The following is a 57,671-nucleotide window of genomic DNA, read 5'->3' on the forward strand; positions in this document are numbered from 1 at the left end:
AGCTTTTTACCCCCATAGATTCACCTAACTTTTGATAGTCTGGTGTATGGAGTTCATTAAAGTACTGCCGCCCACCAAAGTAGTTATTTTGGATGCCTCGCATCACGCCATAACCGCCATCATTCATGATCATCAGCACTAGATCTGTTTTTTCTTGCGCCATGGTCGCAATTTCACCAATTCCAAGCATTAGGCCACCATCACCGACCAACCCCACGACTTTTTTATCTGGGTTGGCAATACTCGAACCTATCGCATGTGCAAGCCCAAGCCCGATCGCACCGGCAAGCGAGTGAATATTGCGGTTAGGTGCTTGAACCGGAAATAAACGGCTGCCCCACGTGCTGCCCGACATGGTAATGTCACGTACGAAAATGCCATCTTCTGGGAGCGCCTCGCGTAAGTGATCGCAAATCAAAGCATACTGGTCGAGCTGTTTGCGGAGTGCTTCAACTGCTGAGGTTTTAGCTGCAGCAATGGCTTGATCATAGTCAGGATCGACTTTTGAAATACTCGATAATTTACTCAATGCACGGGTCAAAATATCTTTGGCATCTGCACAAATAAACCGATTAACTTTATAGTTACGCTGCTGTGCAACTGGATTGGCATCGATTTGAATGAGATTAGCCGGAAATTCAACCGAATAGGTTTTGGTTTCATTACTGCGAAGGCGCGAACCCACTACCACGACTAAATCAGCCGCTTTTAAAAGTGCTTCTACATGCGCCGAATTATGAAATGCCCCCAAACTGCGTGGATGGGCATCGGGTAAAATGCCACGTCCATGCGTTGATGACACCACGGGAATCCCCAAATCTGCAATCGCTTTTATTTCGTCTACACAATCGAGTGCACCTCCACCGACCCAAAACACGGCGCGTTTCGCGCTTTGCAACTGGCTCACCAAATAATCGACATGGCTTTCATCGACCTGTGGAAGCTGTAGTGGCTGTACAGGTGACAAATCGTGAGGTAAATCGATTTCAGCTGCCTGCACATCAATGGGTAACTCCACACTTACTGGCCCCATTGGCACTGTGGTTGCCACGCGAATGGCTTCACGGATGATACCAATGGCATGATCTGGGCTGGTGATACGAAATGCCGCTTTGCTTGAAGCACGTAAAAAAGTTAATTGATCTTTGGTTTCATGAATAAAGCTGGCATCACGATCAAGATATTCTCGTTCAACCTGTCCGGTTAGATGGAGTACCGGACTACCTGCATTCATGGCTTCAATTAATGACCCTACGGCATTACCAGCACCTGCGCCTGTACTGGTTAGTGCAACGCCTAAGCCTTTAAAACGAGCATGTGCATCGGCCATGGTCACTGCACCTGCCTCACCACGTGCCGCAACAAAGCGGATTTTTTCACGGCGCCCTACCGCATCGGCAATTGGTAAGTTATGAATAGAAATCACGCCATAGATACTATTCACCGCATGTGCTTCAAGTAAACGGGCAATTGCCTCTCCAACATTGACACGTTCTGTCATGAACATCTTCCTCTGAATTTTGTATAAAATTTTGTTAAATAAATATATTGGCTAAAATTGGCTTAATCTGCCCACGGGTTTGGCTGTTCATTTAGGCCCATATAAATACTTTTTTGCTGCATATAAGACAAAATGCCTTGGCGTCCTTTTTCACGACCGATTCCGCTGTCTTTAAAACCACCAAACGGCGCTGAAATAGAAAACTTTTTGTAGGTGTTGATCCAAACCGTTCCTACTTCAAGTGCGCGAGCCATACGCCATGCTTTACGGTAGTTTTCCGTCCAGATGCCTGCGGCCAATCCAAAGCAGCTGTCGTTGGCTTGTTCAAGCAAATCCGCTTCATTGTCGTATTTCATTACTACCAGCACTGGCCCGAAAATTTCTTCTTGACAGACCTGTGCATGATTTTTTAGGCCAGTGATAATAGTCGGCAAATAGAAGCTGCCCTTTGCAAAATCGCCTTCGGTAAGTGCATGACCACCCGTGACAATCTCGCCGCCTTCTTGAATGGCAAGTTGTACATAACGATCTACCGATGCCAGATGCGCTGCGTTAATGAGTGATCCCATATGTACATTGTTCTGCTCAGGATGACCTACGCGAAGGCCTTTGGTGATTTCGACCAGACGCTTTAAAAATTGATCGTAAATGCTGCTATGAATAAATAAACGTGAACCCGCAATACAGGCTTGACCCGCAGAGCTGAAAATACCGTAAGCAATACCTTTGGCTGCAAGTTCGATGTCGGCATCTGGCAAGACAATCGTAGGTGATTTGCCACCTAATTCAAGCGATGTGGTGATCAGTTTATCGGCTGCAATATGCGCTAAATGACGACCTGTGCTGGTTCCCCCAGTAAATGAGATTTTACGCACCAGTGGATGTTTCACGATCGCGTCGCCAACCACAGATCCTTTGCCGACCAAGACACTCAGCAAGCCTTTGGGCAAACCCGCCTCTTCAAATATTTTGGCGAGCTCCAATGCAATTAATGAGGTGGCTTCAGCGGGTTTTAAAATCACTGCATTACCGCCTGCCAAAGCAGGTGCAAGTTTTTGTACTTCACTCGCGATCGGAGAATTCCAAGGCGTAATTGCAGCCACCACACCAACAGGCTCATGCACACTAAAAGTCATAAAGTCTGCGGCACGCTGCGTGGTCATGTCATCATTCATGGTTTCGCAGGCAGCCGCAACATAGCGGGCTGTAGCAGCGGCGCTCATGACCAGCGCTTTGGTTTCGGCTAAAGGTTTACCGTTATCGCGAGTTTGCAGCTTCGATAACTCTTCGGCACGTGCCTCAATCAGCTCGGCAACCTTGTACAGCACTTTGGCACGCTCATGCGGCATTCGCTCACGCCACTCAGGTGACCGCCATGCCTGATCGGCTTTAACAATCGCTTCTTCAATATCTTCAGGACTTGCCGTCGAGATTTCTGCATTTACCGAATTGTCTGCCGGAAAGATGCTTTGAATCACTTTACCTCGGCCCAAACGCCATTCACCTGCAATATAAAGTTCCTTGACCATTTTGAGCTCCTTTTAAATCTGAATAGCTTCAACACTGTTACGGCATGCACGAATGACACTCAAAGCAGCCAGTGTTGAGGTTTTTGGATTTGATGCCAGCGGCACTCCAATCATTTCAACGGTCATTTGCCCGAATCGGCCCTGTGCCACGATGGTGTGTTTGTTTTGTTGAATTGCCGGATCGACCATGAGTTCGACTTGGGTCTGGTCCATTCCTACACCTGCCAGTGCAATGGTTGCGGCCACATTCGCATTGGCCGGAAATTTGAGTGCTGCCTCACGTGCGCTTCCGCGATAAAACACTGTGGGTGCCTGAACCTGATCGAGATCAATCAGTTGTTCTGCATAACTCCCTCGCCAGCTATTCGGGCTTTTGCAGCCTTTATAGGTGACCTGTTCAAGCCCACCTTCTTTGGCCGCGGCTATGCCATCGATACCTGCAATTGCACCTGCAAGCAAATGCAGATGCGCACCATTTTTTTCGGCTGTTTGCTGCAAATCAGTAAAAAATACGCTGTCGGCCAAGGTCCCCACAGAAATGAGTCCAATGGTCCAACCATGCTGCAAGACTTTCTTGGCATGTTCTTTTACCGCTGCCTGACCAGCCACTTCAATCACATAATCTGGCGTGCCTTCACACTGATCGATATCGGAAATCACCTGAATATCGGCACTGACTTTTTGTTTAACACTGTCAATACTTCCCTCAGGAACCACAATCCATTTCAGCGCTAAATCATGGGGCAAGTGCGCATAAACCTCAGAAGCCATTGCACCAAATCCAATCATCATTAATTGCTTCATTGCATTCACCTTATAAATGCTTGTTAAATCCGCCAGAAACATCAATTGTTGAACCTGTGGTATAAGACGCTAACGGCGATGCAAGAAATACCAGTGCGCGAGCAGGCTCCTCAGGTTTACCCAAGCGCTGCATTGGAATTCCGCGTTTTTTGGCAATATTGGCAGTCCACTCTTCCCAAGATTGTTCTTGATCTGAACGGTTGGCATAACGACGCTTCCACTGCGCCGATTCGACCATGCCCAGTAAAATTGAATTGACCCGCACCTTAAACTGATTAAATTCATGTGCCAACGAATGGGTTAAATTAAGCAGAGCTGCGCGTGCAGATGAGGTTGCGATCATGTGAGGTTCAGGCTGTAACGCCAGTAAAGAATTCACATTGGTAATTGAACCAATTTCCGAGCGTTTAAGATCGTCTAAAAAAGCGCGTACGGGATGCAGTACACTAAAGTATTTCAACTCGATTTCTTTCATCCAGTCTTCATCTTGAGTATCTTCAAAACTTGAGACGCGCCCCTGACCCGCATTATTGATCAGCATGTCGACATTGCCCAGTTCACGATGTACCGTTTGCGCAAACTGTTGAACATCGTGTTTGTCTAAAACATTACAATTTTGTGTGTAAATTTGTGCGCTTGGAAACTTATCTAAAATGTATTGTTTTGAGTTGTCTAAACGTACTTGATCACGCCCACACCATGCCACTTTGGCACCTTCTGCAACTAAAATTTCCACTGCAGCCAATCCGATACCAGAAGAGCCACCTGTGACTACTGCTACTTTTCCTTCAACTTGGAAGCTCATAGATTATCTCTCGTTAATATGCTGCTTGACGGACAAAACAATTTGGTTAAATGATTCAACCTGATCGACATAGCTCAAATGCCCTGCCGCTTGAATCTCGATGTAGTTTCGACATTGAATTTCTTGTGCCAGCTTTTTGATTGCTTCAGCAGGTGTAATGCTGTCGCATTGACCCGCAATCACGGTGCAAGGCACCTTTAAACCGTTTAAGTAATTTCGAATTTCGTCATATGCCAATAAATAAGATGCGTGTGTGAATCCTTCGAGGTGCAGGTTCTGCATGACCTGTTCAATCAACTCTAGAATCACTGGCGTTTTTAAAAAAGTGAGATGCGGCCCACGTGTCTGAGCCAATCCTGTTTGACCTAGCTCGACCAATAATTTTGGCCGTTTGTGATATACATCAGCCTGTTGTTCGGCGCTGTAACGCTCATAACCCTGCGCCACATTTGCAATGATGAGTTGTTCCACACGATCGGGATAACACTGGGCAAATGCACTGGCCTGTAATGCACCAAGCGAGTGGCCAACCACAATCGCTGTATCGATGTTCAGACCATCCAGAAGTGCTTTTAAACGCTCGGCATAATCTGTTGCTTTGGGCTCGGCCGTGTTTAAAGGATCTGATAATCCATACCCCGGTGCATCCCATGCAATAACGCGAAAATGATGACCCAGTGTTTCCAATTGCTGCACCCAAGACCCCGAACCTGAGCTGATGCCATGTAATAGCACCAGCACCTGTTCACCTGAGCCAGACTCACGATAGGCTTGCGTAGCACCAGAAATCTCAAGCATCTGAACTGGAAAATGCTGTAATTTTTCGACAAGTGTCATCATGATTTCCCGATATAGGGAACTTTTGCACGCCAAGGAGTGCGTCGAGTTCCCGTTTTGAAGATTGATGTAGCTGCGCGCTATATCTGCACTTAGTTACGTTTAATTTGAGACAACGGATGCTCAGGCGGATAATTCGGAATCGTCGGCTTACCCGCACCGAGCATCACACACATCAAGGCATCGTCTTGACCCGGATTAAACAGACCTCGGTAAATTCCTGGTGGAATCGAAATCAGATCACGTTCTTTTAAACGCGTACTAAATTTTTCACCGTTATGCTCGATAAACAGGTCAATTTCACCACGCAACATAAAGAACACTTCTTCCACATCATGATGAATGTGCAATGGCCCTTCACATTGTGGCGGCAAGACCATGGTCGAAAAGGTAAAGTTTTCGGCAGGAACGGTATTGCTGTCTTGCCCTACGCCTGTTGCACCAGACCCCATGTAACGCATCTGTGCACGGCGGTATTTCGGGTCATAATCGGCCTGAAACTTGAGCGCGTCGAAATCGTATTCACGTGTCTCGAATCGGGCGATACGGGTAGTTAACCATTCTTCTAAACTGGTTCCTTCTGGTTGATTCCATGATTCAAATTGTTGAGTACTCATGACTGACTCCTACTTAAAATTGAAAATGAATTAGTAACGTTTGAGTAATGGGGTGAGAAAGAACGATCCCACAATTGCCACCACGGCCAAGAACGTGATTCCCAAGTTAAAACTGCCTGTTTGCATCACAATCATGCCAATCAGAACTGGAGCGGCCGCACTGGCAAAATTTGCCAAACCATTAAATATTCCCCCTGCGGTTGCACCTACATCGGCAGTCGTGACACGCGCCAGCAGGGCAAAAATAGCTGCTACGCCAAAACCCCATGCCATTGAACTGACCGACATGGCCGCAATAATGAGAAGTGGACTGGTCATCAGCACCATGACGTAAAGCGAAATTCCGGCTATCAGTAATCCACCAAAGACCTGAACAGCACGCTTCCCCAATTTGTCTGAAAATATCGCACCGACAATTTCACCAATTAGCATGGCTATAAATGGTAAGCTCGAATAAAAACCGAACTCTTTCAGATTGAATCCCTTGTCTTGAATTAAGTAAGACGGCACCCAGCTATTGAGTCCCCACAAATAGGTCATGAGGGCGATATTGAACAAACACACCAACCAAAAAGCGCCGTTTTTTAGTAACACTTTGGTATTTTTGAGGTGTCCCTGAAAATTGACACGTTTACCGGTCCCTTCGAGTTCGATCGACTTACGTAAATTAAGATTGCGTAGCCCCACCAACACCAACAGCATGACAATCAGGGTTAAGCCAGCCATTACAAAAAAGGTGGTGTGCCAGTCATGTTTGGCCAAAACGGCTGCGGTAATTGGGAAGCCTAGAAAAGCGCCAATCGGTGTTCCCAGCAAAAACATGGTCGATGCACGCGCTTGCTGACGATCTGTATAGGTTTGTTTGACAATTGCATAGGCCAAAGCAAACAACGGACCTTCTGCAATACCTAGCAGAACTCGCAACAACAGCATGGTGCCATAATGGGTGGTAAAACCCATGATAAACATCAGCACACCCCAAGAAGTGACGCTCCAAAACAGCATCTTTTTCGGATTAAAAATATCTCCGAGAAAACTTAAGAAAATCGATGAGAATCCGTAGGCCAATAAAAAGCTGGTCATTAACCAACCCAGTTTTGCTTTATCGTGTGCAATCCCCATGGCATCTTGAAAGTGCGGATCTGAAAACAGCACGGCAATACTAATCTTGTCAAAGAATGCCAGTACCACACAGGCCATCAATACAAATGCAGGTATCCAGTGTTTGAATCCTTTTTTTTCATCTACATCATTTAACATGCAAGCGTTCCTTCGATTTGGCTAAAGATCTGAAAATGATTGATCTGGCTAGACGTCGTGAAGCTTTATTAAGGTTTAAGCTTCATGACATTAAATTCTGGATTTGTCAGTTGCGCTGGATCGAGTACGGTGCCATTTTGAATCCAACGCCTGGCCAGCTTGACCAGCTTGGCGTCGTTGACTGCAATCATGTTGATCAAGCGCTGCTGTGCATCCAGATACAAATAACTGATCTGGGTATCACTACATTGACGCACCACCAAGCTCGGATTTAACTCGGGTTGATAGGTGCCCAAAATTTGAATATTGAAGTGATACTGATCGGACCATAACCATGGAATGTCGGCATATTCCGTTGCCACACCCATCATGGATTTTGCTGCCGCGATTGCCTGATTTTGTGCATTGGCCCAAGACTGGATGCAATACCCCAAGACCGGATGAATCGCGACATCGCCGGCAGCATAAATATTTGCATCGGAAGTTTGTCCGAAACGATTCACCACTATGCCGTCTTTTACCTCTAAGCCAGCATGAACGCCCAACTCTTTGGCAATTTCGGCACCTGCTCCGACCACCACGCAGTCGTAACAACGCGATGGTTCAGGATGATTGAGCACATTAACGTTTCCGTTAGAGGCTTCGATCAAATGCAAGTTTTTACTGTTTAAGTGAATATGTGTGCCCTGTGCGGTGTGAATGTCATACAAAAACTTAGACACTTCTGGACTAACGCTACGGGCACATAGACGTTCAGCATATTCAAATACATCTACAGTTTTGCCCTGTTTACGTGCGGTTGCCGCAATTTCAAGCCCGATCCATCCGCCACCCACAATGGCCACAGACTGTGCTGTATCGAGTAGTTTTGCTAAACGCTCGCAATCTTGGACATCTCGTAATGTCACAACATTTGGTATATCTTTCCATGTATTGGCTGGAACTCGTGCACGGCTCCCAGTGGCAATCAGTAATTTGTCATAGGCAAGGACTTTGCCACTTTCCAAAGTGACTTGCTGACTCACACGATCAATTTGTGTAGCACGGTCAGGTTTGTGTAGATGGATTGAGAAAGCATCAATTTGTTCAGGAGAAAATAAATTTAGACTGTCGTAGGTAGCTTCTTTCGACAGCACTTGCTTTGATAGTGGTGGACGCTCATAAAAAATCTGGTTTTCGTCTGAAACCACATGAATTTCGCCAGTAAAGCCTTCTTGTCTAAGCGTGCTTACAGCCCAACCTGCTGCCTGCCCTGCTCCTACCACTACGATTCTCTCCATGTCCTCTCTCCTTTAATCCTTTTTTAATGCGATACAGATTTCACCTGACGACGCGTATCATGATCAAGCCCACCTTCAATCGCCCACTCAGTAAAAAGCTCCAGACGATGTTCTTCAAAACGTGGTTGCCATGCCTCAGTGAGATAATCGTCGTTGGTGTAATACTCAAATGCACCGCCCAATGGAGAATTCACATACCAGAAGTACGCCGAAGAAATTGGATGACGCCCCGGCCCGATGAAGGTGGACCACTGCGAACGATTCATGTGTAGACCACCGCCAATCACCTCATGGATATCACGTACCACAAAAGCCACATGATTTAGGCCCGCAGGTTTATTTGGAACGGACAATAAGAACAGATCATGGTGATAGCCTTCGCCACGACAGCGCAGAAATGCCCCACGATTGACATAAGCATCGGATAGGTAAAAGCCCAATTTTTCTTTATAAAAATCTTCGGTCTTTGCTAAATCAGGTGTAAAGAACACCACATGACCTATGGCAATCGGCTCACCTTTTTCATATACGGGACTAGCGGCATTAATGCGCTGGATATTGCCGTATTGATTGATACCTTCTGTTTTTTGTTCAGGTACATCGTGCGTGATTGAACGCTGAAATACGATGGTCATACCGTTTGGATCGCGGCACTGAACATAACCTTCACCTTGCTCAAAACCGTCGACGTCTTTTAAACACAGCGCAAAGTGATTCAAGTCAGTGTCTTCGCTTACCCCCCATGTCACTTCACGTAAGGTGGAACCCGCTTCAATTGCAGCAGGTAAACGTGAATCGGCGAGATCAAATATATAAAGTTTGCTGCCGTTTTGTGTTTGAAAGAGTTCAGTATTGTCCAGATCAGATGTATGCTGAGACAACCCGAAATCACACAGAAACTTTGTGGTTTGAGCCCTGTCTTCTACACCAAATTTTAAAATTTCGATTCCCTTGATCATGCATAACGCTCCTAATTAAAGACAAAGCCACCATTGACCGGAATATTCTGTCCCGTCACAAATGAAGCCAGATCGGACAATAAATAAATTGCAGTGCCGTTTAAGTCTTGCGGATGCTGCTGACGCTGGATTGCGCGTCCAGTGACATAAAGATTGTGACGTTCTTGCGGTACATATTCAGTTGCTTCCACCAAGGTTAGGCCCGGTGAAATGGTGTTGACGCAAATCTCAAATTCGCCCAACTCTCGCGCCATTGAACGCGTCATGGAAAGAATGGCCCCTTTACTGGCCACATAAGCCATCAATCGAGGTGCCCCCCACAATGCGGTATCCGAGGCGATATTGACGATTTTTGCGCTACCAGATTGCTTCAAATATGGCACGCATGCCTGCACCATCAGCCATGTGCCTTTTACATTAATGGTCATGACCCGATCCCATAGCACAGGATCATATTCCATTAAATCTTGACCACCGACTCCGGTTGCCAGTGCAGCACAATTGACCAAACCATCCAGCCCGCCCATTTTTTGAATGGCAAACTCAGCACACTGATGTACAGATTCAGGCTGCGACAAATCGAGTGCAGTTGAATAAACCGTTAGGCCCTGCTGGTTCAAGTCAGCGGCTTCTTGGTGAACCAGTTCATCTAGAATATCTGCCATCACAACCTGCGCGCCCGCTTGTGCGATAGCTTGTGCAAAGCCAAGCCCCAAGCCACGTGCCGCTCCGGTCACAATGATTTTTTTACCTTGCAGTAATGTATGAGAAGACATAACCAATCCTTAAGGCGTTTGTGCCAGCGCCGAGGTATCCAGCAACGCGATTTTTTTCAGCTGCTTTTCGGCATCTTTTTTCATCAGACGGCGTAAGCGCGATAAGCCCACATCGTGTTGATACAAAAACTCTTTTGAACGTGCATTTGGCGCAAGATTTTCCAAAATGATGCGATCTTGCTCCAGTACATCCCAGTGGAGTTTTTCAAGATGATTGCGATACAAGAACCGCCATACGTGGCGTTGCCAGCCAGACACCTGACGGCAGCGCCAGAAAAACACGCGCGTATTATTGGCATCGATAGGCGTGGCAAAGCCGACAATCCAGAACACTCCACCCGGACCAAATTCTTTGCGATACGGGATAGATAAACGTAACCAGCTGGTTCCAGTTTGGCCATATTCGACCCAGTCGAAGTTCACCCCAGTTTGACCTTCTTTTTCGAAAATAAAGCCATGTTCGGTATTGCGATGCTTCATCTCGGCTGTACGCTCACCTTCTGCCATAGAATGCGAGGTACAGTGCAAATACGTTCCATGCATAGGATCCATTACGTTATCAATTGCATACTGATGATTGACCTTCCAGTCGGCCTGACACAAAAATGAACTCCATTCTTCACTGGCCAATTGCTCCGGGAAAGCTAGTTCCGCTGGTGGTTCGTTCGGATCCAGACCAAACCAAATAAAGATGGCATCGTGCTTTTCTATCACTGGATAGCTTTTTACACATTCAGCGCCTTTGAGTGGACATTCATGTACAGCAGGTACATCTTCAACCATCCCCTTGCCATTCACTTCTACACCGTGATACCAGCAGGCAACTCGGTTTCCAAGATTCCAACCTAACGACAAACGAGCGCCACGGTGCGGACAGCGGTCTTCAAGTGCATGCAATTGACCGTCATGATCACGCCACACCACAATATTTTCACCTAAACGAGTGATTCCAACCGGATTTGCATTGACTTCCCAACTGGCCAGAACGGGATACCATTGATCACGTAAACCCAGCTCAAGATAATCTTCTGTACTTGAAGCTTGTTGATAGATTGCATTCATGTCTTTTCTTCCCTGATCTCAATAACCCAAACGCTGCATTTCTTCGCTAAAGCTCTGCATGGTCCAAACTTCACCAGATTCGCGACGAAAACCTTGCTGATTTAGCGCTGCAACCAGATCATTTAGCTCTGTAACCCCAGAAGCAAAAGCCTGGATCAGGTGTTTAACAAAATCCTGTTCATATGCAGTGGGTGATTTATAACGGGTTTGCCAAACCAAATGCTCTACTTGACCCGGAATCTGGATATTGTTGATACCAGCTTCCAGTGAAGGTGTGGCGTTAATCCAATTGGCCAGTTTTTCGTTAAATTGTTTCACGGCAAATTTCCTTGCTTGCTATTACAGTTGAATCTGGATCTGTTGCCCGTCCACGCGCACGGGATAAGTACACAGATCACGACATCCTGGTCCGCTTTTTAGTTCACCGGTTTGAATATCAAAAATCGCTTCGTGCAATGGACACTCTACGGTTTGATCTTCAATAAAGCCTTCTGTGAGCAACGCAAACGCATGTGGACACACATTTTCGATTGCAAAGTACTGCTCATCGATAACGAATACACCAATTTTTTTGTCGTTTACTTCAACTGCTTTTGGTTCATCTTCCGAGACATCATCAATGCCACAAACTGAAATCCAACTCATCGTTTGAGCCCTCGATATTGTTTTATATACAAAACATTTGTTTATTTCCAAAACATATGCAAAGAATAATCCTCAAATTGATTTTATGTCAATAAATAAAAATTTATATATTTCATAATCTTAATTATTTTTAAATATTTTATTACGTTTTATCAATTAAATTTAGTTTTATATATAAACATTGTTTTAAGTATTCTTTATCATTACAATAGAATCAAAATAAAGCACATTGCACCAAAATCATCCCCCCTTTTATTTCTAGGAATTTTTATCGAATGAGCATAGCTGTAGAAGAAGATGTCGTAGACGTCGAGGCGAGCAAAAATGACGATCGCTATTTGGTTCCAGGGCTTGTACGCGGTTTAGCCATCTTGCAGGCGTTCAATCAAGAAGCACAGGAAATGACCATTTCTGAAATTGCCGAAATTTTAGATGTGAACCGTTCTAGTGCATTTCGTTTGATTTACACCTTAGAATCCTGTGGATTTTTGCGCAAAGCATCGCAGAAAACCTATGCGCTAGATTCCAAAGTCATGGAGCTAGGTTTTAACAGTTTGTCAAAGCTATCACTGCTCGATTTATCGACACCTTTGATGAAAGATTTACGCGATCAAACCAAAATTGCAGTACATCTTTCCATTTTAGAAGGTACGCATATTGTCTTTGTAAATAATATTCAGTCGACCGGCCCATTCACCAGTACCATTAGTTTGGGTACGCGCTGGCCAGCTCACGCCACCGTCATTGGTCAATTACTGTTATCAAATTTACCCGAAACAGAAATTCGTCAGCGCTACCGTAAGTTTGATGAATGGGATACTTTTTCCGAACTGACCCCAAAAAATCTAAAAGAACTGCTACTGCGTTTAAACTTTGTGAAAACTCAGGCATCGATGGTGAGCTGGGGTCATTACAACCATGACATGGCAGCATGTGCAGCACCGATTTATCGTCAGTCTTCAAAAGAAATGGTGGCGGTGTTGTCTGTTAGCTGCCCGATCAGCACCTATGACGAAACAACATTTAAGCAAGATATATCCAAACAGGTTATTGAAACTGCTGAAAAAATTTCAAAATTTATTTATTAGTCGTATAGGCAATGGATTGCCGACCACTCATGTTTAATCTTGCATTGTTTTTTGATGATTTCTCCCACTTTATCTGTACCTTAAAAAATCAACATGATTTTCTCTCAAACGAATGACTTGACATTGTTCAAGTTCAGCTTAATGATATAGATTGTTTTATATATTTAACTTTGTTTTGTATTTAAAACAAATAATAACTCGATCTTTTAGGTAAAACAAAACGAGAATACAGGTATGGACACATTACGAATTGCAATCGTTGGCGGTGGTGTTGGCGGCTTGGCTGCCGCAATTGCCTTAAGTAAGTCGGGCCACAAGGTCACGGTCTTTGAACAAGCTGCTACATTTTCACGTGTGGGAGCAGACATTAATCTCACCCCAAATGTGGTTAAAGCACTGGATGGCTTAGGTGCTGGCCAGACCATTCGTAAATTAGGAGCCATGCCGACTTATCGAATCAGCCGTGATTGGGATACGAGCCTTGAAACCTCTCGCTTAGGTATGAGCCAAGTGGCTGAACAACACTATGGTGCACCACAGGTCACCATCCACCGTGCAGATATTATTCACGCTTTGGCTGAATTATTTCCTGTCGAACACATTCAGTTTTCCAAACGTCTGTGTCATTTAGAGCAGCATGCATCCGGCATTGATTTAAGTTTTGAAGATGGTACACAACAACAGTTTGATGTGGTGATTGGTGCAGATGGTATCCATTCACGTGTGCGTAGTGCTTTATTTGGCGAAGAATCTCCACGCTTTACCGGAATTGTGTCTTTTCGCTCTGTTGTACCGACAGAAAGAGTACAACATGTACCCGAAATCGATGCATTTACCAAATGGTGGGGCCCAGTCCCTCAGCAGCAGATTGTGACGTTCCCACTCAATCAAGGTAAAGACACCTTTATTTTTGCGACGACCGGGCAAGAGAGCTGGACAGAAGAATCATGGACCAGTGAAGGTGACGTAAATGAATTGCGCGCATTTTATAAGGATTTTCATGCGGATGCACGTGCCCTGCTTGATGCCTGCGACACGACCCTAAAAAGTGCGCTTTATGAACGTGATCCACTACAAAATTGGTCTGTCGGTTGTGTAACGCTATTGGGTGATGCCTGTCATCCAATGCTTCCATTTATGGCACAAGGTGCCGGTATGGCAATTGAAGATGCGGTAGTACTTGGACGCTGCCTTGTATCGGTCAGCTCTCACACAGATATTGAACGGGCACTTCAAGTTTATGAACTCACTCGACAAGAGCGTACCGCTAAAATTCAACTCGGATCTCGTGGCAACCAATGGATGAAGCAACAAGGTAACGCCGATTGGGTCTATCAATACGATGCGTGGCAGACTGAACTTGCCAACACCAGTAACGCTTAAAACCAAAAGATCCTGCTCAAGCAGGATCTTTTTTAAAGCACTAAACATTCCTTAAGTTGTACTCATGAGTGAACTCAGTAAAGCCAGCATTCAAGAATGATACGAACCATTAACTACTCAAGCCAATGATTTAACAGGTTTTACATCTGTATCTTGATCGTGCTGACGATAAAATGCCTTACCTAGACTTAAAATCAGGAAGATCGCCAAAACAAATACGATACCGTAATAGGCATATAAAGTTGCAGGTGCCAAACCCTTGTCTAAAAACATACCTGCAACCGTTGGCGATATAATGGCACCAATTCGGCCAAATCCAATTGCGTAGCCCACTCCACGACTACGAATATTGGCATCGTAAATGGTTGGCGAAATTGAATACAAGCCTGCCACGCAGCCATTGATGAGTGTGCCAAGCAACAGCCCGACCATCAGTGCAATGCTGACTTGCGATGAGACTGCCACAAAGAGCCAGACACATGCAGCGGTTAAACCTAAAAATACACTGAGCGCATAGAAAATTTTGACACGTGAGGCCAGTAAGCCAATAATTGCCGCACCAAAAATTCCACCAATACTGATTAAAATACCCGTACTCACGCCTTGATCTGGTGACATTCCCATGCTGATCAAAATCTTTGGTGTCCAGCTCATGACAAAATAGAATCCGAACATCACCAAAAAGAATGAAAACCAAAGGCATAAGGTTAAAAAGCCTTGTTTACCCTGAAACAGTTTTGCAATATCACCTGCTTCTTTGGTGCCATTTTTATCGTAGATTGGCAAGGTGTCTAAGCGAACTAACCCCATACGCTGCATGACAGCATTGATTTTTTCGAGTGCTTGTTTTGGTTTTTTAGCCAATAAATAATCCAGCGAATCTGGCAATACCCAATAACTCACCAGCAACATCAGCAGTGTTGTCACGCCACCTGCCAAGAAAATCGAGCGCCAGCCTAAGTGTTCAACAAAGGCCAAAGACAATACACCACCCAGAGTTGCGCCAATACCATAACCTGTTGACATGAGGCTTACTGCAAGGCTACGCCATCTTAGATTGGCATACTCGCTTGCCAATACGTTACTACTGGCCAAGATACCACCCACACCAATACCCGTAATAAAGCGCAATGCAGCCAACATGCCATGACTGGTCACAAAGGCACATGCCAACATACTAAGGCCGGAAATCCCCAAACAAATCAGAATCAGAAAACGGCGACCAATTTTATCTGCCAATGGCGCTAAAAAGATGGAGCCTGCGGCCATACCGAACAGGCCAGCGCTGAGTAACATTCCGATTTGCGCACCTGAAAGTGACCACTCAGCAGAAACTGACGGTGCGGTAAAGGCCATCACCATCACATCAAAGCCATCAATGATATTCAAACAAATACAGATCCCGATCACAAACCACTGATAGCGGCTCATGGGGTTTTGATTAATTTCGCTGAGTACGTCGCGTTGCATGTGGGTATCTCCATGTCTGGACAGCGATACACGCCACATTTAACAGTATAAATGCCGGGTGATTATGCATATCCATATCCATAATTGCCTAAAAGGAATTAAATAACTAAAAATAAATAACGGTAGTGTTCAGGTCTCTGGAGCGTCCTGCTCATATTAAATAGTGATCAACTCGATTGATCAAAGCAACAATTTCCAGATTTTATTGTTCGATAAACGTACAAATAAATTGATGATCGCACATTTAATTTATTTTTCTCAAGCGAAGCTTCAAGTTCAGTAAAATAGCTTCATTTCCTCAAATATGGATCCAATATTGCTTTTATAATTCGATCTATGAGATTTTTTATTTATGACTTAAATGTGGATTAAACCTATCTCATTTAAATAAAAAAATAATGAATCATGAAATAATTACTGAACTATGTAAAAAAAACATACAAATTTAATTTTGTTCTAAAGAAAAATCTAAATTGACGAATAGTCAAAACTCAATTAAATTGGATCCAATAAGTGATAAGGAGCTGTCACAAATGTTTATAAAAAATGCATGGTACGTCGCCTGCCGTCCAGAAGATCTTCAGGACAAGCCATTAGGTCGAACTATTTGTGGTGAAAAAATCGTCTTTTATCGTGCCAAAGAAAATAAAGTGGCTGCTGTAGAAGATTTCTGTCCGCATCGCGGCGCACCGCTGTCACTCGGTTATGTCGAAGATGGTCATCTGGTTTGTGGCTATCACGGCTTGGTCATGGGCTGCGATGGAAAAACTGTCGCAATGCCAGCACAACGCGTGACTGGTTTTCCGTGCAATAAAGCCTATGCTGCTGTGGAAAAATACGGTTTTATCTGGGTTTGGCCAGGCGATATCGGGTTGGCAGACGAGAGCACGCTTCCAGAACTTGAATGGGCCGATCATCCCGAATGGGGCTATGGCGGAGGTCTGTTTCATATCCAGTGTGATTATCGATTAATGATTGATAATCTGATGGATCTCACCCACGAAACCTACGTACATTCGAGTAGTATTGGTCAAAAAGAAATTGACGAAGCTTTGCCTATGACCAAGGTCGACGGCGATCACGTGATTACCGAACGTTATATGGAAAATGTGACTGCCCCACCGTTTTGGAAAATGGCATTACGTGGCAACCATTTGGCCGATGATATTCCGGTTGATCGCTGGCAGCGCTGCCATTTTTATGCACCAAGTAATGTGCATATTGAGGTGGGCGTGGCGCATGCAGATTATGGCGGATATCATGCACCTACAGACAAGAAAGTCTCGGCGATTGTGGTCGACTTTATTACGCCTGAAACTGAAACGTCGCATTGGTATTTTTGGGGAATGGCACGTCACTTTCAGCCCGAAAATCATGAATTGACCGATCAAATTCGTGAAGGTCAAGGCAAAATCTTTACCGAAGATTTGCAAATGCTGGAACAACAGCAACAAAACATTTTGAACAATCCGCACAGAAAATTATTAATGTTGAATATCGATGCGGGTGGTGTTCAATCACGAAAAATTATTGAGCGTCTGCTGGCCAAAGAAACAACGCCACCGCCAGATCTTCAAGATCGCCAGTTTCCCAATATTCGCGTGATATAAGGCAGCATGACATGGACGTGATCATTGATAAAATTCACCAACTCACTGCACATATTCGTGCTTTTGAACTGGTTTCGACACAGGGTGATTCGCTTCCGGCTTTTTCAGCAGGTGCGCATATCGATGTGCATTTAAAAAACGGATTCACTCGCCAATACTCACTTTCGAACTGTAGCAGTGAAAGACATCGTTACGTGATTGGCGTGTTACACGATGAACATTCACGTGGCGGTTCGCGCTGTATGCATCTGGACTATAGCGAAGGTGATCGTTTACAGATTAGTCCACCACGTAATTTGTTTGAGCTGCATCCGCAAACTGGCCGCGCCATGTTATTTGCAGGGGGAATTGGCATCACACCGATCTTATCGATGGCCTATCAATTAAAGCGTGATCAGATTCCATTTGAGCTGCATTATTTTGTGCGGCGCCACGAAATGATTGCATTTTATGGCAATTTAACCACGCATTTTCCAGATCATCTTCATTTACATATTCAAGATCAGCCTGAAACGGCGTGCAATATGGCGCAGGTGCTGGCCGATGCCAGTAAAGACCATCATCTCTATGCTTGTGGCCCGACAGGTTTTATGCAGTTTGTGATGGATGCAGCCGTTGAGGCGGGTTGGTCGAATGCGCAATTGCATCAGGAACATTTTGCTGCTGCACCAGTCGATCAAACCAGTAACCGGTCTTTTCGAATTGAAGTTCTCGGTTCCGGCCAAACGATTGAGGTTCCGGCCAATCAAACAGCAACCCAAGCACTGCTTGCGCATGGTTTTGACGTGCCTATTTCATGTGAACAAGGCGTATGCGGAACCTGTATGACCCGTGTACTTGCTGGCATTCCAGAGCATCGCGATATGTTTATGACAGATGAAGAGCATGCGTCAAATCAGTATTTTACGCCATGCTGCTCAAGAGCCAAGTCAGAGACCTTAGTGATTGAGCTTGGATAAAAGGTTTTCTCCTATACATCTTAAGCCCATGTATAGGAGTTTTTTTAATCTGCAATCAGATGCCGAACAGTCTCGCCCAAAATGGCAACACTGCTATGTTCGCGCATCAGGTTTTCAGCACGCCCCGCTTGTCGATGCAACAGCGCATCGTAAATGGAGCAATGCTGCAAATGTGCGTAATGCAAACGGCGATATTCTGAAAGCGCCTGAGATGAATCGAAGGTAATGGCTTGCGCTGACGCAAATGGCAGTTGATTATTCTTAGCAAGTGCCTGCATCAGGGCAATATTTTTTGCCCCCTGAAGAATCGTGTCATGAAAAATCGCATTAAAATGATCATAGGTTTCTATCTCTGCGTCGCCGAAACTGCTGTGCGCTGCAAAAAGCTTTTCGATTTCTTCAATACAGCTTTTAAGTGTGCTTTTCTGCTCATCGTTTAAGCCTTTTTCTGCCAAGGTTTTGGCTGCCAAACCTTCGAGCACACCACGCACTTCAATCGCATCTTGAATCAACTGGTCAGAAATTTCACGTACCAGATAACCACGCGTAGGATTCTTGATCAAGAGTCCTTCTTGTTCGAGCAGTCGAAAAGCCATACGCACTGGCTGACGCGATACACCTAGTAGTTCAGCCGTTGGAATTTCAGCAATCCGACTCCCGCCTGCAAGTTCGCCAGCAATAATCATTTTTCTGAGTTTTATTAAGACTTGTTGTCCTGAAGACATTTGCGCCACTTTTTAGCAATCAAGAATCCATTCGATGCTATCAATTTAACGCGTGTTCTGACAATGATAATTATGTGAGTTTTGCTTTAAATTTGAGTGATTTAATGACAAAACAGTCTCGATTTTGATGACTGTCTTGTCAAAAAATCACTTGTAAATGAAATCAATATTTTCCAGAAAAATTGGCACTAACACGCTGTGCTAAATAATCTTTGGCGGTAATGTCGGGATACTTGCCTTGAGGGCTTTGAATCAGCACATCCTCATTGGCTTGACAGAAAAATGCAAGGCTATAGCGAGCGCCTTGATATTCATCATCGGCTGGATTTTTGACACGATGGAAATTAGATGGCAATAAATCATCACTCCAGCGGGTGAGCATATCGCCAATGTTGCAGGTAATGACATCTTTACATGGCTCAATCGAGGTCCACTCCTGCTCGTCCATCTCTTTGCCCGGACACACCTGCAAGCCCCCTTGGCCTTCTTGCTGAAACAATAAAGTTAAACAGTCAAAATCGGTGTGTGCGCCTGCACGCCATAATCCTAGTTCTTCTTTAAGCGCAGGATCGACCGCATAATAGTGCAGCATGCGTAGGGTACTTTGATAACTTGACTGCGAAGGTTCATGTGCCTGTGTAAAAAAATCTTCTGCAAAACCGAGTTTATAGGCAAAGCAGGATAAAATTTTCATTCCTACCGACCAGCACTTTTGTTCAAAATCGAGCATATCGATTTTAAAGTGTGGAAGTTCTTGTTCGGTTGGCCAAAGCTGTTGCATACGTGGCCGGGTAATTTGATATGACTCTTTCTGATCGGGCGTTTGTGTTGAGGGCCGAATTTGTGCTTTGCTTTCCCATCCAGCATTACGAGTTAAGGGATACTGTGCTTTGATATCTCGCGATAAGGCAAAAAATTGCTCGGCCATTTTAAAGGCATGGTCGATATCTTGGCTTGAAATTCCATGGTTATACACCTGAAAAAAACCGATTTCGATTGCAGCAGACCAGAGCTGATCGGCAATTTCGTATTTGCGCTGTTCAAAGTCACTTAAATCGATCATTCGGATTTCACGTTGGGTTTCGGTGCCTATACTGCCCATCCGTGATTCTTTTTGTAGTTCCTGCAATGAAAATTCAGTTGTTGGGTAATGTCGACTGTTCATTTTTATCACTCACATTCAAGTAAATTTTAATGACATGACCCAATACGCTAAAATGATAGTCAAGTATTGAGTCACACTAAACGTCACGCCTTTTTCAAGCTAACGCTTAGAGCAATGACCCACATACTCATTTTTTATATGTTGACAGCTTCTACTCTCAATTAAATTAAGCAAACACTATGCCAATCTAAAATTGCAAAAAATCATAATGAAACGCAAGATTAAAGGCCCATTCTGCGCTGCGCTGCATCAGATTGTGGCAATGTCGGCTGTTAAACTGCATTACGATTGTGCATGCCTTAATTTTCAGGCAAAAAAAAGCCACATCTGAGGGTGTGGCGAAGGGTATTTCAAGATGCCGATTGGAGATTGGCATAAGCTGCTAGGCTTGATAAGAAGATTAGTGCCCGGAACTTAATTCAAACTTAATTTTATGCAGCGAAATGTAATCATCGCATATTATTTTCATCTTATTGAAAACGATAATTGAGCGTTACAAACATTTCGCGCGGATTGCCCGGCGTCACCCATTCGTCTTTTAAACTAGACACGTAATACGCTTGATTAAACAGATTCTTCAAGCTGAACTGAAAACTGAGCTGAGGCGTCACCTGATAGGCAGCGTTTAAATGCACCAAAGTATAAGCTGGAAGATTAAAACCATTGTCATATACATTGCCTGAGCGCTTTGACAGATATTGAATATTGCTGCCTACAGCAACTTTTTGCCCACCAGACTGCCAAAGATCATACATCATCATCAGGCTGGCATTATGTTTCGGGCTATTGACTAGCGCACTGCCCTTTTGAATGCCCGAAGCCGCCTCAGTTTTTGATACCTTAGCATCAATATAGGCATAGGCCAGTTTTAGGTTGAGTGCATCGATGGGCTGAGCGGTGAAGTCCCATTCGATACCGCGACTGCTTTCCTCAGCGGCAGTGATCATGTACGACGAGTCGACGGGATTGGTGGTGAGAACATTTTGCTTCTTGATTTGAAAAATAGACCATGATGACATTAGGCGATCATCAAAGGCACTTTTTTTCATGCCAAGTTCATAGGTCCATGCTTTTTCGGGTGCAAACGGTTGTTGCTGGATATCTAAGCCAGAATTTAAGTGAAAGGATTGCCCTGCACTCACAAATACTGAAGTGGCATCGTCCACTCGATAATTCAGTGCAGCTTTCGGGCTCCACTGAGTAAAGCGTTGCTGACCCGATGTCTGCGCCACAACCTCGTTATAACGTTGTTGATAATAGTCGAAACGACTCGCAAGCAATAAAGTCCACTTAGGTGAAAACTCAATCGCATCACTGAAGCTCAGTGCCACATTATTTTGACGCTCATGTGTGTTGTAAACACTCGACACCGCCGGTAAATTAATCCCGTATTGAGGATGGTAAATATTGATCAGACTCTCGGTCGATCCTTTTTTGCGATAACGCAGCAAATGGTTTTGAATGGTCAAATCGCTATAGCTTAGCCCAATCGACCAGCGGTGCTTGGCTTGTGCTGTTTCTAGCTCACCTTGTACATCATGATTAAACAGATAACTGGTGGTATCGTAGATACGATAGCGTCGCTCACGATTGAGATCACCCTGTGCATTTAAAATTTGATAAGCTTCAGACGAAAATCCACGCCAAGTGTTGTCTTTGTAGTTAATGGTGCTGGTACTGGTCCAGTTATTGGCCCATTGGTGACGGAGTCTAAGCTGCTGCAAATAATCATTCATGGTCATCAGACCATCGTCTTTTTCACCCAAAAAACGTGTATTGGGAATTTTCCCCAACTGCTGGTTCACAGCGGTCACTCCCCGATCGAACAGGCTGTTGATGACTGTATATTCGCTGTCATAGTCAAGTTGCGTCGCATCATTAGGTTGCCAAGTCAGTTGAGGTGCTACGAACAATCGATTGTTTTTCACTTCATCTCGAAAGCTGTGGTTGTTTTCATATGCCACCCCAATACGATACGCCACGGTGTCGGTTAACGCATTGCTAGCATCAATTGCGGTACGGTACTGATCATAGGAGCCACCCCGAAGCTCGATACTATACTCTGGATGAAATTTCGGTTTTTTGGTCACAATATTGACGGTTCCGCCCGGATCACCCGCACCATAAAGTGCAGCTTCTGGCCCTTTTAAAAACTCGATTCGCTCAATATTAATCAAATCATGCGCAGCATTCAGCCCCAGATACGCATTGACTCCATTTCGTAACGCGGCAGCACCAATGGTCTGATCGGTATTGAAACCACGAAACGAATAATTGTCCCAAAGCCCTCCTAAAGGGTTGAGTAAACTCACACCACTGACCAAGCCAATCACATCCCCAACGCGCTGTGCATTGCTGTCTCGGAGCATCGCCTGATTCACCACCTGAACATTCTGCGGAGTTTGAAATGGGTCGGTTCCCGATTTTGTGGCCTCAGAGCTAAGCGTATTTAAATAAGAATGATCTTCCGATTGCGCCATGACCTGAAGCGTCTGTAATAACGCGGTTTCTTGCGCATACCCCGTATGTAACACACAAAAAAATGGTACAAATGAATATAAAAAGTGCCTGCTACGCAGTTTCATTTTGGTGATCCAACAGTTGCAATTACGATAAATTACAATAAAATACCATCTTGTACACAAGTTTGTATAAGTCGTTTGACGTATTTTTTCCAATCTGCTGCCCGAGCACAATGCCTAAACTATGACTGCTGAATTTTTTGGTTTATTTCGATGCATTTTTTTGCTGACATTTATGGGATTGGTATGCGCTGCCTGTACGCCTGTACATGTACCGTCAGATCAGGCAAATACAGTTCAAATAGATGTGACAGACCGATACGGCAATAGAGTTCAACTGCAAAAGCCAGCACAGCGGATTGTGTGCCTGTTTGAGGCCAGCGTCGATGATTTGTATATGCTGGGTGCAGGTTCGGCACTGGTGGGCATTCCTGCCAAAATCTACAGCGCGCCGGATCTGTATCGTGCTTATTCCATTTTGGATCGACGTATTGCCCAAAAACAAATTGCAACGCCAAGTAACTGGGAAGCCTCGACCAATATTGAAAGTGTGGTTGCACTACAGCCCGATCTGGTCGTGGTCAATGCTGGTCAGACCGACGTGATCAAGGTATTACAAAAAATGCAGATTCCGGTATATGCCGTGATGTCGGAAAATCTGCAACAAACCCGAAAAGAATTACATGATTTAGGCACCCTGACAGGACGCACCAAGCGTGCTCAGCAATTACTTCAATTTATTGATGCTGAAATTGCCGCGATGAATGCCAAAAAACACAATACAACGCAGCAAAAAACCGTGTACTACGGCTGGTCTGGAGGGCGGATTTTCTCGACCTCGGGCATCGACTCTATGCCCAATACTGTCATGACACTTGCCGGGGCACGTAATGTGGTCACCACTTCAATTGATCAACCCAATGTCAATCCAGAGAAACTTCTGCAGTGGAATCCGGATGTGATTTTACTGTGGAACAGTCGTCCTGAGCAGATTTATGAGCGCCCAGAACTAAGCACCTTAAGTGCCGTTCGGCAACGGCAGGTGTATAGCTTGCGTCCGGCGTTTTTGTTTAATCCGCATACGCCCAAAATTCTGTTGGCTGCCAATCAGTTACAACACTGGTTATCTGGTTCAGTCGATGTGCATCAAGATGCAGCGCATGATATGCAGCGGATTTTAAGTGAATTTTATGGAGCAACGCATGCCGCCCAACTCATCCACATGGCTCAATCTAAGGAATAATCAGTGAAGTCTTCTGTTTCTGTTTTGATTTATCTGCTCCCTGTTCCGCTGATTATATTTTCTTTGTTGATTGGGCCATCTGAACAATTTGGTCTACGTGATTTTAGCTATGCACTTTATGCCTTTTTTAGCACGCCAAACCATTTGAGCAATATTGAACTCGCGCGACTAGAACTCATGCAAAACATTATTGTGAATGTTCGAATGCCACGGGTCTTTCTTACCTTTTTAGTTGGCGCTGCACTGGCATCGTCGGGTAATACCCTGCAAGCCTTGTTTCGAAATCCATTGGTAGATTCTTATGTTTTGGGTATTTCGTCTGGTGCGGCTTTAGGTGCTGCGCTTGCACTGCTCACTGGCTGGCTCCCGGTTCAGGTATCTGCATTTTTATTTGGTATTTTAGCCGTATGTATGACCTATGGTTTTGCCCAGCAACGCTATGAAAAAAGTTCGGTGGTGGTGATTTTACTTTCCGGCATGATTGTTTCTGGGCTGTTTATCGCAGGACTCAGTATCGTTCAGTACTTGAGCGATCCTTATAAATTACAGGCAATTGTACAATGGACTATGGGCAATTTGCATCAAGCCACATGGGACAAAGTCGAACAGGCTGTTTTACCGATTGCCCTGTCTTTACTGGGTATGTATGGCATGCGCTGGCGGCTGAATTTGCTGGCACTGGGTCAGCTTGAAGCCCAAGCGGTTGGCGTCGACCCAAGGCGAGATCAGTTTTTGTTGGTGTTATTTGTGACCCTAGCCACCTCATCCTCTGTGGCAGTTGCCGGCATTATTAGTCTTTACGGACTCTTTGTACCGCACGTCGTGCGTATGCTGATTGGGCCAGATAATGCCAAAACTGTTCCCGCGAACATTTTTTTGGGTGGATCATTTTTGTTGATTATCGATAATCTGTCTCGGACATTTTCAACCTTTGAAATTCCAATCGGAATTTTTACGATGCTGCTCGGTGCTCCCTTGTTTTTATATCTTATTCGTCGTTATCGCATGAACTGGGCTTGATGGTTATGAGTACAATTTCAATTCAACAAGTCAATTTTGCCTACCAGAAAAAAACGGTGCTGCACGACATTCAGCTCGAATTCCAGTCCAACTGTTTTTCTGTACTACTTGGTCGAAACGGAAGTGGTAAATCGACACTATTTAATCTGATGGCCGGTATTTATCCACTTCAGTCAGGTCAAATTTTATTTGATGGTCAACCCTTGGCAAAGCTCAAGGGAAAACAGCGGGCAATGCAACTGGGTTTTCTTGCACAAAGCCATCGAAGTATTTTTAATTTTAAAGTATTAGATGTGGTACTGACTGGTCGTGCTGCTTTTTCGGGTTATGCGCCTTCACAAATCGATCGCGACCAAGCCTATGAAGCCCTTCGCATGCTGGAAATTGAGCATTTACAAGATCGCGATTACACCACGCTGTCGGGTGGTGAGCGCCAACTGGTCATGATTGCACGCATCTTGACGCAAAACCCCAAAGTCATTTTACTCGATGAACCCACCAATCATCTGGATGTGTACTATCAGGCTTTTCTCATGCAAAAACTGCACGAGTTGTCGCGTCGAGGCTATACCATTGTGGCCATTATGCATGATCCGAATCTTGCATTTTTGTATGCAGATGAGTTTTTCTTTATTAAAGACAGCCAGATTATTCGCGCACAAGACAAAGCACAGGCCGCTGAGGCTGATTTTTTGGCTCAGGTTTATGATTTACCGTTTCAGCAAGCCTATGTGGGCACCCACAAGATCGTCATGCCAAAACGCCGGGAAATCAGTGAATGACACTGAGCATTTGCAAAGTAATATTTTTTACTTCGTTGATGCTCTCAAGCACATGGTGCTCGGCCAAGTGAATGGCCTGTTCGGCATCTTTATTTAAGATACACCGTAAAATCGCACCATGATCTTCGTATGCATGCGCGACATCTAATGCCTTCATGGCCCCCAGACTCAGTACAATACGAATTTTTTCACTGGCCTCCTGATGAATCTTGGCAATTTGCTGATTACCGGCAGCACGTACTAAAGCACAGTGAAAGTCTTCACTTTGTAAGATCAACGCGGCAGTGTCTTTTAAATAGCGTTCGGGAGGAATCAGCCACATGGCCTGTAACGCCTGCAATGCGGGTAACTCTTGCGGCTGTTCGAGTGCACACAGACGTTTGACTGCTTCTTTTTCTAAAATCATGCGTAAATCAAAAAGTTCTTGGTAATACCTAAATTCGAGTGGACGAATTTCCCATCCACTTCGAAAATGCACATGCACAAAACCTTCCTGCTCCAGACGATACAATGCCTGTCGGATCGGGGTACGACTTGCGGCATAACGCTCGGCCAGATCGGTTTCTGTAAAACGCTGACCGGGTTTGAGTACAAAGCTAAAAATATCTTGTTTTAATTGTGCATAAATCAGATCCGAAATGTTATTGGATATTTTTTTTTCAGATGGTGCTTTGGACATGAGATAAACCAATACGGAACGTATAAGCGGCTCATTATAATGGCTTTTGAGATTGAACGTAGCCATGACTGCAACAAATAAATGCGTGTGGATGTAAGCCTGTCGAGATTTACACCAGAAAATGCCGTGCATGATGCAGCATATGCTCAGTTAAACGCTGTAACGGTTGCGATTGTTGTGACCAGTGATGCCAATATAATGGAATCTCGATGCTGTAATTAGGCATCAGATTGATCAGCGGTTGCTGGGCGGCTTTAAGCTGGAATTCGGGCACAATGCCATACCCCATGCCCAGTTGCACTGCGGTAAAATAAGACTCAGATGAAGGAATGACATGACACGGATAACTACCCTGCGGTAGCCCAAACTGGCTTTCTAATACATTAAAATGAATATGATCTTTCTCATTAAAAATAATGGCCGGTGCACTGCGTAGTTGTGTGCGATTGATTCCGTGTGCAAACCATTGCTGCGTAAAGGCCTGAGTCGCAACTAACTGATATTTCATTTTGCCAAGATACTGGGCCTGACAGCCTTTCATGGGGTTACTTTCCACCGAAATACAGCCACTGACAATGCCTTTTTGTAGCCATGAATAGGTGTGTGACTGATCATCAACCCGTAGTTGTAGCAGTATTTTTTCTTGAATAAGCACCGTATGTAATGCAGGCAATAACCATGTCGAAAGCGAATCGGCGTTGGTGGCAATGACGGCTTGAAAAAAACTGGCATTTTGCGGGCCAGCCAGCGTATGCATTAAATTCTGCTCCAGACGACGTGTATGCTGTAAATGCTCAAACAGTTGCTGACCTGCTGGCGTCAGTGTGCATGGGCGTGCCCGAATCAAAAGCAATTGTCCGAGTTGTTTTTCCAGTGCTTGTACGCGCAGCGTAACCGCTGAAGGCGTAATACATAACGTATCGCCCGCTAAATCAAAACTACCGTGTTCCGCAACAGCCATAAATGCATCACATTGCTTACTGTCTAACATAATCACCTAAATTTTTTTTAGTTATCTCGATATCTTCTTAGTATTACTGACTTTAATTAGAAAAACCATCTACCATTGATGACGTTGGATTCCGGTTAAAAGCACACGCTGACGTGGCTTGGGGTTACTTTTATTTTGTTTATGATCGAGTCACTATGAACGCTTTTTTTTCTGGCTTTGCCGTAGGGCTGTCGCTTATTGTCGCCATTGGTGCTCAAAATGCCTTCGTGCTCAAACAAGGGCTTAAACGTCAGCATGTTTTTTGGGTGTGTCTGGTGTGTGCGTTGTCTGACTCTATTTTGATTTATCTGGGCGTTACTGGATTTTCAAAAATAATCATTCAGTTTCCAGCTTTATTAATCTGTGCCCAGTATTTCGGTGCGCTCTTTTTATTCTTATATGGCATAAAGCACTTTTACGCAGCATTGCAGTCATCGGTATTACGCCCGAGTGATCTGGAAAATCACCAGTTATTGCCTGTAATTGGGATCTGTCTGGCACTCACTTGGCTCAATCCACATGTGTACTTAGATACAGTGTTTTTGGTCGGCTCAATTTCTGTTCAGTTTTCACCTCAAAATTATCTGTTCGCTGCCGGATGCATACTGGCATCTTGGTCTTTTTTCTTTTTACTCGGTTATGGTGCGCGGCTTGTATCACCTGTGTTTAACCGTCCACATGCATGGAAAGTACTTGATCTTGTTATTGGATTTATCATGTGGGGAATTGCGCTGAATCTGATTCTGTAATACATAGCTGGTTTGCCTGTATGACCGACCAGCTGTGTACGCACCTATCAGTTACGATATTTTAAAGCGAAGCGAATTGTCTTGATAAATCGGCGTAATGTCCTGCCCATTTAAAGTCACTTTTTGATAGCTTCCCTGTAGCTTTTTGGCAGTCAGTACGGTGTAGGTTCCTGCCGGCAAAGTGCTGCTGGTACGAATATTTAACAGACCATTTAAGCTGGCAGTCTGGTCAATTTGTACGGCAGGTTGCATTGCAGATTTAAAATCAACCAGAAGCGTTGAGTTAGCAAGCTGTGTAAAATTGCTCTTGAGGCGTAAGGTGATTGTGGTATTGATATTTAAATTGCTATTAGCGCGTACATACACATCGCCTTGCCCTGCTGCATGTTCAGACAATAAACGAATCGTACCTTGAGTAATATCTATACCGCCCGTAAATGTATTGTTGCCATTTAAGCCGAGTGCGCCTGTTCCCAGTTTGGTGAGTTTTCCGGCTCCAGAAATATCATTGCCCCATTGATCAGACTGGTTAAAGCCACCCAATGCGGCATCCATGGTCAGTGTTACATCACCATTAAAATTGCCATAACCTGCACCTGCTTTAAACAGATTTAAGCGCCCATAACCTTCGGCATCATCCATCACAGGATAACCTGATGCAATTGCGGTCGATTTTAAGACCACACGGCGCTGGTTGGCAGTTAAGTAAGGAAAGCGGGTTTCGAGTAAGACCTCTGCACCTTTAGGCACATTTGCAACACGAGTTTTATCTGCAATTTGATTAAACCCATACGTCATCCACAGGCTGACTTTATCTTTTAATGTGTTTAGATCTGCGAATCGATCGTTTTGATCGTAAGGTGTTTTTGCTACAGCATAAAAGGCTTCAAAATTTGTAGTATTGGTGGCTTTCATCAACTGAGTTTGTGCCTGCTGATAGGCCTGTTGGCGCTTTTCAGGCGTCATGGCATTGAGGTTTGCGACATCGGCAGCAATAGACTGAATACGCCCACCGACTACATCAAGTGCCGAGTGCATCCCCGCAATAATACGCGAATCGCCCAAATCCATTCCGCGTGCGATCAGCTCCTGATAGCGCTGCGGCACCAGATATGCCATTGCAATGGCATTTCGACCCGCTTCGGCGGTATGACCACTTGGAAAACCGCCATCGGTATTGGGTGTATTGCTCTTGGCCGATTCTAAACTTGGCACCACGATGACATCGCGGCTCCAACGATACGGACGTGCATATTTATAAAATCGCTTGGCTGGCTCTGTCGATGCGTTGGTCCCCATGGCCTGAATAAACTCGACCACCTGACCAAAATCGAGATTGCCTTGAGCGGTTGTTAGGCCCGAGTTATTGCCTTGGTCGTCATATTTCACCTGCTGTGCATCAGCGGGTACAGCATTGATGGTGGTGGTTTGCCCGGTCAGTTTGCGCCATGGATCTGTCAGTGCGCCCAAACCAGTGGTCACGCTGTAGCTTTTACCGCGTCGATCATCGAGATAGGCACGCACAGCATCTTCTGCGCTGCGATTATGTGTGGTTTGTACGGAATAATTGATATTGTAATTAAGTACTTCTGCATTTTTTTTGGTTCCATCTGTACTATCACCCGGAATTCCGGTCCAGTTTGAGGCTTTCACCGCTGGAAATCCGTCTCGTGCCTCAGCAGATACGCCTGCATCGACCAATAAACTCGAAGGTGTCCAGACATCAAGATAACCACTTAAAACTCGAACGCCCGCATTGGTTTCAACTGTGGCATAACGCGCATCGCCTCGCTGGTTAGTCGCCCAAGAGTCGACCACTGCATTAAGATTCGACGAAACAGGTGCAGTATCTTCATAGCCCAAACCTTTGGGCGGCTGCGTGATAGCATCCGATGTAGTATCGGTATCATGATCATTACATCCTGTAAACAGCACGGAACAAGACAAAATCGAGAGGCAAAGCGCATTCAACTTGAAACTGGACATGGCGTCATCCATAAGCGTAAATAAAGATGCTATCTTTCAGTAAAAGTGTTTAATTTGTGTTAAATACGATCAAATGATTTTGAGTCGATCTACCTCTTAATTGACAAAAAACCCATTTAAATCTGGACGCAACGGACGCTTTTATCGTGTGTTCACTTTATCTGGCGTCATTCAATCTGTGTTACGGACGACATTGACTTGATTCGACGCAAAAACCTATATTGGTCGATATAACAACCAAAAGAAGAATAGCAATGAAAAAATTCCTCCTCTGCTGTGCAGTGTTGTTCGGCACCCAACATGCCTTGGCTGCCAACACCACTTGGTCTGCTGGCTCAACCTATAAAGGTACAGTGACCGTACCCATTGAAAGCGGGCCTAATGTGGTCTGGAAATGTAACGGAAAATCATGCAGCATGTCTGGCCCTTGGGGCGATGAGCTATCGCTCGACTCGTGCCAAAGTTTAGTGATGCGGGTAGGAAAAATTAGTTACTATAAAAACTCGGCTGGAAAAGTGTGGAATGCTCAATCACCCGAACTGGCCGCTTGCAATAAAGCAGCACGTTAAAGATACCAATCCAATAAAAAAACACCAGATCAGCGATGATCTGGTGTTTTTGTTGAGACGATTTATTTAGAAGTTCGCCTCACTTCGGTTAAATCTTGGCATCGATATCGGTCACTGCAATTAATTTGTGGTTTACAAATTCTTTTAGACCCAAATCAATCAGTTCGCGACCATAGCCTGAACGACCTACACCACCAAATGGCAAGTCGGCCTGCGACGTGGTTGGGCTATTGATGTAAACCATACCGGTATGGATTTTTTTGGCCACTTCAACACCGCGTTGATGGTCGGCTGTATACACTGAGCCGCCCAAACCAAACGGTGAATCATTGGCGATACGGATAGCATCGTCCTCATCTTTGGCACGATATAACTGTGTGACTGGCCCGAAAAACTCCCAGTATCGTGCGTCGTTATCATCACTGATATCCGTCATAAGCAAGGGTTGGAAGAATGCACCTTGCTCTGGCACCGGCGCACCGATTGCTTCAACTTTAGCACCTGCTGCTTTGGCTTTTTCGACTTGTTTTTTCAAGTTGTCGGCGGCCTCTTGCGAACATAAAGGCGCCAAAGTGGTTTCCGGGTCCATCGGGTCACCCGCTTTAAGCTTTGCCACGCCTTGTTTGTAAAGCTCGACAAATCGATCATAGACTTGATCGACCACAATAAAACGTTTCGATGCGGTACATACCTGACCGGCATTGCTATGGCGGCCACTGACTGCAAGTTCAGCCGCTTTTTCTAGGTCTGCATCTTCAAGCACGATTAATGCATCGGCACCGCCTAGTTCAAGCGTCGATTTTTTCAATGCCTTGCCCGCATGTGCAGCCACTTCAGCGCCGGCACCCTCAGAACCTGTCAGTGCCACGCCACACACCCGGTGATCATTTAAAATCAGAGGGATATGTTCATGACTCAAATATAGGTTTTTAAAAGCACCCTTAGGCAAACCTGCTTCAAGCATCAGTTCTTCAAATGCATTTGCACTTTGCGGCACAATCGAGGCATGCTTAAGCAGTACAGTATTTCCAGCGGCAAGCTGCGCACTCAAGATACGGGCAATCTGGTAAAACGGAAAATTCCAAGGTTCTACCGCCATCACAATACCCTGTGGCTCATAGTAAATCATGGCATCGATGTCGGTATTTTCAGTGATGAGTGGTGTTGGCGATAAAAACTTTTCGGCATGTTTGGCGTAATATTCAAAAATTTGTGCACAAATCTCGACTTCGCCTAATGCTTCTTTAAACAGTTTTCCCATTTCGAGCGTTAAAAATTTTGCATACTTCTCATTGTCGCGGCGTAAAATACTGGCCGCCTGATTTAATACGTTAGCACGTGTTTCAAACGAAGTTTCTTTCCAATCTAAATACGCGGTATAAGCTGCATCAATTGCTGCATGTACCTCTTTTTCAGTTGCAGTCGGGAATTCTTTTACTTTTTCGCCCGTGTAGGGATTAACCGTTGCATATGCCATGAATCTACCCTCTATTTTTGAAGTTTCAATTTTGAGCGCATTTCTAAAAAAATGCGTGTCCATTTAAATTACGGTCACGCAGATGATTTCTAAAGTAATTTATTCTGATCTTACAAATCGTATAACGGCGTAACATTCAAAGACAAAATGTATAAAATTAGTTGAGGTTCAGCATTATCGTGTACTCAATACCAGCTTAACCGGTATGTATTTTAGGCTGCAAGCTGATGATTGAGCGTGTCGCCATTCTATATTAATCGACCACGACATCCGTACTGAGTGCTGTTTTTTGCTTTGCTGCGTGCGGATATGCATCGACATCATGCCGAGTGGGTTCATATTTAATCATCAAACCAATCACCACCAAAGGCACCACCGCAAAAAATGAAATAATGAAAAATACATCCGTCTGGTAACGTGCCATCCAAATGGGCAATACAAACATGGCAATGGCTTGTGCGACACCCGTGACTGCTCGGTTAAACCCGACCCCAATGCCACGAATTTCTGCAGGATACGCCATGGTTGGATAAACCATCATTTGGGCCCCTGGCCCAAAGCCTTCGGCAAATAACCAAGCACCCAGTAAAATAACGGCGATATAAATTAAAAATGGATGCTGTGGTTCTCCAATCCATGCCAGTGCAACCAGCGCCATAAACTGTAGCCCGAATCCAGCAAGCAGCACATGCCGTGATGAAAACCGGCTGGCCACATATACCCCCAACAGCCCGCCTGTAAAGGCAAAAATCAAGTTAAGCCCAAGTGTGGTGGTAATGGTGGTGAGTGTATCGGTGTGGAAAAACCGTGTCAGAATTGACGGTAAAAAGAACGCAATGGTGGTGTATTGAAATGCAACCGAAACATGAATCACTAAGGAAACGACCGTACGGGAAAGATATTCAGAGTGAAACAAAACTTTGAAACTCAGTTTTTTTGCCTGATGCTGCTGACCCACTTGTTGCGGAATAATGTCATCTGCGACCTTGGCATTGAGCGCATAGGATTGGCGTAATATTTTTGCTGCACCTTGGAGGTCACCCTGATTGGCCAGCCAGATCGGTGATTCGGTCAGATATTTTCCACGTACAAAAATAATCAACAGCGCAGGCACTGCGCCAAAAATCAGAGATGCGCGCCAAAGCCAGTTACTGTGCTCGGGTGGAAGTAAAAAGTAAAGTGCCAACACCACAGCAAAACACACCGAAGAAGCGGCGTACCACATTGGGCACCATGCTGCCAAACGCGCCGCCTTGTTGCTTTTGCCTTCAAATTTTGAAAATTCAGACAAATATGACATCGCCACAGGTAAATCGATACCGACACTAATTCCCATGACAAAACGTGCCGCAATCAGCACCCAGACATTGGGGGCCAGCCCCGCCACTATCGCGGCAATCACAAACAACACCATATCGGCCATAAACACACGATAACGGCCAATTTTATCGGTGAGCCACCCACCGATAATATTGCCCACAATAGTCCCGCAGATGATGGCAGAGGCAACCACACCGGTCATGACAGGCGTTAGCGTAAACTCACTCACCACCTGATCGATACCAAACGATAATGTGGTGAGATCGTAGGCATCTATAAACACCCCTATTAGCGCCAGCCAGATCACATGATTACTTTTACCCCGACCTGCATGTTGAGAAACCAGTTGCGAGACATCTTTCGCACTTCTTATTTCATACGCTGGAATAGTTTGATGATTATAATCACTCATTTTTAAAAGTGCCTGATTTGGAAAGGCTTAATATAAAATCGATATCGAATTAAAATGAACCAACTAAAATTGAAAACCTCATCTGTTTTTTATATTTCATTATTTTTGAAATCAATAGCAAGAGCCTTAAAATAAAATTTTAAAAAATAAAAAAAGAGGTTACCCCTCTTTTTTTATTTAATTTGACTTTCTATTTAAATCGCCTGGGCATATGTTGCACGGTTAAGTTGTCGATAGCTTGCGCCCTTATGTTGCTCGCTTAAATAAGGCCCCTGACCAAATAACTTCTCACGCAAGGTGCCGGTAGTGTACTCTGTTTTATAAACACCGCGTTTTTGTAGCTCGGGCACAATAAAATCCACAACATCGATAAAGGTCTGGTGCGCCAATATATAAGCCAAGTTAAAGCCGTCAATATCAGTTTCCTCGATCCATGCTTGCAAGTGATCTGCAACCGTTTCAGCCCCTCCGACCAAAACGGGGCCATTTCCGCCCAGACTGTTCCAGTGCGCGATTTCTTCAATGGTCCAGACACGCTCTGGATCTGCATTGACATAGGCATCGAGTAAAGACTGAATGGCATTGGTTTTAATATATTCGACTTGATCGGTAGGACGGTATTGTGAAAAGTCGACGCCAGACCATCCGGACAGTAAAGTTAAGGCACCGTCATAACTGCCATAAGATTGATACTCCTTAAATTTTTGCTGTGCTTCATGGTCTGTCTCTGCCGTTACAATCGACAATAACGTATATATTTTAACGGAGTAAGGATCACGCCCTTCTTCTTTGAGTTTCTGACGAATCGACTGGACAACTTTTTTAGCCGCAATCTTAGACGGCGCTGCAATAAACACACATTCTGCATTTTGACTGGCAAATTTTTGCCCTCGCGGTGAAGCGCCAGCCTGATATAAAACTGGCGTTCGCTGCGGTGAAGGTTCACACAAGTGAATGCCGGGCACACTAAAGTATTTGCCTTCATGCGCAATTGCATGAACTTTTGCAGGATCGGCAAAAATACCGTTTACTTTGTCTCGGAGTACAGCATCATTTTGCCAAGATCCTTCCCAAAGCTTGTACAGCACTTCCAGATATTCATCGGCAATATCGTAACGGTTGTCATGATTGACCTGACCTTTTTGTCCCAGATTTTTAGATCCGCTGTCTAGGTAAGACGTGACAATATTCCACCCAAGACGACCTCTGGTCAGATGATCCAGCGTACTGATACGCCGCGCAAATGGATACGGATGCTCAAATGAAATAGAGGTGGTCAAGCCAAATCCCAAATGCTGGGTCACAGCCGCCATTGCTGGCACAATCTGTAACGGATCATTAACCGGCACTTGTACGGCACCTTTGAGTGCATGTTCGGCACTATGATGATACACATCATAAATCCCCAGCACATCTGCAATAAAAACTCCGTCGAAACAGCCTTTTTCCAAAATTTTTGCCAAATCCGTCCAGTACTCAAGTGCTTTGTATTCTGTTGAGCGGTCTTTGGGATGTCGCCACAGCCCTGGCGACTGATGCGCGATGCAGTTCATCTCGAATGCATTAAAACTAATCTGTTTTGTCATAGCGGTTATCTTTATATTTTTATGGGTGTCTGGTGGTTTAAAGCATAAGGGCTTTTACATAGCAGCCAGTTTAGGTTGGAGTGAGTGACGCAGATGAGGCATTGTTTAAAGTACTCTGTTCTGCTTGAGCCTCGATCTTTGAGGTATCTCCTATACGCCACTGATAGGGCGGTAAAGTTCCATTCACACTAAAATCACCAATAATTCGTGCTTTAAATACACGCGGATTGTGCGATGCCAAGGTTCGAATATTGCGCCAATAGCGGTCGAAGCCATATTTTTTATCTGCCGCAGATGCACCTAAGGCGTCAAAGAGTAAGGTCGAAGCATCTAGTGCCAATTGGATAATGACGCCCTGAGCTTGGGCACTTTCCAGCTCTGCCAGCGCGTTGAGATCTGCTTCAGATACACTATGTGAATCGAGCGCAGCCGAATAGGTACGCTCGAGGCTTTGTGCAACTTTTTCAACCAACACACCGGCGGTGTATGCTGCGGTGCGGATTTGACCGACCACCTGCAAAATTTGAGGATCGTTTTGTACCAAAGGTGTATTCGCATGTGAGTAATTCCGCGTACGCTTGGCAACAGCCGCAGATACATCGTAGGTTGCTGCACGGGTTAAGCCTGTAATAATCGCCAATTGAATCAACTGGTAAAACGCAGCAGAATATTTAAAACGAGTTCCTTCTGGCAGAAATTCGCTTGGATCGACCAGTACATCAGTAAAGCGTGCTGTGCCACTGGCGGTGAGTTGCTGACCGAATCCATTCCAGTCGTCTAAAATCTCGACGCCCTGTGCATGCCGCGGCACGATCACGGTTGAGGATTCTCCGTGAAGATCGGTCACCCCCACTTCAACCCAATTGGCATATAAACTGCCAGTGGTATAGTACTTTTCTCCATTCAGGCGAATCTTGCCACTTTCATCGGTCGATAAATGCGTTTTAAAGGCGTGAATTGATTCTGTACCGCCTTCCGACCATGCACTGCCTATTGTGTCGCCACGCGCCAGACGCTCAAGCCAGCGTTGCTGGAATACCGGATCTTGAGACACCAAAACATCTTCAGTAAAGCCAAAATGAATCCGCAAAATTTGAGGTAAATTCGAGTCTGCTTCGGCCAGTTCAATCAATAAGGCAAACAATTCAGGCAATGTGGCCTCATATCCACCATACGCCTTTGGTAAACGTAGGCGTGTAAATCCACTGTCTTTGAGCCACTGGATTTGTTCAATCGGAAGTTCATGACGCTGTTCACGTTGCAATGCATGTTGTTTAATTTGTTCAAATAGAGGACGAAACTGGCTTGCGAGCGTGTCGTAGCGTGTGGAAACCGCTTCGCCCCACACCCGAAACAATTGCGAAGTCGTGATCTGGGGGCGATGTTGCAGCTGTGTATTGACCGTTGGGTGATAAAAATGTGTCATATGAGCATCCATCAATTTTATTTTTATCTTAGCCAACGCATTTGTTTTTATAAAAATCAAAATGTGATAATCATTGCAGGATTTATTCATTAGCCTATCTATTTTTTTTTTAATTTTCTGTTATTTTGATTAATAAAGAATAAATATTATGAATAAAAAAATTGCTATTAAATCAGCCGACAAATATGTATTTATCGGCTAGTAAAATTTAAAATAATCAAACTTAATAATTAATGGTATAGCTTAATGCATAGGTTCTGCCTTGAGCTGGAATATCTAGATAGGCATTTGTATTGGTTATTGCTGCTTGTTGGGCAAACACGGTTTTATACTGGCGATTCCAGACATTATACACCCCAAAATCTACACGACCTTTGAGTGCTGGAAAATGTGCCAAAACATCCATAGTGGTATAGCCCGAAATGTCAGCCGCATTGTTGTCATCTTTAAAGCCTTTTGCAGCGAAAGCTAGATCGTCTTTGTAGGCTTTATTGCTGCCTTTAATGGCCAAAGCCTGCACACGCACACCATAACCGTCTTGATCCCATTCACCAAATACAGTTCCTTTTACAGGTGCGACCTGATAGGCGTTTAACTCATGCCATGCACCAGATTCATCTTTATACTGACCGCGGGTATAAGCGAGCGTTCCACCGACTTTAAATTGCTGCAAAAATGGATAACTTAAGGTTGTTTCAGCGCCATAAACGCGTTGATCGGTATCGACAACACGCGCGGCTCGGTTACTAAATTGCACGGTTTTATCCGAGGTATTGTAAAAACCGGTCAAACTGACATTTAAGCCCTGATTTTGCTCTAGTCGCCACCCGAGCTCGTAGTTATTTACCGTAATCGGCTGCAAATTCGCGGTGGTAATGTTATACGTCGAAACATCTCGAAGCATACGCTGTACATCTGGGTAGCTAAAACCTTGTGAAAAGTTTGCATAGAGCTGCTGTGCATCGTTCAGTTTATATACCGCACCCAAATTGAATAAAAACTTATCGGCATCGGTACTGCCAGCTGCAATCTCTTTGCTTTCACGTACCGGTATATAGGCATCTGTTTTTGCCTGAATGTATTGATAACGTACACCACCCTGAAGATTCAACCGATCGGTCAGTTCATAATCTGCTTGAACAAATGAACCAATACTATCAATTTTTGTATCTGGCCCCTGACTTTGAACAGCGCCTGTCGCGGTATAGGTCAAACCATTATCCGACGCGATGTATTGATCCGCCCACTGGCGATCATTTTCATGATCGTAATCGATGCCGTAAGTCAGACCCAAATTGCGATCAAGAAGATTAAATTTCGATTGTAAGGTCGAGCGCAGGCCATAAAAATCGTTATCAGATTCGCTTTGTCTGACTGTTGCACCATTGGTGACTAAAGCCCCGGCATAAGGCACAAAGCGTAATTTCTCTTTACGGTAATACGCATCGATATTCAGGATTTGACCGAATATATCTGTATTTTGATACTGGGTGTTTACACCATAACGCTCTGTAAAAGGTTGATCGGGTACATTCCAGCCTTTAATAGGCACATAATAGTCGGCACTGGTTTTGGTGTAGTCTGGGCCATACTTGGTGTCTTGTCGATCTTTGTAGTACTGAGTACCGAGGCTGAGTGTCTGAGTATCTGACACGTTAAAGCCAATACGTCCATTGATGTCTAGGGTATCGGTATCCATGGTGCTGCCTTGCCATGGACTTAAAGAGATCCGGTTGCCACGACCGTCAAACTGCGCGCCACGGCTGGTAAAGTTGGCGCCTAAAAATCCGTTTATGTTGTCCTGACTAAATGCAGCAGTTTGACCGATTTCATAGGCGAGCCCATCTGCACGGAAATTATCGGCCGATGTGATGCCAACTTTGGTACTCAAACTAAGTGGCTGATCTGGATTGGCACGCTTGGTAATAATATTAATGATGCCACCTGTCGCACCTGAACCATAAATACTGGTGGCTCCAGATACCACTTCGATATGATCGATTAATTCTGGACTAATGCTGTTGAGCTGTCGCGCGGCATCACGGGAACCCGTTTGAGGTACCCCATCAATCATCACCAGAATGGTTCGACCACGCATGGTCTGGCCATAGTTACTGGTGGTCCCGCTGCTCGGTGCCAGCGATGGTACCAATTGAGCCAGAACATCGGCCACCTTACGCCCCGCTCCAGCTTGTTGTGTAATTTCACTTCCCTGAATGGTCTGCACAGTTCCTGCAATTTCGGCAATACTTTTGGGTGTTCGGGTGGCGGTCATGACAATTTTATTGAGCGCCACCACATCTTTTTTAGATGCGTTTTCAGTTGCCGTGCTGTTTGAGTCGGTCTGATCATTTGCATACAGGCAACCCGATATCGCCATGGCCAGCAAACTCAAAGCAAATTGTTTTGTACGCATGTTACCCCCACAGATAAATATAATAAAACTAAGAATAATACTCATTATCAATAAAAAGTAAAATAAAAAGTGTCGTGGTGTTTTAAGCACTTTCACCACAAAGCTGTAAAAACCGATCACGATCACAGTGATACAGTACTGCCTGTTTTTCCGGCATATTCAAAATCTGCTTTGCTTCAAATGCAATCTGATCTGCTACGTATGCATAAGAACGCACTGTGATATCGGGTTCTCCTACAATTTTTAGTGCAGGTGTGTGCTGGAAAACAAACTGGCACATCATTTTCATTACTGCCCGAAAATGCCCCTTGCCCACCACACTTTTTTCGCCCAGTAAAATATGCCAGCCCATATCATCTGGATGTGCCGCATAGTAAAGGGCTAAACGGTCTCGAGCAGCTTCATAGATTTCTAAATAACCCACGTCAGATGCATCGATTTGAATGATATAAAGCCGCTGATGATCATCCATGTGCATTTTCTCAAAATGCACCGCCAAATCACTCTGGCTGATATTTAACTTCCACTGCGGAATCACATGCGGTTCATGCATCCAGCGATGCAGTATGGTAAGGTCATGTTCAAGACACATCTCACGTAGTCCATACTTTACTTCGCCCACCTGATAGTCAAAATGGTCAGGTAATCGCGAAGAACGTGTTGATAAACAAGAGCGTCGTTGCATATTAGCGTCTCTGTTCAGCATGGTAATAATCACGAGGATGGTGCTGATTAAAAAAGTGATGACGTTTATGCTGTTCTTGTTCTTCCATATCTTGAAATGTTGGCCATAAATCCTGCGCAATTTCGGGCGATAAAATAAAGACACCGTCTGCATCGCCAATCATCAGATCACCCGATGCAATCCGTGTTTGACCTACCATAATCTCCTGGCCATGTTCGACCAGACTTTCACCCTGATGACGCGTGGTGAGGCAACTGACAGAACGAGCAAAAACTGGCAGTTTCATTTCACGTAACGCCACACAGTCGGTCACATCGCCGATCACCACCACTGCTGCCAATTGATGATAAATGGCCGCACGATGGCGCTGCTCTCCCCAGCAGGCACGATTTGGAATTGCACGCGCATCGATGACCAGCACATCATTCGGTTCGCTTTGTAGCAATGCATCACGCAGGTTCATGGCATTGATCGAAGCGAGCCTAGCGGTTCTGACACGGCCTGTGACATGATGAATGCGATTAATGGCATGAATCTGTGCCAGATGTCCCTCATCGAGCACATGACCAATGGTCGAAGTGGCAATATTTGCATACTTTTCAATCAGTTCATTTATAGATGTTTGCATTGATGTTTTTCTCGAAGTTTGCTGCGTTGCTGCAACGGACAGTTTTTGCAGTAGTCATGTGCTGCCTCAGGCAACTGAAAGTAGAAGCAGCATTTTTGGCGTTGATAACATTGCTGTCGATTGCTCCACGCATCGAACAATTGTTTAAATGGATTTTTTGCCAGCCCAAAGTCATCGGCGTACAGCATTTGCACGCTTGCTCGTTGCGCTTTGATACGCGCTAAGCATTCTGCTGAAATCTGCCGACGTGCCATCAGATCGTAAAATTGTAAAATTCTCAGTGCCGTGTTTTCCCACAATAAAACCTTGGGTACTTTTGCAACACGGCCCAGCACTTCAAATACTTCATTTAAGTCACTGAAAATAATTTGGAAAAATGCAACAGGATCACTCGGTGGTGACTGCATGCTCTGCTCAAATTCAGCATCGAGATTAAGCTTAAGCACCCGATCCCACGCCCACGATGCATCCAGATCAAGCACGACTTTATCTAATGCCCACGGCATGTGTGGTTTATTAAGCAATACACTGTAAAAGTAGGGATACAACAGTGGCACTGCCCAATACTTGATCAGCATTGAACCTGCACAGGTGAGGTTTTTAACTTGTATTTGGGCAGCAAACTGCTGCACAATTTTCAAGCATTGATCGGGATGTAAAAGATCTGAACCTCGATGATTCCATTGATGGCACAGTTCAATCCGGATATTGAGCACTTGCTCAATCTCTGTTTGTAAGGACGCAAAACCCAGATGTGCTGGATGTGATTCGAGTGCCATAAACGTAATATTTGACTGCATGCCCCACCCTGTTGCCTATTCGTGATATGCAGTCATTCGTTGCAATACATTATGTGTTTGCCCAACCCGCGTGGGCATACTTCCCACTCGATTGTCTTGCTGTAGCAAGGGTCGAAGGAGCTGCTTATGCGGCCAAAGTTTTTCTTCAAATAGACAATGTGTAAGCAAACGACGAGCTTCTGGTGAAAACGGTACCAATTCAAGGGTATCTTTTAATGCCTGAGCCAATGCGAGCCACAAGAGTTTTTCATCTAACTGATAATGACGGGCAACCGACTCTAAAATACTGGCCAGATTGACTTGAATGCCTAAGGTTTGTAAGTACACCAGCAGTTCTTCGACGCTATCGTGATACAAGGTAATTCGAAAATCTGACGGACTTAAATACACGGGATCGTGTAATCCCGCCTGCTGCATCCAAGGCAGATGAATGCGAACAGAGTCGTGGTCGCGTAGCAGCAAGCCCGAAAACTGGCCTTGTTTGAGTACCAAACATACATTCTGGCCATGGATTTCACCCATTAAACCTAACCGAAACAAGCGCAGGTTAATCTCGAAAAACTCGTGACATAGCGTATAAAAAACATGTTTGACTACTTCGGGAGTAGGCAACTGAGCGCCGAATAGCGATTGAAACACGGATGCATCGGCCGGCCCAGACTGCCCCAGACTGGCCATTGGAATAAGCTGATACGGCGCTTTGAGTAATTCGGCAGGAATGATTCGGCGCTGTGCAGCCAAATGCATCGGTTGTTCTTCAAACAAGGTTTCATTTTGTGGGGTTAAATTGTGCGGTTGATGCGGCATAAAGCCCCACCACTGATGCTCATCACACAACCAGAGTCTGCTGGCCAGTACTGGATCAATGCGCTTTGCCTCGGCTAAAAGTTGCTGATTTTTTTGTCCATTGATCATTTTAACAATCGGCAAAAAGCGCAGTGAACCCAAGGCCTTGATGCCGAGGGGCAGTTTCAGGTGATCTTCGGGATTCAAGCCAGAAATCAGCGTTCGAATAGATGAGCTGGCATAAAAATGATGTACAGAAAATGCCAGTGGGATAAGACACCCAAGATCAATTTCTTGAGCAAAGGTGGAATCTAGAACATGTTCAAACTGCCATGCATGCATTGGCATCGGCAGATAGTTTGAGTCGATTTTTTTGGCGATCAGTTCTGCATGCAGTTGTGCTTGTTGTGTAGGATTAAGAAAGATCCGAGCAGGCTGATCAAGCTCAAGATCATGAATATCACGCCCAACCACCAGCAAATCCTTACGAACCGCAACCCACCGAACTGTAATCGGTTGCTGAAATTCTGGACTATACTGTTGATAGTCTGTCGCTGAAAATCCATCTTTTAATTTCGCTAATGGATGATAAGGCCGATCACGTAAGGCCGCATATTGCTCTAGATTTTGAAAGTGCTCGGCCGGGCTATGGTCTTGCTGACTATTTTTAAAAATTGAAACATTTGCACTCAGCGCCGATTGTGCGTCTGCAAGCATCAGATCGTCTCGAAACTGCTGAATTTTTTCAGCAGTGCAGTCAGCAAAAAGCCCTAATTGAATGAATGCGTCGTAAAGCATTAAAGCACTGGGTTCGTGATGAATCCGCTGCTCGGTATGATCGAATAGAAAGATGGCGTTTGGCTTGATCTGCCAAGGCTGCTTATAGGCTGGTGTAATCCCGATAATCACAAGCTTGGTGCGACTCTCTGTACCGTAAACTACAAAATGCGTTAGTTCCTGACAAGCCTGTGCAAGAGCGTCTTGTGCATAAGGCGCAAGCTTCTGAATCACTTGTTGTACTTGCGAAGATGTTTGCATGTCGTGCGCTGCAAAAAAATCTTCGGCCAGAAAACTGTTGAGTAAATCCTGCTGGATACTGTGTTGAAGCTGCACATGGCGCTGTAGTTTACTATTCATACTGTCTGCTCCTTGGCCTGCCATACACGAAAGCGATATAACGGATTTTGCACCTGCTTTAACTGAATTGCCGCATCGCCAAACAAACGACGTTTGGTGAGCGATTCAATGCAATATTCTTTAGCAAAAACATCAAAGATTTCATAACGTGATTGATGTTCAGGATACTGACGCTGAAAAGTATGAATGACTCCAGCCACCTTAGACCAAAAGATTCGCTCATCCAGATTGAGCTGCTGATGCAAACTAATGGCAATATCGCTCAAGGCAACAAAGAATAAACAGGCACAGCTAAAGTCTCGAACCAGATTGACATCTTCAGTTTCGATAAAAGACATCCGGTTTGCTTTTGCATGTTCTTTAGGCAAGGCATGTAGCGTTGGAAATTGATCGGGATGGGTCAAGTGTTGCGGACTAAAGCGCACACCATCGTGAAAGTCTTTTAAAATGATCCGTGTTGGCCAGCCATTTCGATGTACCAAAATCATATTCTGGCCGTGAGATTCCGTCCCAATGCCTTCGGCATAAAGAAAAAATAGAATAGGCTGAATGGTCACCGACAGAAACTGTTCGAGCCATTGTTCTGCACCATATTGATCTAGCCAAGGCTGAATGAGTAACTGCCCATTCAATTGTAAATGCCCGACGCCATTAAGCGGCATGGCATCCTCACCTTCACGCAAATAACAATGGACACTCTCTCGCCATAAACTGCCAATCATGCCATACGCCTGCTGGGCATGAGAGGACGGCAACTGGATAAAATCGAGTGCTGTGGCATGAGTTTCTCTTAAAATTGCAAAATCTAATGCTTGTGCAATTGGGCTTTGATCCATCAGTGCCTGCAACCAGTCGGTAATGAGAGGTCCATTCATGGCAGCATGAGTGGCTAAAATCCGCGAACTGGAAGTATTGGTTAGACTCATCGAGAGCTTGATATACGGCTGCTCTGGCTGTTTTAGATTGGTCAAAGTTCTGAGAGATTGCTGCGCCACATAAGCCGTTTCTCCACGGCCCAGATAAATCAGTTGTCCAGCGCTAAGCTCCTCAAAAAAAATCGGAATAAGGGTGTTTTCCCATTGCCAAGGATGCACAGGTAACCAAATAAATTCATCGGGGCTTTCGGTCTTTTGTATCAGTGTAGCCTGAAACTCTGCCCGATCTTTTGGACTGAGCTGCGCAATTTTAGTGTGATCTTGTGATGCTGATATCGACGTTTGACGCTTGACCAATGAATGATGCACCGCCAGCCAAACCAGATGAATCGGTTCTGCATATTCGACACCGTATTTGGCATTATCGAGCAGACTGAAACCCACCCGAGACTTGTAACATGGGTGATACGGATGACCATCCATCAAATAGGTTTCCAGCTGATCATAACAGTATTGACTGGCCGGAAGTGGATACGCCTGTTTATACGAGATGGACTGTACGTCATGCATAAACGTGCGCTTGATCTCCATCAGAAAATCTTCACATTTCTGCGCATTTGGAATCGCACGTACAATTTCATTTAGCACGCCATTTAAACGAGCCGGTTGTGAAACACCACGGGCATCAATCCGAATCACAGGCGCATGATTAAAACGGATTAAGCCAAAACTTAAATAACGCTGACCATAGGCCCGATAAATCACTGCTTGCTGCTGATCGGTTGCCTGTATCTCAAAGGTTCCATCGTGTTCAAAAACCTGAACAATGTCTTCATAGATCAGTGCTTGCAATAGCTGTTTAATTACACGCTGTTCAACCTGCTCTATTGCAGATTGATCGGGCTGCTGCCACGCGATGCTAGGCGATGAAACGCGATATTCATGAAGTGCTGAACTGTTTAAATTTCCCATGTTATTGTTCCTCAATTTTAATTACATGCTCGCTTTACAAGCGGATGCGTTTTTGATGTCTGGAAATTTCCATGCAAAAGGCAATGCCAGTAGCAAGCCGCCTGCACAGATTAGAAATAATTCGCGGATGGCAATTAACTGTGCCCACTGCGGATCGTGCAGGCTCAATAGCGATGCGCTTCGAAACTGTAAATACAAAGCCGCCAAGACCACGGCAACCGCGGAGCATAAACGGCGCAACAGGTTGTTGATGGCAGCACCTTGGGTCACCAGTTCCTGATTATTTAAACTGTTTAGGCCGGCTGTGGTTGAGGGCATATACGACATCGCAAATCCGAGCCCATGCACCATCATGCACAGCATCAGAAAAGTAACCGGAAGATGAATGCCCGCGCCAAGCCCTATAAATGCACTCGAAGTCAGTAGCAGCCCAATTGAAATCAGGCATTTTGCGCCAAAACGATCAAGACAATTGCCTGCCCATTTACTGCATACACTGGTACACAAAGCACTACTCATAAGTAATGCGCCTGTCCAGAGCGGAGAAAGATGTAAAGCATTTTGAACCAGAAGCGGAATCGCAAAGAGCATGACAAACAGGCCCACGGTATGCAGCACTGAAATGATCAAGCTAAAATTAAAGCCCTGACTGGCAAAAAGTTGTGCCGGAATCAGTACTGCTTTACGTTTTGCAGGCAACCACCAGAACAGCCCGCCCATCAAAATAGCCAGCAGTAGCGGTAGATAAAATGCCGGTGCCCAAAAGTCAGCGCGGGTTTTAATCTGGCTCAATGCCAGTAACAGCGCCACAATTAAAATAGACAGTGTGCTAAAGCCTTGCCAGTCGAAAGCAGAAACGCCGCCTTGTGGCTGCTTGGGTAAGGTTTTATAGCCAACGAGCAGTGCAATTAGTCCAAAGGGAAGATTTACACTAAACAATGCGGGCCATCCCCATTTCAGCAGTAACAGTGCACCGAGCATAGGACCACAGGCAAGTGTGAGCATAATCATTGCACCCCAAATACCTGTGGCAGCGCCACGTTCCGATTGAGGTGTTACCGCAAAAATAAGCCCCAGCGACAGTGGAATCATGAGTCCGCTGGCAAAGCCCTGAATGGCTCGCACCAGTAACACGGTATTAAAGGACTGCGCCAGCATACCCACCGCCGAAATACCCACAAAGGTCAGCAATGCCATCAAATAGACATTGCGTTTACCCAAGGTCTGACTCAGATAACCTGCCAGCAATAGGCTTAAACTCATGCTCATTAAAAAGATCACCATGACCCAGCTCACTTGTGCCTCTGAAAGCGCAAATTGCTGCATGAGTGTGGCCAGTGCCGGATTAAAACTGCTGTTGCTCAGGCTGACTGTGCCAGTGCCCAGCATTACACTGAGCATGACCCAGCGTGCTGGCTGATGAGACGGTTCGTGCTTAAGATCTAAGCGTGCCGAGTTGGAAACATCCACCATATTCTTTCCCTCAGTACTTGCTGCTGTACTCCGAATACGATTCGCTATTTTTACTGGCGCGTTGCGACAGCAGGCCTTCTGCACGAAAAGGTTTATTCAGTCGGCTACGATGGGGAGCGGTCTGCTGCTCACCCAGTGAAAATTCCTGAAAGCTTTGCCTAGACTCCAGTTTAAAATGGGTTTCGGCCAGAATTTGATTGGCAATTTTTGCCGAACGGAATGCCCCAAGTCCTAAGTCTGGGGTACCGACACCGTGATGATGTAAATCGGTATTTTGAACATAAATTTCGCCGTCTCCCTGATACGCCACGCGATGTGACGCATCGATCTGCCAGCGATTTTGTGTATCGTGTGGAATGAGAGCATTGAGTTTGGATAAAAATTTCATTGCAGGATAACGATATCCGGTCGCGGCAATCACAGTTTGCGCCTGCAAATTAAAGACTTGGCGTTTTTGAGTCTGGAAAAATTTGAGTAAAATACGGTTGGCACTGCTCAACTGAGCATTTTCAAGTTGGTGATGCCCTGCCAGCGTTACATGGGTTTCGGCCTGCCCGATGCTACGGTGATATAAACGCTCGTAAATATCGCGAAGGGTTGTACTGCTAATCCCTTTGTACAGATTGGCCTGTTGCATGGGCAACTGATCTTTTAGTGCTTTGGGCAACTCATAAAAGTACTGCATATAATCTGGACTAAAATTTTCCAAGCCCAGCGGTGTATGCTCCATAGGGAAGAAACCAGCAGAGCGCGTGAGCCAGTACAAATGAAATCGAGGCTCTCCCGTTTCTGGGCAAATCTGCCGGTCGAATAAATCAATAAAAATCTCGGCAGCCGATTGGCCTGAGCCAATCAGCACCACATTGCCAGACAACTGCTCCTTGCACTGCTGCAAATAACTCGAAGAATGCAAACAATCTGGTGTTTGCTCGGCAATCGATTGTAAAGGCTGCGGCAATGCCGGCACGGTTCCCACGCCAAGGACTAATTTTTTGGCCTGATGCACCGCAAGACGGCCATTGTGCTCGGTAATGACCTGAAAACCTTTGCTGATGGGTGCAATATCGGTGACGGTATGACCAAAGCTTAAATGGCTGAGTTGTTTTACCACCCACTGGCAATAATGGTTATATTCTTTGCGCGGAATATACAGGTTTTCACGAAAATAAAATTTATACAGCCGTTGCTGGTCTTTTAAATAATTTAAAAAGCTAAACGGGCTGGTCGGCTCAACCAGACTGACCAAATCGGCCATAAAAGGCACTTGCAACATCGCTTGCGGTAACTGTAGCCCGGCATGCCAGTCAAAGCCATCACGCTTTTCAAAAAACTGATATTTTAAATCGTTCCGATCATTGAGTAGTGCAGCAAGGCTTAAGTTAAAAGGCCCTAATCCAACCCCGATAAAATCAAGCATGTTCGATCTCCGTGACCTGTGAATGAACACATAGTGGATTTTTTAAATCGACATAGATGGACTGTTGTGAAATATGTGCCTGTAGTTCGTCTAGCTCATAGACACGCGTCATCAGATTGCCTTTATAGGGAAAGGTTTCTTGATATAAAAGCGTGTGTAGCAATGCACTGTCTGGATAACGACGATAGGCTTGAAGCAGATACGACTGAAGCATTTCAATCAGTTGGTGCTCGGTGACCACTCCAGTTGCACCCATGGCATTAATGAGGCCAAACAAGGTATTGCCAATAAAGTAATAACGGAAACGCTCATCGACCAAAGCCTGTGGACACACCGCCTGCCCCTCAGTTGCCAAGGCTGGAAAGCGCGCAAGAATTTTACCTGCCAACTCCTGAATATAATAAAAGCCTTGATTGTCTCGGAACCAAACCGCTTGAGGGAATCCATCTTGCAGCGCAATGAGCGTATTTTGCTGATGTGCTTCAAATGCCATGCCAAATTCGTGGTATAGCTCCATTAAGGGCAAAATGGTGATATCTAGGAAACGCTCAAACCATTCAAGTGCCACAACATGCTGTGATTGGCCAGTATGCGCCGATATTGAGTTAAAAATTTCGTTAAAACGATTGGTTTCAATTGTAGGATGATCCTGACATAACGATGCCACGCAGCTAATATCATCCTGTGTCTTAAACGGATTTTCACGCAAGATACAAATAGTTTCGTTTAAGACTTCACCATTAAATTGAATGGCAATCCATGCCGGATCACTCAAAGCCTGAAGCTTGGGATTGCGCTGTCGAAAATCGGCTAAACAATCGTCATGCCAAAGCTTGTAGCTGAGTAAACCGCGATGACATTCCTTATGTAAATTCACTCGAACAGAATTGGTAACCGCTACCGTCATGGAGGTTTTAAACATCCACGGCGCCTGCTCGCTATACAGCGTGCGTACCGAGGTAGTCGCCTTCACGTTCCACCCCAGCTCACCAAAGTCGATCAGTTTATTTTGATGTAATAGTGTTTGATACCATGCTTTGTCTTTTAAATAACGTGCCTGCCACGGATGCAAAGGAACAAGTGCGTAGTTGGGATATTGTTGAATTTTCAGACGATGATAGTCATTAAAATACGACTCGAGATCGTGTTTAAATTGTTCAGGAACCGAAAGATTATGCGCATTGTCATGTGCGACATAAGCAGGATGCACATACAAGAAATGCATTTTGAATTGATTTTGGGTTTCAGGTGAAAAGGCTTTCCAGTCGTCTTGAACAAAACCTTGCCGGCTTTTAGGCGATGGATGCATGCTATGCCCAATTATAAGTGCCTGCTCACTTTGAATAAACGATTGCTTGAGGCTGATGAGCTGGTGCAAATCAGCTTCACGATAGTGTAAAAATTGTTGTAATGCTCGGCGGCTCTGAATCCAAGACTCCAGTAATGATGAGGTATCTAAAGCGGAATATTGCTGATGATGTAAAATATTTTCGAGGAGATTGGCTGCCAGCGTGGCAGATGAAACGCGAAGCTCTAAACCATCCCGTTCAACCCAAGGCAACTCAGCAAATCGGTGCCGACCTACACTACTTTGATAAGCAATCGAGACATATAAATTCGCATCGAGGGTATGCAACACAATACTTAAAACGGGTAAGCCCCGACTCTTTTTTAACAATGAAGCAGATTGTTCAGTGGGAGGAATAAAACGACCTTGGCCAGTTTCTTGAAGGTAAGAATTTATCAAATTCTGTAACGCGATCTTATCCGTGATTGATTTCATCAACTTTGCTCTTATAAGAAAGTTGCATGAGAATACGACCAATCAAATAATAATGCAAATGCTAATTATTATCATTTACAATAAGTGATAAAAAAATACACTAAAAAAAGTGCTGACGGAGCATCGGCACGAAAGGAACAACTCGCTTTATGAGTACTTTCAGCAGGTTTTTCAGCAAAATTAACCGACCCTTTTGCTACGCTCCATGCTGTTTCTATAGTATCAGTGACACCTGTTTTTATACCCTTAACAGTTCCTATAACGGTACCTGCATCACCTTTTAATGGTTTAAGTAACTGATCACTACCCTTTTTCTTTATCAAATTCTTGCAGTTTCTCTAGAAAAATTTGCCAAGATTCTGGAATACCTTCGACTATGTCTATATAAATCCCAATTCTCTTTTAATATCTTGTACAGAACAGGATGTATTTGACGAATATCATTATGTGAAGCAGATACTCCTGTTCCAATACCGACCGTAACTTGGCCTTCTATGTTTTGTTGTTTGCTCTTGTATATCGCTTTGTCTTGTAAGCTTTCAACATTCAGTTCTTTAGCATCGACTTGTACGCCTTTGCCTTGCACTTGCCCCCCGATAATATTTGTTGTATTGCCACTCTGGATGATGGTCTGACTATCTTTTGAACCGACATGGCTATTCGCATAGCTGGTTTCTGTTCCATTTCCTTTGCCTTTACCAGCGTTACCTCCTGCCGTCACGCCGAAGGCAAGACCATCACTGCCATAACTCACGGCTACTCCAGCATTCCAACCCATACTTTCGTTTTTACTTTCTTCTGTGCGGGTTTGTTGTGCTGCTTCAATATTGACGTTGTTTTGCGCTACGAGCTGTGTGCCTTTTTGCCCCAAAAAGTCTGAAACAATCCAGCACATAAAATAGCATTAGTTTTAAAAATTACTTCCCACTAAACAATTTCCCCCAAAAGTTTTTTGGCTTCCAGTTCGGATCTAAAAAGTCATAATGATAGTCATAGTGATCCAATGGTTTTACTGGCATTAACTCCATAGGCACTAAAGGGTTATCAATTTCAATTTCTAGACCATTGATCCACGCAAGTTTAGTAAACATCACTGGGTGATGCGACCAAATATCTCCACTGAACTCTTCAACGAGATGTTGATTCAAATATTTATGTATCTTAGGATGTAAATATTCATAAATTATCTGCTGTGCGGAATTTGCATCTTTATTTTGTAACGCCGTATAGAAATCCATTTCCCATAGTTCAAAATTTTTAGGCTTTTTAATTTTTTCATGAAAGATTTCTTTCATTTGATTAACCTTATTCCAGTCTTGACGTAAAACAGCTTGAAATCTTAAAACATTAAAACGTCCCTCCCTTGGATAGTTAATCGCTTCTATTAACGACTTATGATGATCATTGTCATTCACTGTGGTCAATGAGCTATAGATTTTTATTAAATCTACATTATCAGTTAATAGTGGAAATATAAAAGCGTGTGGTGTCCACATATTCCAACCACCAGCATATTTACAACTTTCCGCTCGTAGTAGGCTAGATACATAGAACCATTGTTTTAACTCATTAACCTTCTTTATATTAATTAAACCTTTATAACCTGAATTGACAGCTAACAAGCGATACGTATATCCATTAACCTCTCCCTTTTTTAATCCGTGTTTAATAAAGTTAATATTTTCAGGTTCACTATCATCATAGGATGATATTGCCATTTCTAAACGTCGTAGCAATTCCAATTTTTTCATTTTACTATAACCTTATTACCAAGATTTATGGTTACTGCACGCCCTTCATTTACTCCAACTACTACTCCAACTACAATTTTACTGATTGGCTTTCCTTTCTGTATCGCTTGATCAATTAATGTAGATGTCTTAATCGCATTAGCATTATCAGATGTTCTTAACTCTCCAGTCCTACTAATAATCCATTCATCAGACATTTGTACATCCAGCCCTGTTGATTGATTTGCTGAATTTAACTTTACCGTTCCTCTCTCTTTTAATGGCTTCACTTCTACAATATAAAGTTCACCATTTTTGATATACACACCGTCAAAACAATTACTGCCACATTTACTTTCAAGTTTAGTATAACCACTATTTTGAAATAGCTATCCGCAATTTCTTCACGCAATATACCCGTTTGAGTATTATTAGGATTACTTAATAATTGCTTCTGTTTGTTTAATACTTCTTGAGGCGGATCAATAATTTTTCCATTTTCAGATATTTGTTTAGCACTAATATTACCTGATGCAGAAGCTTTTACTGTTGGTAATTTCGCAGGATCATTTTGTAAAATACGTCTAATATCCTTAGCTGCATCAATCGCAGCACCGCCATATTTTGTAACAACCTTCCTTCCAACTATTGCAAGTGCTGCCTCTCCTGCTGTTACTGCTAAATCTATTCCATCTTGCGTCAGTGCTGAATTGCTATCTGTTCTATTAGGGTTGTATGAATCTAAAACTTTTTTACCTTCGTTAGATTCATAAGTACCTAATACTCCTTTAACTTCATCCACTGTTTGTTTTGCAGATAAACCAGTACCTGCACCTGTTACTACTACCCCAGCACAGGCAATCCAGTCTCAAGGTATGCCAAAGCCAAACCGCAAGTGGCAACATCTCCTCCAACTGTTTCTCTGTTTGAGGTGTATATACATGCCCAAGATAAATTTCGAAGCTCTTTAGAAGTAACTTGTTTTCCTCTTACTTAGGCTTGTATTTACTTTTAGGTTAAATCAACTTTATTTATAGCTCATTAGATTCACAGCTTTTAAATCCTCAATGAAATCATTAGCCTCTTCCTTAGGAATATCAATTAATAATTGATCTAAACTAGATTCAGACAGAATCAACGCTATCTCATTAGTAAAGTATTTAACTAGACTCTCATCCCATCCTCCAGTCATGATTAAACAAACAACTTTAAACATCAACTTTTCAATAGATGATTCATATGTGTATAAAAAATCATCATCAATTATTGAAATGAAAGTAGAGTAATTATAATCATTAGTAGATTTTAACTGGTTAAAATCCTTACACAAGTCAAATAAATTTCCTAAAAAAATTTCTTTAATCATGTAATAAGTATCTCTTTCCTGCATTACTTCGCTTTCCTATTCGGATTTAAAATTACTTCATCATTATCAGTTATAATAACAGTAATATTTGGATACTTTGACTTAAATTGTTCAGCCACACCTAAACAGCTTGAACAAGCAGGTCTTTCAGTCATAATCGTTATACTTCCTTTTGCTAGACTTCTATTACCCAACTTTTGAGCTAAATATTCAAATATTTTAGCTTCACTGTCTGTTGCACGATCAACCATCATTCCACTTGCCGTAGGTAGTTTTTCTGTTTTAAAGATTCCATAAGTTGTACCAACAATATTTCTTTCAGGGTCACTAGTATTTATTCGACTATGAGCTAATAACTTACTATCAGTGATACCTTCAATTTTTAATTCAGCTGAAGCAGCATTACCAGATTTTTTTATGGTTGATGGCAAGCTTGCACGAAAATCATAAATATCCTGCTTTAATCTTATAATTTGACTCATCTTTTTTTCGGATAATATGTAAGAATTAAAATTAGAAGATTCCCTTCCAGCTTTACTATTGACTATATTATCCAATACACGTTGCTTTTCAGCTTCTGTTAAAACATTAAAGCTACTACCTCCATTTTTAACTTTTTCTCCAGAAATTGCCTTCCCGCCATAAAACCCAGCTAATGTACTTACAACTCCATGCAGTGCCATAGCTCTATCATATTCTTTGGCAACTTCTTCTACTGGACGACCTGACGTTTTTGCAATTCTTTCTATAGCCTGTAAACCAAGTACTTGCTCTTGACTCAAACCTTGAACTAGCTGGTCTAAATGTTTAGCATCTTGACTGTAAACATCTCTATTTTTTAAGTTATTTGCAATATCAGCATTATAATCTGCTTGTGTAGACCATGCAGCTTGCAAAGCACTTTGACAAGCAGATGAAGAAACGTTCCCAAGTTGGCATACGTTCTTTATAAACTCATCACGAGCCTTATCTTTTCTATTTATCTCAGCTAATTCTTTTTTTTCATTAGAACTTAATTCTTCATGTTTAGATTTATAAATTAATGCATTCTTTCTGGCAGCTTCTTTAACGGATAAGAAATTATTCTCCACCGCATTCTGCGCAACCTGCCCACTTTGTACTGTAGTTGCGACATCACCCGTTGTAGCGCCCAATGCTATGCCTGCCAAACCTACAATAGAACTGATCGTAGATTTCTGCTCTGCTGTGAGGTCTTTGGCTTCTTTTCCATATAGGAAACTCGATAATACTGGTGCCGCTGCCTCTGCTCCTCCTGCTGAAAGTCCTGCAGTCAACGCATTATTTCCACCCGCTGCAGCTACAACAATTTTATTCACTACCTTTATTTCAACAGTTGATAACTAAAATCAATATTTCTTAGATCTCTATTTTTTTCAAAAATAATCCCAACAATGTATTTAAATCTTTCATATCTATCAAATATATCAGGTTCTCCCCAACTATCATTTAAAGTATATTTTTTATCTTTATCCAAGATAGAAAATTCTTCTAAGTTATGAACTATCATTAATTGAACAACCCTCATTACATAATTTAAAACATTATCAGATATATAAAATTCATTATCTTCATAGTTTATTACATTCAACAGATCTTCTTCTAGTTTCCAATATTCAATATCGGACCACAAACCGTAATCAATCCATAGACCAATGAAAGATTTTTCATCATAATCTTTCAAATAAGTAACATTTCGTCTTAAGTTATTTAACATATTTAGTCTCCAATACGATTCATATTAATATCAAATGTACCATTTCTAGTTTCTTTTGAGTTAAGCTTTTGTGGAGAACTCGCCTCTTTCCATGCACCTCCATTGTGCCCATCAACATCTCTAGAAATATAACTATTTCCTTTTTTGAATATCACAGCACCATTTCTTGTTCTATAATTTGTTCGTGTATATCCCATCGTTTCAGCAGCTTTCTTTGCTAAACTATCTGTCGGATAAACTATTTCTCTTTGTGTTTTATTTTTAGATTCAGTCACATTAAAAATGTGCTGGCCTTTTCGAATAAGTCTAACAGGGGATATAAGTTGATCTTCTAAAAATGTAAACTGCTCTACTGGTTTATCATCAACTAAAACACATTGTTTTTTATCATTACAGGCGTAAAACTCTTTATATTGATTATTCTCTACCGCATTCTGCGCAACTTGCCCACTTTGAACTGTAGTTGCGACATCACCCGTTGTAGCGCCCAATGCTGTGCCTGCCAAACCTACAATAGAACTGATCGTAGATTTCTGCTCTGCTGTGAGGTCTTTGGCCTCTTTTCCATACAGGAAACTCGATAATAATGGTGCCGCTGCCTCTGCTCCTCCTGCTGAAAGTCCCGCAGTCAACGCATTATTTCCACCAGCCGCGGCAACTGCTGCGCCAAGTACCGTATGCGCTAGAATATGTGCCGCTTCTTGACCACTCGTCAGTTGCCCATTTGCATTTTTATTCACTTGTGCTTTGAAATATTGTCCTATTTCATAACTGGCTGCTGGGCTGAGTGTCGCGGTTGCTATTCCTAGACCTGAACTTGTCGGAGCGGATAAGCCTGAGGCCACTGTATCGATCAGCAGGCCTAAGTTTTTGTAATTTTCGCGTTTGGCTTGATATTGTGCTTCTGTAAGCTCACCCTTTTCATATTGTTCTTTGGCTGTATCCGATAAAGTATTAACTTCTTGTTTGGCTGCCTGTCTATTTTCGTCAAACCGCTTCGTCACTGCGATCTGTGTGCCGATCTCTCTTTGTACCTTGTCCTTGTCAAAGTTATTCGCAATTGCTCCGCTGTTCTCTTTTGCGGTTTCGGTACTGGTTGTGGTGTATATGTCCGCTTTGGATTGCGCTATGGTTTTGCCTGTCAGTGCCTGCTGGGCAATGCTTTCTGTTATGGTGATATTTTGAGTATTAACACCACTCTTGGTCAAGCTGCTGTCTTTGTCACTGTCTAATCCAAAGCCCACTGATTTGTTGACGCTATTGCTTGGTCGTCCTTCTTTATTTTTTCCACTGCCATCCCATCCACCTTTCACATTTACGCCGCCACTTACTCCTAGGCCTTTGGCATCGTATTCGGTCTGGTTGTGAATATCCGTATAGGTGAGCGTGCCTGTGCTGAGGCTGTTTTTATTCAAGGTTTCCGCAAGTGGGTTTGAGGTGATGATCGCGCCTTTTAAATCGGTATTGTTTTTCACATTGATTTGATAGCCGTCATCGCTTGCATATATCCCTGCCTGATCTTGTACCGAAGCATAGTTAGCATTGATATTGGTTTTATTCGCACTTCCTGACGCAGCTACTCCTGTTCCAATACCGATCGTAACTTGGCCATCTATGTTTTGTTGTGTGCTGTTGTAGTTGGCTGTGTTTTGCAGGCTTTCGATATTCAGTTCTTTAGCATCGACTTGTACTCCTTTGCCTTGTACCTGTCCACCAATAATATTGGTGGTATTACCACTTTGAAGAATAGTCTGGCTGTCTTTGCTTCCTACTTGGCTGGTGAGATAGCTAGTTTCGCTGCCACTACTTTTACCCTTGCCAACATTACCTCCTGCCGTCACGCCAGCCGCACCTCCTTGGGGCCCGTAACTTGCTGCGATGCCCACATTCCAGCCTTTACTCTGGTTTTTACTTTCTTCTGTGTGGTTTGTTGTGCTGCTTGAATATTGACGTTGTTTTGCGCTACGAGCTGTGTGCCTTCTTACCCCAACAAGTCTGAAACAATCCAGCACATAAAATGGAATTAGTTTTAAAATTACTTCCTATCAAACAACTTCCCCCAAAAGCTTTTTGGCTTCCAGTTCGGATCTAAAAAGTCATAATGATAGTCATAGTGATCCAATGGTTTTACTGGCATTAACTTCATAGGCACTAAAGGATTATCAATTTCAATTTCTAGACCATTGATCCACGCAAGCTTAGTAAACATCACTGGGTGATGCGACCAAATATCTCCACTGAACTCTTCAACGAGATGTTGATTCAAATATTTATGTATCTTAGGATGTAAATATTCATAAATTATCTGCTGTGCGGAATTTGCATCTTTATTTTGTAACGCCGTATAGAAATCCATTTCCCATATTTCAAAATTTTTAGGCTTTTTAATTTTTTCATGAAAGATTTCTTTCATTTGATTAACCTTATTCCAGTCTTGACGTAAAACAGCTTGAAATCTTAAAACATTAAAACGTCCCTCCCTTGGATAGTTAATCGCTTCTATTAACGACTTATGATGATCATTGTCATTCACTGTGGTCAATGAGCTATAGGTTTTTATTAAATCCACATTATCAGTTAATAATGGAAATATAAAAGCATGTGGTGTCCACATATTCCAACCCCCAGAGT

50 protein-coding genes and 3 pseudogenes (2 of these 53 only partly in view) are annotated in these 57,671 nt (G+C 43.8%); 9 read left to right on the forward strand and 44 right to left on the reverse strand.

Annotation, left to right across the window (positions count from 1 at the left end; translation table 11 throughout):
• From Aso01_RS05510 to Aso01_RS05570, 13 genes are all read right to left on the reverse strand, one after another.
• Positions 1-1,501, reverse strand: the 5' portion of a protein-coding gene (locus Aso01_RS05510; RefSeq protein WP_004935910.1) for a thiamine pyrophosphate-binding protein. Its footprint begins 140 nt before the window's first position; only the first 1,501 of its 1,641 coding nucleotides appear in the window; its start codon is at positions 1,499-1,501; its stop codon lies off the left edge, out of view.
• Positions 1,502-1,563: 62 nt separating this feature from the next.
• On the reverse strand, positions 1,564-3,030 hold the full coding sequence (locus tag Aso01_RS05515) for an aldehyde dehydrogenase (RefSeq protein WP_004935908.1): 1,467 nt from the start codon (positions 3,028-3,030) through the stop codon (positions 1,564-1,566).
• Between the two features lie 12 nt (positions 3,031-3,042).
• Positions 3,043-3,834, reverse strand: coding sequence for an aspartate dehydrogenase (locus Aso01_RS05520; protein WP_004935905.1), 792 nt, complete (start codon positions 3,832-3,834; stop codon positions 3,043-3,045).
• 10 nt (positions 3,835-3,844) lie between these two features.
• The gene (locus Aso01_RS05525; RefSeq protein WP_004935902.1) at positions 3,845-4,639 is read right to left on the reverse strand and encodes an SDR family oxidoreductase; all 795 of its coding nucleotides are present in this window, start codon (positions 4,637-4,639) and stop codon (positions 3,845-3,847) included.
• Between the two features lie 3 nt (positions 4,640-4,642).
• Complete coding sequence (locus Aso01_RS05530; RefSeq protein WP_039909865.1) at positions 4,643-5,479, reverse strand: alpha/beta fold hydrolase; 837 nt, start codon at positions 5,477-5,479, stop codon at positions 4,643-4,645.
• An 89-nt stretch (positions 5,480-5,568) separates the two neighbouring features.
• The gene (locus tag Aso01_RS05535) at positions 5,569-6,093 is read right to left on the reverse strand and encodes a cupin domain-containing protein (RefSeq protein WP_004935895.1); all 525 of its coding nucleotides are present in this window, start codon (positions 6,091-6,093) and stop codon (positions 5,569-5,571) included.
• 30 nt (positions 6,094-6,123) lie between these two features.
• The gene (locus tag Aso01_RS05540; RefSeq protein ID WP_004935891.1) at positions 6,124-7,353 is read right to left on the reverse strand and encodes an MFS transporter; all 1,230 of its coding nucleotides are present in this window, start codon (positions 7,351-7,353) and stop codon (positions 6,124-6,126) included.
• Between the two features lie 68 nt (positions 7,354-7,421).
• Positions 7,422-8,633 carry an NAD(P)/FAD-dependent oxidoreductase gene (locus tag Aso01_RS05545; protein ID WP_004935887.1) on the reverse strand — a complete coding sequence of 404 codons (1,212 nt, stop codon included), beginning with the start codon at positions 8,631-8,633 and terminating at the stop codon, positions 7,422-7,424.
• Between the two features lie 23 nt (positions 8,634-8,656).
• Complete coding sequence (locus Aso01_RS05550; RefSeq protein WP_004935883.1) at positions 8,657-9,592, reverse strand: VOC family protein; 936 nt, start codon at positions 9,590-9,592, stop codon at positions 8,657-8,659.
• Between the two features lie 11 nt (positions 9,593-9,603).
• Entirely contained in the window at positions 9,604-10,368 is a 765-nt protein-coding gene (locus Aso01_RS05555; RefSeq protein ID WP_004935881.1) for an SDR family oxidoreductase, read from the reverse strand.
• A gap of 9 nt (positions 10,369-10,377) precedes the next feature.
• Entirely contained in the window at positions 10,378-11,430 is a 1,053-nt protein-coding gene (locus Aso01_RS05560) for a Rieske 2Fe-2S domain-containing protein (RefSeq protein ID WP_004935879.1), read from the reverse strand.
• A gap of 18 nt (positions 11,431-11,448) precedes the next feature.
• A complete protein-coding gene (locus tag Aso01_RS05565) occupies positions 11,449-11,748 on the reverse strand; it encodes a recombinase-like helix-turn-helix domain-containing protein (RefSeq protein ID WP_004935877.1) in 300 nt (99 codons plus the stop codon).
• Positions 11,749-11,769: 21 nt separating this feature from the next.
• Entirely contained in the window at positions 11,770-12,075 is a 306-nt protein-coding gene (locus Aso01_RS05570) for a non-heme iron oxygenase ferredoxin subunit (RefSeq protein WP_004935872.1), read from the reverse strand.
• A gap of 275 nt (positions 12,076-12,350) precedes the next feature.
• Here Aso01_RS05570 and Aso01_RS05575 point away from each other — a divergent pair, with 275 nt between their 5' ends.
• Together Aso01_RS05575 and Aso01_RS05580 are read left to right on the forward strand one after the other, a co-directional pair.
• A complete protein-coding gene (locus Aso01_RS05575) occupies positions 12,351-13,163 on the forward strand; it encodes an IclR family transcriptional regulator (RefSeq protein ID WP_004935867.1) in 813 nt (270 codons plus the stop codon).
• A 234-nt stretch (positions 13,164-13,397) separates the two neighbouring features.
• Positions 13,398-14,546, forward strand: coding sequence for an FAD-dependent monooxygenase (locus tag Aso01_RS05580; protein ID WP_004935864.1), 1,149 nt, complete (start codon positions 13,398-13,400; stop codon positions 14,544-14,546).
• 117 nt (positions 14,547-14,663) lie between these two features.
• On the opposite strand, the gene Aso01_RS05585 is transcribed toward Aso01_RS05580, so the two are convergent.
• Entirely contained in the window at positions 14,664-16,016 is a 1,353-nt protein-coding gene (locus Aso01_RS05585) for an MFS transporter (RefSeq protein ID WP_004935863.1), read from the reverse strand.
• Between the two features lie 533 nt (positions 16,017-16,549).
• Between Aso01_RS05585 and Aso01_RS05590 the strand changes: the two genes are divergently transcribed.
• Positions 16,550-17,626, forward strand: coding sequence for an aromatic ring-hydroxylating dioxygenase subunit alpha (locus Aso01_RS05590; RefSeq protein ID WP_004935862.1), 1,077 nt, complete (start codon positions 16,550-16,552; stop codon positions 17,624-17,626).
• A gap of 11 nt (positions 17,627-17,637) precedes the next feature.
• Positions 17,638-18,585 (forward strand): PDR/VanB family oxidoreductase, encoded by a 948-nt coding sequence (locus tag Aso01_RS05595; protein ID WP_004935860.1) that lies wholly within the window; start codon positions 17,638-17,640, stop codon positions 18,583-18,585.
• A gap of 44 nt (positions 18,586-18,629) precedes the next feature.
• Here Aso01_RS05595 and Aso01_RS05600 read toward each other — a convergent pair whose 3' ends face one another.
• The 3 genes from Aso01_RS05600 to Aso01_RS05610 form a co-directional block, all read right to left on the reverse strand.
• A complete protein-coding gene (locus Aso01_RS05600) occupies positions 18,630-19,310 on the reverse strand; it encodes a GntR family transcriptional regulator (RefSeq protein ID WP_004935859.1) in 681 nt (226 codons plus the stop codon).
• A gap of 163 nt (positions 19,311-19,473) precedes the next feature.
• Positions 19,474-20,475, reverse strand: coding sequence for an isopenicillin N synthase family dioxygenase (locus Aso01_RS05605; protein ID WP_004935858.1), 1,002 nt, complete (start codon positions 20,473-20,475; stop codon positions 19,474-19,476).
• A gap of 470 nt (positions 20,476-20,945) precedes the next feature.
• A complete protein-coding gene (locus tag Aso01_RS05610; protein ID WP_004935856.1) occupies positions 20,946-23,060 on the reverse strand; it encodes a TonB-dependent siderophore receptor in 2,115 nt (704 codons plus the stop codon).
• 172 nt (positions 23,061-23,232) lie between these two features.
• Between Aso01_RS05610 and Aso01_RS05615 the strand changes: the two genes are divergently transcribed.
• Genes Aso01_RS05615 through Aso01_RS05625 form a run of 3 tightly spaced genes read left to right on the forward strand, consistent with a single transcriptional unit; the run spans position 23,233 to position 26,042 of the window.
• Positions 23,233-24,240: an ABC transporter substrate-binding protein gene (locus Aso01_RS05615; RefSeq protein ID WP_004935854.1), complete on the forward strand. Its 1,008-nt coding sequence runs from the start codon at positions 23,233-23,235 to the stop codon at positions 24,238-24,240.
• A 3-nt stretch (positions 24,241-24,243) separates the two neighbouring features.
• Positions 24,244-25,260, forward strand: coding sequence for a FecCD family ABC transporter permease (locus Aso01_RS05620; protein ID WP_004935853.1), 1,017 nt, complete (start codon positions 24,244-24,246; stop codon positions 25,258-25,260).
• Positions 25,261-25,265: 5 nt separating this feature from the next.
• Positions 25,266-26,042, forward strand: a complete 777-nt coding sequence (locus Aso01_RS05625) for an ABC transporter ATP-binding protein (RefSeq protein WP_029952374.1) — start codon at positions 25,266-25,268, stop codon at positions 26,040-26,042.
• Here the strand turns inward: Aso01_RS05625 and Aso01_RS05630 are convergent.
• Together Aso01_RS05630 and Aso01_RS05635 are read right to left on the reverse strand one after the other, a co-directional pair.
• Positions 26,032-26,721 carry a GntR family transcriptional regulator gene (locus Aso01_RS05630; protein ID WP_039909863.1) on the reverse strand — a complete coding sequence of 230 codons (690 nt, stop codon included), beginning with the start codon at positions 26,719-26,721 and terminating at the stop codon, positions 26,032-26,034. The two genes, Aso01_RS05625 and Aso01_RS05630, sit on opposite strands and share 11 nt — an antisense overlap.
• Before the next feature lie 109 nt (positions 26,722-26,830).
• Complete coding sequence (locus Aso01_RS05635) at positions 26,831-27,712, reverse strand: LysR family transcriptional regulator ArgP (protein WP_004935843.1); 882 nt, start codon at positions 27,710-27,712, stop codon at positions 26,831-26,833.
• A gap of 155 nt (positions 27,713-27,867) precedes the next feature.
• On the opposite strand from Aso01_RS05635, the gene Aso01_RS05640 reads away from it, so the two are divergent.
• Entirely contained in the window at positions 27,868-28,461 is a 594-nt protein-coding gene (locus Aso01_RS05640; protein ID WP_004935840.1) for a LysE/ArgO family amino acid transporter, read from the forward strand.
• 51 nt (positions 28,462-28,512) lie between these two features.
• Here Aso01_RS05640 and Aso01_RS05645 read toward each other — a convergent pair whose 3' ends face one another.
• Positions 28,513-30,447: an acid phosphatase gene (locus Aso01_RS05645; RefSeq protein WP_004935837.1), complete on the reverse strand. Its 1,935-nt coding sequence runs from the start codon at positions 30,445-30,447 to the stop codon at positions 28,513-28,515.
• 254 nt (positions 30,448-30,701) lie between these two features.
• Here Aso01_RS05645 and Aso01_RS05650 point away from each other — a divergent pair, with 254 nt between their 5' ends.
• The gene (locus tag Aso01_RS05650; RefSeq protein ID WP_004935835.1) at positions 30,702-31,016 is read left to right on the forward strand and encodes a DUF8200 family protein; all 315 of its coding nucleotides are present in this window, start codon (positions 30,702-30,704) and stop codon (positions 31,014-31,016) included.
• 88 nt (positions 31,017-31,104) lie between these two features.
• On the opposite strand, the gene Aso01_RS05655 is transcribed toward Aso01_RS05650, so the two are convergent.
• The 24 genes and pseudogenes from Aso01_RS05655 to Aso01_RS05775 all read right to left on the reverse strand — a co-directional run.
• Positions 31,105-32,493: an NAD-dependent succinate-semialdehyde dehydrogenase gene (locus tag Aso01_RS05655; protein ID WP_004935832.1), complete on the reverse strand. Its 1,389-nt coding sequence runs from the start codon at positions 32,491-32,493 to the stop codon at positions 31,105-31,107.
• A gap of 253 nt (positions 32,494-32,746) precedes the next feature.
• Positions 32,747-34,225 (reverse strand): MFS transporter, encoded by a 1,479-nt coding sequence (locus tag Aso01_RS05660; RefSeq protein WP_004935828.1) that lies wholly within the window; start codon positions 34,223-34,225, stop codon positions 32,747-32,749.
• A gap of 194 nt (positions 34,226-34,419) precedes the next feature.
• Complete coding sequence (locus Aso01_RS05665; protein ID WP_004935825.1) at positions 34,420-35,811, reverse strand: LLM class flavin-dependent oxidoreductase; 1,392 nt, start codon at positions 35,809-35,811, stop codon at positions 34,420-34,422.
• A gap of 70 nt (positions 35,812-35,881) precedes the next feature.
• Complete coding sequence (locus Aso01_RS05670; RefSeq protein WP_004935823.1) at positions 35,882-37,237, reverse strand: acyl-CoA dehydrogenase family protein; 1,356 nt, start codon at positions 37,235-37,237, stop codon at positions 35,882-35,884.
• Positions 37,238-37,460: 223 nt separating this feature from the next.
• Positions 37,461-39,653, reverse strand: a complete 2,193-nt coding sequence (locus Aso01_RS05675) for a TonB-dependent receptor (protein WP_004935820.1) — start codon at positions 39,651-39,653, stop codon at positions 37,461-37,463.
• An 82-nt stretch (positions 39,654-39,735) separates the two neighbouring features.
• The gene (locus tag Aso01_RS05680) at positions 39,736-40,338 is read right to left on the reverse strand and encodes a GNAT family N-acetyltransferase (protein WP_004935817.1); all 603 of its coding nucleotides are present in this window, start codon (positions 40,336-40,338) and stop codon (positions 39,736-39,738) included.
• Between the two features lies 1 nt (position 40,339).
• The gene (locus tag Aso01_RS05685; protein WP_004935814.1) at positions 40,340-40,966 is read right to left on the reverse strand and encodes an RraA family protein; all 627 of its coding nucleotides are present in this window, start codon (positions 40,964-40,966) and stop codon (positions 40,340-40,342) included.
• Positions 40,951-41,766, reverse strand: coding sequence for a (2Fe-2S)-binding protein (locus Aso01_RS05690; protein WP_004935811.1), 816 nt, complete (start codon positions 41,764-41,766; stop codon positions 40,951-40,953). The genes Aso01_RS05685 and Aso01_RS05690 overlap by 16 nt, the downstream gene beginning before the upstream one ends.
• 15 nt (positions 41,767-41,781) lie before the next feature.
• Positions 41,782-43,689: an IucA/IucC family protein gene (locus Aso01_RS05695; protein ID WP_004935807.1), complete on the reverse strand. Its 1,908-nt coding sequence runs from the start codon at positions 43,687-43,689 to the stop codon at positions 41,782-41,784.
• Entirely contained in the window at positions 43,686-45,536 is a 1,851-nt protein-coding gene (locus tag Aso01_RS05700; RefSeq protein ID WP_004935804.1) for an IucA/IucC family protein, read from the reverse strand. Before Aso01_RS05700 ends, Aso01_RS05695 begins: the two co-directional genes overlap by 4 nt.
• A 21-nt stretch (positions 45,537-45,557) precedes the next feature.
• Complete coding sequence (locus Aso01_RS05705; RefSeq protein WP_004935802.1) at positions 45,558-47,009, reverse strand: MFS transporter; 1,452 nt, start codon at positions 47,007-47,009, stop codon at positions 45,558-45,560.
• 10 nt (positions 47,010-47,019) lie between these two features.
• A complete protein-coding gene (locus Aso01_RS05710; protein ID WP_004935799.1) occupies positions 47,020-48,426 on the reverse strand; it encodes a lysine N(6)-hydroxylase/L-ornithine N(5)-oxygenase family protein in 1,407 nt (468 codons plus the stop codon).
• Positions 48,419-50,209, reverse strand: coding sequence for an IucA/IucC family protein (locus Aso01_RS05715; protein WP_004935797.1), 1,791 nt, complete (start codon positions 50,207-50,209; stop codon positions 48,419-48,421). Before Aso01_RS05715 ends, Aso01_RS05710 begins: the two co-directional genes overlap by 8 nt.
• A gap of 460 nt (positions 50,210-50,669) precedes the next feature.
• A pseudogene (locus Aso01_RS05720) lies at positions 50,670-51,089 on the reverse strand (hemagglutinin repeat-containing protein); the annotation flags it as partial.
• A 37-nt stretch (positions 51,090-51,126) separates the two neighbouring features.
• Positions 51,127-51,960, reverse strand: coding sequence for an immunity 49 family protein (locus Aso01_RS05725; protein ID WP_004935791.1), 834 nt, complete (start codon positions 51,958-51,960; stop codon positions 51,127-51,129).
• Complete coding sequence (locus tag Aso01_RS05730; protein WP_228252594.1) at positions 51,957-52,157, reverse strand: hypothetical protein; 201 nt, start codon at positions 52,155-52,157, stop codon at positions 51,957-51,959. Before Aso01_RS05730 ends, Aso01_RS05725 begins: the two co-directional genes overlap by 4 nt.
• 74 nt (positions 52,158-52,231) lie before the next feature.
• Complete coding sequence (locus tag Aso01_RS05735; RefSeq protein ID WP_004935785.1) at positions 52,232-52,741, reverse strand: hypothetical protein; 510 nt, start codon at positions 52,739-52,741, stop codon at positions 52,232-52,234.
• A gap of 225 nt (positions 52,742-52,966) precedes the next feature.
• Positions 52,967-53,329 carry a hypothetical protein gene (locus Aso01_RS05740; protein ID WP_004935781.1) on the reverse strand — a complete coding sequence of 121 codons (363 nt, stop codon included), beginning with the start codon at positions 53,327-53,329 and terminating at the stop codon, positions 52,967-52,969.
• A complete protein-coding gene (locus Aso01_RS16120; RefSeq protein ID WP_039910029.1) occupies positions 53,329-53,787 on the reverse strand; it encodes a deaminase domain-containing protein in 459 nt (152 codons plus the stop codon). The genes Aso01_RS05740 and Aso01_RS16120 overlap by 1 nt, the downstream gene beginning before the upstream one ends.
• Positions 53,788-53,810: 23 nt before the next feature.
• Positions 53,811-54,627 (reverse strand): annotated as a pseudogene (locus Aso01_RS16125) (VENN motif pre-toxin domain-containing protein); the annotation flags it as partial.
• Between the two features lie 20 nt (positions 54,628-54,647).
• Complete coding sequence (locus Aso01_RS05755; RefSeq protein WP_004935774.1) at positions 54,648-55,040, reverse strand: Imm41 family immunity protein; 393 nt, start codon at positions 55,038-55,040, stop codon at positions 54,648-54,650.
• A gap of 2 nt (positions 55,041-55,042) precedes the next feature.
• Entirely contained in the window at positions 55,043-55,315 is a 273-nt protein-coding gene (locus Aso01_RS16130; protein ID WP_503089856.1) for a toxin C-terminal domain-containing protein, read from the reverse strand.
• A gap of 141 nt (positions 55,316-55,456) precedes the next feature.
• Positions 55,457-57,021, reverse strand: a pseudogene (locus Aso01_RS15975) (hemagglutinin repeat-containing protein); the annotation flags it as partial.
• Between the two features lie 54 nt (positions 57,022-57,075).
• Positions 57,076-57,671: the 3' portion of an immunity 49 family protein gene (locus Aso01_RS05775; protein ID WP_004935764.1), read on the reverse strand. 250 nt of this gene lie beyond the right edge of the window; 596 of the gene's 846 nt are visible here — the last part of the coding sequence; its start codon lies off the right edge, out of view; it ends in the stop codon at positions 57,076-57,078.

It is taken from the genome of Acinetobacter soli (assembly GCF_000760595.1).
Taxonomy (GTDB): domain Bacteria; phylum Pseudomonadota; class Gammaproteobacteria; order Pseudomonadales; family Moraxellaceae; genus Acinetobacter; species Acinetobacter soli.

Coding starts and splice junctions, on each gene's coding strand:
- Aso01_RS05545 (WP_004935887.1), bottom strand. CDS start 8,633: ATGGAGAGAATCGTAGTGGTAGGAGCAGGGCAGGCAGCAGGTTGGGCT.
- Aso01_RS05670 (WP_004935823.1), bottom strand. CDS start 37,237: ATGACACATTTTTATCACCCAACGGTCAATACACAGCTGCAACATCGC.
- Aso01_RS05695 (WP_004935807.1), bottom strand. CDS start 43,689: ATGAATAGTAAACTACAGCGCCATGTGCAGCTTCAACACAGTATCCAG.
- Aso01_RS05615 (WP_004935854.1), top strand. CDS start 23,233: ATGGGATTGGTATGCGCTGCCTGTACGCCTGTACATGTACCGTCAGAT.
- Aso01_RS05660 (WP_004935828.1), bottom strand. CDS start 34,225: ATGAGTGATTATAATCATCAAACTATTCCAGCGTATGAAATAAGAAGT.
- Aso01_RS05555 (WP_004935881.1), bottom strand. CDS start 10,368: ATGTCTTCTCATACATTACTGCAAGGTAAAAAAATCATTGTGACCGGA.
- Aso01_RS05665 (WP_004935825.1), bottom strand. CDS start 35,811: ATGACAAAACAGATTAGTTTTAATGCATTCGAGATGAACTGCATCGCG.
- Aso01_RS05725 (WP_004935791.1), bottom strand. CDS start 51,960: ATGAAAAAATTGGAATTGCTACGACGTTTAGAAATGGCAATATCATCC.
- Aso01_RS05535 (WP_004935895.1), bottom strand. CDS start 6,093: ATGAGTACTCAACAATTTGAATCATGGAATCAACCAGAAGGAACCAGT.
- Aso01_RS05680 (WP_004935817.1), bottom strand. CDS start 40,338: ATGCAACGACGCTCTTGTTTATCAACACGTTCTTCGCGATTACCTGAC.
- Aso01_RS05710 (WP_004935799.1), bottom strand. CDS start 48,426: ATGCTTGATTTTATCGGGGTTGGATTAGGGCCTTTTAACTTAAGCCTT.
- Aso01_RS05685 (WP_004935814.1), bottom strand. CDS start 40,966: ATGCAAACATCTATAAATGAACTGATTGAAAAGTATGCAAATATTGCC.
- Aso01_RS05595 (WP_004935860.1), top strand. CDS start 17,638: ATGGACGTGATCATTGATAAAATTCACCAACTCACTGCACATATTCGT.
- Aso01_RS05540 (WP_004935891.1), bottom strand. CDS start 7,353: ATGTTAAATGATGTAGATGAAAAAAAAGGATTCAAACACTGGATACCT.
- Aso01_RS05640 (WP_004935840.1), top strand. CDS start 27,868: ATGAACGCTTTTTTTTCTGGCTTTGCCGTAGGGCTGTCGCTTATTGTC.
- Aso01_RS05530 (WP_039909865.1), bottom strand. CDS start 5,479: ATGATGACACTTGTCGAAAAATTACAGCATTTTCCAGTTCAGATGCTT.
- Aso01_RS05630 (WP_039909863.1), bottom strand. CDS start 26,721: ATGTCCAAAGCACCATCTGAAAAAAAAATATCCAATAACATTTCGGAT.
- Aso01_RS05645 (WP_004935837.1), bottom strand. CDS start 30,447: ATGTCCAGTTTCAAGTTGAATGCGCTTTGCCTCTCGATTTTGTCTTGT.
- Aso01_RS05580 (WP_004935864.1), top strand. CDS start 13,398: ATGGACACATTACGAATTGCAATCGTTGGCGGTGGTGTTGGCGGCTTG.
- Aso01_RS05585 (WP_004935863.1), bottom strand. CDS start 16,016: ATGCAACGCGACGTACTCAGCGAAATTAATCAAAACCCCATGAGCCGC.
- Aso01_RS05635 (WP_004935843.1), bottom strand. CDS start 27,712: ATGTTAGACAGTAAGCAATGTGATGCATTTATGGCTGTTGCGGAACAC.
- Aso01_RS05700 (WP_004935804.1), bottom strand. CDS start 45,536: ATGGGAAATTTAAACAGTTCAGCACTTCATGAATATCGCGTTTCATCG.
- Aso01_RS05755 (WP_004935774.1), bottom strand. CDS start 55,040: ATGTTAAATAACTTAAGACGAAATGTTACTTATTTGAAAGATTATGAT.
- Aso01_RS05730 (WP_228252594.1), bottom strand. CDS start 52,157: ATGTCTGATGAATGGATTATTAGTAGGACTGGAGAGTTAAGAACATCT.
- Aso01_RS05570 (WP_004935872.1), bottom strand. CDS start 12,075: ATGAGTTGGATTTCAGTTTGTGGCATTGATGATGTCTCGGAAGATGAA.
- Aso01_RS05625 (WP_029952374.1), top strand. CDS start 25,266: ATGAGTACAATTTCAATTCAACAAGTCAATTTTGCCTACCAGAAAAAA.
- Aso01_RS05525 (WP_004935902.1), bottom strand. CDS start 4,639: ATGAGCTTCCAAGTTGAAGGAAAAGTAGCAGTAGTCACAGGTGGCTCT.
- Aso01_RS05610 (WP_004935856.1), bottom strand. CDS start 23,060: ATGAAACTGCGTAGCAGGCACTTTTTATATTCATTTGTACCATTTTTT.
- Aso01_RS05605 (WP_004935858.1), bottom strand. CDS start 20,475: ATGAACAGTCGACATTACCCAACAACTGAATTTTCATTGCAGGAACTA.
- Aso01_RS05515 (WP_004935908.1), bottom strand. CDS start 3,030: ATGGTCAAGGAACTTTATATTGCAGGTGAATGGCGTTTGGGCCGAGGT.
- Aso01_RS05590 (WP_004935862.1), top strand. CDS start 16,550: ATGTTTATAAAAAATGCATGGTACGTCGCCTGCCGTCCAGAAGATCTT.
- Aso01_RS05675 (WP_004935820.1), bottom strand. CDS start 39,653: ATGCGTACAAAACAATTTGCTTTGAGTTTGCTGGCCATGGCGATATCG.
- Aso01_RS05560 (WP_004935879.1), bottom strand. CDS start 11,430: ATGAATGCAATCTATCAACAAGCTTCAAGTACAGAAGATTATCTTGAG.
- Aso01_RS05715 (WP_004935797.1), bottom strand. CDS start 50,209: ATGAAATCAATCACGGATAAGATCGCGTTACAGAATTTGATAAATTCT.
- Aso01_RS05550 (WP_004935883.1), bottom strand. CDS start 9,592: ATGATCAAGGGAATCGAAATTTTAAAATTTGGTGTAGAAGACAGGGCT.
- Aso01_RS05705 (WP_004935802.1), bottom strand. CDS start 47,009: ATGGTGGATGTTTCCAACTCGGCACGCTTAGATCTTAAGCACGAACCG.
- Aso01_RS05655 (WP_004935832.1), bottom strand. CDS start 32,493: ATGGCATATGCAACGGTTAATCCCTACACGGGCGAAAAAGTAAAAGAA.
- Aso01_RS05575 (WP_004935867.1), top strand. CDS start 12,351: ATGAGCATAGCTGTAGAAGAAGATGTCGTAGACGTCGAGGCGAGCAAA.
- Aso01_RS16120 (WP_039910029.1), bottom strand. CDS start 53,787: ATGAGTCAAATTATAAGATTAAAGCAGGATATTTATGATTTTCGTGCA.
- Aso01_RS05520 (WP_004935905.1), bottom strand. CDS start 3,834: ATGAAGCAATTAATGATGATTGGATTTGGTGCAATGGCTTCTGAGGTT.
- Aso01_RS05650 (WP_004935835.1), top strand. CDS start 30,702: ATGAAAAAATTCCTCCTCTGCTGTGCAGTGTTGTTCGGCACCCAACAT.
- Aso01_RS05690 (WP_004935811.1), bottom strand. CDS start 41,766: ATGCAGTCAAATATTACGTTTATGGCACTCGAATCACATCCAGCACAT.
- Aso01_RS05740 (WP_004935781.1), bottom strand. CDS start 53,329: ATGCAGGAAAGAGATACTTATTACATGATTAAAGAAATTTTTTTAGGA.
- Aso01_RS05600 (WP_004935859.1), bottom strand. CDS start 19,310: ATGTCTTCAGGACAACAAGTCTTAATAAAACTCAGAAAAATGATTATT.